Origin of the sequence: Herbaspirillum sp. GW103 (genome assembly GCF_000261365.1) — a bacterium.
Classification (GTDB): Bacteria; Pseudomonadota; Gammaproteobacteria; order Burkholderiales; family Burkholderiaceae_D; genus Herbaspirillum.
Map to the genome: position 1 here is coordinate 228,751 of NZ_AJVC01000002.1, position 56,966 is coordinate 285,716.

Below are 56,966 nucleotides of genomic sequence, written 5' to 3' on the forward strand. Positions count from 1 at the left end.
CTGCTGGGCGCGACCATCGATGAGCAATACGGTGGTGCCGGTCTGAATTACGTTTGCTATGGCTTGATCGCGCGCGAAGTCGAGCGCGTCGATTCTGGCTATCGCTCCATGATGAGCGTGCAATCCTCGCTGGTGATGACGCCCATCAACGCCTTCGGCACCGAGGCGCAGAAGCAGAAATACCTGCCCAAGCTGGCCAGTGGCGAATGGATAGGATGCTTCGGCCTGACCGAACCCAACCACGGTTCCGACCCCGGCAGCATGATCACCCGCGCGCGCAAGGTGGATGGGGGCTACAGCCTGTCCGGCAGCAAGATGTGGATCACCAACAGCCCGGTGGCAGATGTCTTCGTGGTGTGGGCCAAGGATGACGAAGGCGAGATTCGCGGCTTCATCCTCGACAAGGGGGCCAAGGGCTTGTCGGCACCGGCCATCCACGGCAAGGTCGGCCTGCGTTCTTCCATCACCGGTGAGATCGTGATGGACAACGTGTTCTGTCCGGAAGAAAACGCTTTCCCCGACGTGCGCGGATTGAAGGGGCCCTTCACCTGTCTCAACAGCGCCCGCTACGGCATCGCCTGGGGGGCACTGGGGGCGGCCGAAGACTGCTACGAGCGTGCGCGCCGTTACACCATGGAGCGCCAGCAGTTCGGCCGTCCGCTGGCGGCCAACCAGCTGGTGCAGAAGAAACTGGCGGACATGCTCACCGAAATCTCGCTGGGCCTGCAAGGCTGCCTGCGCCTGGGGCGTTTGAAGGATGAAGGTTATTCAGGCATCGAGCAGACCTCGATCATGAAGCGCAACAGCTGCGGCAAGGCCCTGGACATCGCCCGCATGGCGCGCGACATGATGGGCGGCAACGGCATCTCCGACGAGTTCGGCGTGGCGCGTCATCTGGTCAATCTGGAAGTGGTCAACACCTACGAGGGTACGCATGATGTGCATGCGCTAATCCTCGGCCGCGCCATCACCGGGCTGGCGGCTTTCTCCAACTGATGCCGCATCGCCTGCGGGCCGCCTCCATGGTGGCCTGCAGGCGGTCTACTCCCCTCTCGCTACAACACCCCTCGCTCGCGCAGCGCGGCGATCTGCGCTTCTTCCATGCCCAGCAGCGACTGCAAGACTTCTCCCGTGCCTTCACCCAACGAGGGCGGTGCCCTGCGTACCGGCAGACGTTCCCCATCGAAACGATAGGGCGGCGTCAGCACCTGTACGCTGCCCGCTTGCGCATGCGGATGCGTGCTGACCAGGCCGGCAGAGCTAGCGCGCGGGCTGGTCAGGGCCTCATGCAGGCCCAGCACTTCACCGCAGGGAATGCCGGCCTGGTGCAGCTTGGCCAGCAGGTCGGCGCGCTTGCGGGCCTTGAGTTCGCGGTTGATTTCCGGGACCAGCACGTCGCGATGCTGGCCACGGCTGACGTTGGTCTTGAAGCGCGCATCCTCGGCCAGGTCGGGACGGTCGATGACGCTGTGGCAGAAGCGCTGGTACTGGCTGTTGGTGCCTACCGTGATGACCAGGCGGCCATCGGCCGCATCGAAGACGCCATAGGGAATGATGGAAGGATGCGCATTGCCATAGCGCGGCGGATCGTCGCCCAGGATCAGTGCTTCCAGTCCGTAATACGAAGTGATCATGACGCCGCAGTCGAACAGCGCCATCTCCACATGCCGGCCCTGTCCGGTCTGCTGGCGCTGGTACAGCGCGGCCAGCACGCCCTGGGCGGAATACATGCCGGTGAACAGGTCCACCGCCGCCACGCCCAGTTTCAGCGGCGGCTGGCTGGCCTCGCCATTGAGTGACATCAGGCCGGATTCGCCCTGGATCACCAGGTCATAGCCGGGCCGTGTGGCCTCCGGCCCGCTGCTGTCGTAGCCGGTGATGGAGCAATACACCAGGCCGGGATTGTCGCGGCGCAGGGTCTCGTAATCGAGGCCAAATTTCTGCACGCCGCCGAACTTGAAATTCTGGATCACCACATCGCTCTTGCGGGCCAGCTGGCGCACGATGTCCTGGCCTTCTTCGGTCTGCAGGTCCACGCTGATGGAGCGCTTGTTGCGGTTGACGCTGTTGAAATACGCGGTCTCGGTCGAGCCGATGCGGGTACCCCAGTCGCGCGTGTCGTCGCCGCGTTCGGGGTGCTCGACCTTGATCACTTCGGCGCCCAGGTCGCCCAGTACCATCGCACACCAGGGGCCGGCCAGCACGCGCGAGAGGTCCAGTACGCGCACGCCGGCCAGCGGCAGGGATGCAGTTTGTTCAGTCATGTCGTCTCCTCATGGACGGGATGCGTGCTGCGCTTGTTGTTCTGTATGACGTCCGTGCGCATCCCGGTACAGCTATTGTTTCGGTGCCTGACGCAGCCGCCGGAAATCGGCAGGCCGTTTTTCGAGGAAGGCGTGAATGCCCTCGGCCGCTTCGTCTTCGCCCTGCGAGAGCACCATGTGCTGCGCTTCCAGTTCCAGTTGTTCTTCCAGCGTGGCGCCGTAGGCATGCTGGCACAGGTGCTTGATGCGGGCCATGGCCTGTGCCGGACCGTCGGCCAGGGTGGCGGCCAGTTGCACGGCGGCTTCCAGTGCCTGTCCTGCCTCGGCCAGCTGATTGACCGCACCCATGGCATGCAGGCGTTCGCCATTGAAACGCTCGCCCGACAGGCACAGCTGGGTCAGCATCTGGCGCGACAGGAATTGCGCGAGGAAGGCCGTCACGCCGCCATCGGGCGTGAGCCCGACCTTGACATAGGCCACCGAGAACTGCGCTTGGCGCGTGGTCACCAGCAGATCGCAGGCCAAGGCCAGCGACAGCCCGGCACCTGCTGCGCCACCTTCGACTGCTGCGATCACCGGCTTGCTGCAGCGACCGATGTGGCGGATCAGGTCGTGCAAACCTTCCAGCTTTGCACGGCGCTGCTGGGGTGCCATGCTGCGGCGCTGGGCCAGCAGGCGCAGGTCGCCGCCGGAGCAGAAGAAATTGCCGCCCCCGGCCAGCACGATGGCCCCCACTTGCGGATCAGCCTGGGCCTGGTCGAGCGCGGCCGTCAGCGCGGCATACAGGTTAGCGTTGAGGGCATTGCGCGTGGCCGGATCGTGATTGATGAGCACGCGCACCGCACCGCGCTGCTCCTGCAGGACTTCGCTCATGCCGGCATGTCGCGGCTCAGCGCGATATAGCGTTGCAGGTGGTAGTCCTCGTCACCGAGCTGGTGGTCGATCATCACCAGGCGCTTGGCGTAATGCGACAGCGGCAGTTCCCAGGTCATGCCGATGCCGCCGTGCAGCTGGATGGATTCTTCGGCCACCAGCGTACCGATGCGGCCGATGCTGAACTTGGCCGCCGACAGGGCGCGTTCGCGTGTGAGGCGATCGGCCTCCAGTGCGGCCGCGGCGTTGATGACCGCTGAGCGGGCCTGTTCCACCTCCAGCAGCAGGTCGGCCATGCGATGTTGCAGTGCCTGGAAGCTGCCGATGGGCAGGCCGAACTGCTTGCGGGTGCGCAGGTAATCCAGCGTGGCTTCCTTGGCCACTTCCAACGCGCCCAGTGCTTCGGCGCACAGCGCCAGCACGCCGCGTCCGAGGATGCGCTCCAGCAGCGCAGCGCCTTGGCCCGCGCTGCCCAGCAGGGCGTCGGCGGGCAGGGCCACATCTTGCAGCAGCAGGTCGGCTACGCGGCCACCGTCGATGGTGTCGCTGCCTTGCAATTGCAGGCCCGCCGTATTGGCCGGGATCAGGAACAGCGAGATGCCGTCAGCGTCATCGCTCGCGCCGCTGGTACGGGCTGAGACCAGCAACACATCCGCCGCTTCCGCTTGCACCACGACCGCCTTGTGGCCTTGCAGGCGCCAGCTTCCGTCGGCTTCTTGCGTGGCGCGCGTGGTCACATGCGTGGGTGCATAGTGACTGTCGGCTTCTTCATGGGCCAAGGCGGCCAGGGTCTGGCCGGCGATGATGGGTTCCAGCAAGGCCTTCTGTGCGGGCGTGCCAGCGGCCGCGATGGCCTCGCCGACCAGGATGGCACTGCCCAGCAAGGGCTCCAGCAGCAGGCCGCGGCCGATTTCTTCAAACACCACGGCGATATCGAAACCCCCACCGCCGTAGCCGCCGTCTTCCTCACGGAAGAGTGCGCCGATCACGCCCATTTCGGCCAGCTGCGACCACATGTCGCGGCTCATGCCGGGTGCGGATTGCAGCAGGTGCTTGCGTTCTTCAAAACCATACTGTTCGGTAATGAGACGACGCAGGCTGTCGGCCAGCATGCGGCGTTCTTCGGTGTGCTCGAAATTCATGGGCATTCCCTCACAGGCCAAGGATCATCTTGGAGATGATGTTCTTCTGGATTTCATTGGAGCCGCCGAAGATCGACAGCTTGCGATTGTTGAAGTAATGCGCGGCCGCACCGGCAGCGGCCTCCGGGCCGAGCGTATGGCCGTCGTGGCCTTCGTCCTGCGCCTGCCATTGATACGGGCGCGCGTAAGGGCCCATGGCACGGCGGGTGAGGGCGGTGATTTCCTGGCGGATCTCGGTGCCGCGTATCTTGAGCATGGAGCTTTCTGCACCGGGCGCGCCACCGCCGGCGACGGCCGAGATGACGCGCAGGTTGGTGGTCTTCATGTTTTCCAGATCGATTTCCACACGGGCCATGCGGGCAGCGAAGAGCGGGTCGTCGGCCAGCGGGCGACCATGGCTGCGTTGCGTGGCGGCGATTTTCTTCAGGCGTTGCAGGGCGGCCACCGAGAAGCCGATGCCGGCGATGTTGGTGCGCTCGTAGGTCAGCAGATACTTGGCGCAACTCCAGCCGCGATCTTCCTCGCCGACCAGGTTTTGTACCGGCACGCGCACATCGGTGAAGAAGACCTCGTTGACCTCGTGCTCGCCGTCCAGGGTGATGATGGGGCGCACTTCCACGCCCGGTGCATTCATGTCGATCAAGAGGAAGCTGATGCCTTCCTGCTTCTTGGCTTCGCGGTTGGTACGTACCAGGCAGAAGATCATGTTGGCGTAGTGGCCCAGCGTGGTCCAGGTCTTCTGGCCATTGACGATGTAATGGTCGCCATCGCGGACCGCATGCGTCTTTACGGCAGCCAGGTCGGAGCCCGCACCCGGTTCCGAATAGCCCTGGCACCACCAGTCCTCGCCACTGAGGATGCGCGGCAGCCAGTATCGCTTCTGCGCTTCGTTGCCGTACTTGATCAGCACCGGTCCCAGCATGTTGACGCCGAAAGGCACCACGCGCGGCGCATGTGCCAGGCAGCATTCGTGTTCGAAGATGAATTTTTCGATCACGGTCCAGCCGGTACCGCCATATTCGCGGGGCCAGTGATTGGCCAGCCAGCCGCGTTCGTTGAGGATGGCGTGCCATTGTTCCATCTCGTCGCGGCTCAGGTGCTTGCCGCTGGCCACCTTGTCCGACAAGGCCTTGGGCAGCTTCTCGGCGAGGAAGGCGCGCACGCTGTCGCGGAAGGCTTCTTCGGCCGGGGTGAAATTCAGATCCATTCCAGTCTCCTTGGGGATGCAGTGCAGCGATGCTGCGCTTCAATAGATTTCAAACAGGCCGGCCGCACCCATGCCGCCGGCGATGCACATGGTCACCACCGCGTAGCGCGCACCGCGCCGCTTGCCCTCGATGAGCACGTGGCCGGCCAGGCGCGCTCCGGTCATGCCGAAGGGATGGCCGATGGCAATGGCACCGCCGTTGACGTTGAGCAGTTCGTCCGGAATGCCCAGGCGGCGCTGGCAGTACAGGGCTTGCGAGGCGAAGGCTTCGTTGAGTTCCCACAGGCCGATGTCATCCATGCGCAGGCCATGACGCTGCAACAGGCGCGGCACCGCAAAGACCGGGCCGATACCCATCTCGTCGGGTTCGCAGCCGGCCACCACCAGGCCACGGAAAGCGCCCAGCACCGGCAATCCGGCGCGTTCGGCGGCGCGCGCTTCCATCATCACGCAGGCCGAGGCACCATCGGAGAGCTGCGAGGAATTGCCGGCGGTGATGAACTGGTCCGCACCCATCACCGGGGCCAGCTTGGCCAGCGCCTCATAGGTGGTGCCGGGACGATTGCAGTTGTCGGCCTCCACCGTGACTTCGCGCAGGCTGGTCTGGCCGCTGGCCTTGTCGGTGACCTGCATGGTGGTGGTGCAGGCCACGATCTCGTCGCGGTAGCGTCCGGCCGCCTGTGCCTCGGCGGTCTTGCGCTGGCTGGCTTCGGAGAAGCGGTCCTGGTCTTCGCGGGTGATGCCGTAGCGCGCGGCCACGATGTCGGCGGTCTCGATCATGGGCAGATAGAGATCGGGCTTGTGTTCGACGATCCATGGGTCCATGCCGCTGTCGCCGCTGTCGGTGGCACTACGGCTGCGGATCTGCGAGATGCTTTCGACACCGCCTGCGATCATGGCATCAGCACCATCGACCACGATGCGCCCGGCCGCCATGGCAATGGCTTGCAGGCCGGAGGCACAAAAACGATTGACGGTGGTGCCGGCGATGCTGATGGGCAGGTCCGCGCGCACGATGGCCTGGCGCGCGATATTGCGGCCGGTGGTACCTTCCGGATAGCCGCAGCCGAGGATGGCATCCTCGATCTGGCCCGGGTCGATGCCGGCGCGCTCAACCGCTGCGCGCACCGCAAAGGCCGCCAGGGTCGGACCGGGCGTGACGTTGAATTCGCCGCGATGGGCCTTGGTCAAGGGGGTACGCGCGGTGGATACGATGACGGCTTCCCGCATCATGGAATTCTCCTGGAAGGATGGTGCAATGGGGAGACCGGCGATGCGCACGGTCTCCGGCGAGTCCGGTTTGGCGATCAGCCGGCCTGGTTCAGCGAATCAAAATTGGCACCGCGTTCGACCAGCTCCACCAGCAGCGGCGAGGGTGTCCAGAACAGCGGGTCTTCGGCGGCAAAGGTACGGATGTCGGCCAGCACATTGGGCAGGCCCACCATGTCGGCATATTTCATGGGGCCGCCACGATGGCGCGGGAAACCGTAGCCGTACAGGAAGGTGACATCCACATCCAGCGGACGCAGGGCAATGCGCTGATGGACCACATTGGCACCTTCATTGATCATCGCGGCCAGGTAGCGGCGCTGGATGTCTTCCTTGCTGAAGCTGCGCGGGGTGATGCCGGCGCGTGCACGTTCCTCGTCGATGAGCGCCAGCACTTCCGGATCGGGTGCGCCGCTGCGCGGACCATCGGGATAGCGATAGAAGCCGCGTCCGCTCTTCTGTCCAAACCAGCCGCGCTCGCACAGGCGGTCGGCAATGTGGACGTAGCGCGCACGCGGATCGCGGGTGGCGGCGCGGCGCTTGCGGGTGGCCCAGCCGATGTCGCCACCGGCCAGGTCCACTACCTGGTACGGCCCCATGGCAAAACCGAAGTCACGCACGGCGGCATCGATCTCATAGGGTGAAGCGCCATCTTCCATCAGGGCATCGGCCGCCTGGCGATACACGGCCAGGATGCGATTGCCGATGAAGCCATCACAGACACCGGCGCGCACCGGCACCTTGCGCAGGCGCTTGGCCAGTTCGAAGGCGGTGGCCACCACATCGGCGGCGACCTGGCGCGGCACCACGATTTCCAGCAGCTTCATCACATTGGCCGGCGAGAAGAAATGCAGGCCGATCACGTCCGCAGGACGGGAGATGCTGGCGGCAATCGCATCGATGTCGAGGTAGGAAGTGTTGGTCGCCAATACGGCACCGGGTTTGCAGACGCGGTCCAGTTCAGCGAAGACGGCTTGCTTCACGTTCAGATCTTCGAACACGGCTTCGATCACCACATCGGCGGCGGACAAGTCTTCATAACGGGTGCTGCCGTGCAAGCGCGCCAGCACGGCATCGCGGGCCTCTTGCGTGAGACGGCCCTTGGCCACCTGCGCGTCGTAAACTTTTTCCACATGGCCGCGTCCACGTGCGAGGGCTTCATCGTCGCGTTCGATCATGGTCACCGGCAAACCGGCATCGAGTACCGCCACGGCGATGCCCGCACCCATGGTGCCGCCGCCGACCACGCCGATCCGGGCGATGGGGCGGGGCTGGGCGTTGCGGGTCTCGGGGGCTTTCTGCACTTCGCGTTCGGCGAAGAAGGCATGGATCAGACCGGCGCGCTGCGGGCTGTCCAGACATTGCAGGAAGAACTGGCGTTCCAGCGCCAGGCCCTGGTCGAAGGGCAGGGTGGTAGCGGCTTCGACGGCATCGATGATCTTGTGCGGGGAGAACAGGCCGCGCGATTTCTTGCCGGTCTCGGCGCGGGCGGCGCTGATGGCGGCCTGCGCGGCAGCGCTGTCGGCCAGGGCGCTGCCGTCGCGACTGCGGCGTACCGGGGCGCCCATGTCCAGCAGCGTCTGCAATTCGCGCAGACCGGCCGCGCGCGCTTGTGCGGCGTCCTCACCCTCGGCCAGATGGTCGACCAGTCCCAGCCCCAGGGCTTCCTTGGCGCCCAGGTGGCGACCGCTGAGCATCGTCTCCAGCGCGGCCTGCGCGCCGATGAGGCGTGGCGTGCGCTGGGTGCCTCCGGCACCGGGCAGCAGGCCCAGCTGGACTTCCGGCAGTCCCAGACGGGCGTTGGCGAGGGCCAGCCGGTAGTGCGCTGCCAGCGCCACTTCCAGTCCGCCGCCCAGGGCCGCGCCGTGGATGGCCGCCAGCACCGGCTTGCTGCAGGCCTCGATGCGGTTGCACAGCTCGGTCAGCAGCGGTGCCTGGGGCGGTTTGCCGAACTCGCGGATGTCGGCACCACCGATGAAGTTGCGGCCCGCGCCAGTCACCAGGATGGCGGCCACGCCTGCATCGGCCTCACCTTCTTCGATGGCCGCCAGCAAGCCCCGGCGCACTGCGACACCCAGTGCATTGACCGGCGCATTGTCGATGGTCACGACCAGGATGGCGCCTTCGCGCGCCAGATGAACGGGGGGTAGCTCGCCCGCAACCGTGGCTTGGTTGGACATGCAGCAGTCTCCTGATTTAGTTGGTTCGCATAGCGAAATTCAAGTTCGCAAATTGGATTTTCCGGCAACGATACCGCATTTGCGTCGTGCGTGTAAACCGTGCATGAACAAGGGTGACAATCTGCACAATTCTCTAAGGGAGGCAGAAGGGGAGCGGCTTTGCGGGCGATTCTTCAGAATGGGGCCGGGGCCGGCAGGGCTTTTACACGATGCAGATGGACCACACGTAGACCGATGATTTCGCACAGCGGAACACGCGTTCGCAAATAATTGACACTGCCAATTCAGGTGTGTACATTCCACTGCCAATGAGGGCGACGTGACCACTCGGCACGACCCTGCCACGCGGAGAAGTGACGGATGGATGAGATAGTGTCGTTCAAGGGAGAAGATGAGAGCCACGACCGGCAGTTCGTCAATGCCCTGGCGCGCGGGCTGGAGATTCTGCGCTGCTTTCGTCCCGGCGAGATCTATCTCACCAACACTGAACTGGCCAAGCGTACCGGCCTGCCCAAGCCGACCATCTCGCGACTGACGCATACCCTGACCCGGCTGGGTTATCTCGAATATTCCGAAGACCAGGGCCGCTATCAGCTCGGCTCGGGCGTGCTGGCGCTGGGCTACTCGCTGCTCTCCGGCATGGATGTGCGCAAGCTGGCGCGTCCGGCCATGCAGGAGCTGGCTGACTATTCGCAATGCAATGTGGCGCTGGGCATCCGCGATCGCTTGAGCATGGTCTACATCGAGGCCACGCGCGGCCAGTCCGCGGTGACCTTGCGCCGCGACGTCGGTTCGCGCATCCCGCTGGCCACCACCTCCATGGGCCGCGCGCTGCTGTGCGCATTGCCCCAGAACGAACGCGATTTCCTGATGGACCACATCCGCCTGCGCAACGAAGAGCAATGGCCCAAGGTCAAGGCCGGCATCGAGCAGGCTTTCAAGGATTATCAGGATCATGGCTTCTGCATTTCCGTGGGCGAATGGGAAAAGACCATCAGTGCCGTGGGCGTGCCCATGATCGATGCCAACGAGGAAAAGATCATGGCCTTCAACTGCGGCGGCCCGGCCTTCATGCTCACGCGCGAGATGCTCATGGAAGATCTCGGCCCGCGTCTGGTGAACGTGGTGCGCACGGTAGAAGCCAGCATGGGCCGCCATTGAAGGGCAGCAGTACAGAACAGGCAAGAACCAGGTCGGAGACAGGCAAGCCGGCAGCGCCGCAGGCGTGAGCGCTTCCGGCAATCGTGCAGTAGCGCAAGTCCATCACAACAAGAAACAACAAGATCGAGCCGTCCGGGTCATGGCGACCTGTTTCGGCAATGGCTGCCCGGTGCGGTGAGGCCGGGATGCGTCCGCATGGATGGCCTCATCCTGCGTACGTCCATTGCTGAAACGAGCGCTGTGCGTGGCGGACATCACATCAACATCACTCAGATGAAAAAGGTGGAGACAATGACGAACAAGCATCACGGCATCAAGCGACTGGTCCTGCTGGCCGGGTTTGCCTCGGCACTGGCCGGCGGCATGGGCAGGGCGGTGGCCGACGAACTCAAGGTCGGCGTGGAGATTCCCCTCACGGGCAGCCTCGCGCGGGTTGGCTCGGGCATGCAGGAAGGCATCAACGTGGCTGCCGACGTCTTCAACAAGACCAATGGCAAGCACAAGATCAAGCTGGTCACCATCGATAACGAGTCGGCCCCGGCCAAGGCCATCGCCGCCGTCGAGAAGCTGGCCAGCGAGGGCGTGGTGGCCATCACCGGCGGCTACGGTTCCAACAACATCGCGCCGGCCGCCGATGCGGCGGGCAAGGCCGGCCTGGTCTACGTGACCTCGGGCGGGGTCGATGACAACCTGGTCAATAGCGGCCGCAAGAACTTCTTCCGCATCAACAATGTGGCCGGTTACCAGAAGGCCATGGTGGGCCTGCTGGAGGACATGAATGCCCGCTCGGTGTCGATCGTCTATTCCACCAAGGAAGCCACTGGCGCCCTGGCCAAGGATCTGGAGAAAGCCTGGGGCGCCAAGGGGCTCAAGGTGACCTCCCATGCCTTCGATCCGGCCATCAGTGACTTCAAGCCCATCATCAACAAGATCAAGCTGCAGGACAAGCCGGAAGTCATTGCCATGATCGGCTACGAGAATGACTACGTCGGCATCCTGCGCGCCGCCCGCGTGTTGAAGCCTGCCGTCAAGGCCATGGTCGGCGTCTGGTCGCTGGCCACTCCCAAGATGGCCCAGGACTTCCCCGATCTGGTGCCCAACGTCTACGGCACGGCACTGCTGCCTTATCCGGCACAGTTCACCAGCGCCGACGGCAAGCTCTTTGAGGAAACCTACCGTCGTCTCTACAAGAAGGACCCGGACTATCTCGGTCAGTTCGGTTACGTGCAATCGATGCTGCTGTTCGAAGCCATCGCCCGCGCCGCCGACAAGGGAACGCTGAAGAAGGATGGCGTGGCCGAGGAAATGCGCAAGACCGACCGCGAGACCCTGATCGGTCGCGTGCAGTTCGGTGCCAATGGCGACAACCTGAACTTTACGCATCACATGGGCCAGCACCAGGGGGACAAGATCGCCATCGTCTGGCCCAAGTCGGCCGCCACCAACAAGATGAATTATCCGGCAGTGCCCTGGTAATGCCCGGCCGGCGCGTGCTGCCCTGAGGCGACCGCGCCGCAGCCTACTCCAACGGAATGCAGACATGACTGAACTGATACTGCAAGCCCTATATTCCGGGCTGCTGCAGGGGGGCTCCTACGCTCTCATTGCCCTGGGCCTGGCGCTGGTATTCGGTGCCATGCGGGTCATCAACCTGGCCCAGGGCGAGCTGGTGCTGCTGGCCGCCTACATTGCCTACTCGGTGGAATCCGGCCTTGGTCTCAATCCGGTGCTGGCCATTCCCATCGCGCTGGTGGTGGTGTGCCTGACCTCGGCCATCGTGTATTTCGTGGTCAGCCGCATCAAGAAGGACCGCGAGATCAATTCGCTCATCCTCACCTATGGCATCGGCGTGATCCTTACCAACGGCATGCTGCTGATCTGGAAGGCCGACATCCGTTCCACCAGTTCGGAATGGCTACAGGAAGCCTTCGTGCTCGGTCCCTTCTACAGCATGCGCAGCGAGGTGCTGTTCTTTGGTGTGAGCCTGCTGATGATGGCGGCGCTCTGGTGGTGGCTCTCGCGCAGCTGGTACGGCCGCGCGGTGCGTGCCGTCTCCAGCAATCGCGATGCGGCCAAGCTCATGGGCATCAACCCCGGCTATACCGAACTGGTGTCCTTCATCGTGGCGGGCGTGCTGGCTTCCTTCGCGGGGGTGGCGCTGTTCAGTTATGGTGTCATCAGTCCAGCTTATGGCGGGGTGCTCACGGTCAAGGCTTTCATTATTACTGTGCTGGCCGGCGTGGGTTCGATTCCGGGCGTGCTCATCGGTGCGGTGCTGCTGGGCGTGGCCGAAGCGCTGACCGTGACGCTGGCCAGTTCGGCCTTGCAGGAACTGGCCGGCATGGGATTGTTCCTGCTGGTGCTGTTCATCATGCCCAACGGCTTGTTCGGCGTGCGGGCAAGGAGGGGATGAGACCATGACGATGAACAAGAACAAGCTGTCCGCTCTGGTGCTGCCGCTGTTGCTGGTCGCTGCCCCCTTGCTGCTGGCGCAGGATCACTACGTGATGAGCCTCATGGTGGCCGCCATGGTGATCGGCGGCATCGCGTTGTCATGGGCACTGCTGGGCAATCTGGGCGGCATGATCAGCTTCGGCCATTCTGCCTTCTTCGGGGTCGGGGCTTATACCTCGGCGGTATTGAGCATGAAATTCGGCGTCCCCGTACTGATCGCACTGCTGCTGGGCGGCGTCGGTGCACTGGTGGCGGCGCTGGCGATGTTGCCGGTGCTGCGCCTGCGCGGACCGTATTTCGCGCTGGCCATTCTGGCGTATGCGCATATTTTCCGCATTCTGGCCACAGAGTGGACCTCCATGACGGGCGGCTCCGGCGGGCTCTCCAGCATCGCGCGCCTGCCCACGGTGATGGGGGTGGACTTGTCCAGCAAGATCGGTGCGTATTTCGTGATCCTGGTGATCGTGGCCCTCTTCGCCGTCATCTATGCCGCCGTGCGCGAGAGCCACTATGGGCTGGCGCTGCGTGCCATGCACGAGAGCGAGGATGCGACCCGCGTGGTCGGTGTCAACAGCACCGTGCTCAAGGGCATGATGCTGCTGCTGTCGGCCTTCATGTGCGGGGTGGTGGGCGCCTTCAATGCACACTACATCAGCTTCCTGGAACCGGACTACGCCTTCAGTGGCCTGTGGGTCACCATCCCCATCGTGGCGGCCATCTTCGGTGGCTATCGCAGCATCACCGGACCGGTGGTCGGTGCGGTGGTGGTCTACCTGCTGGATCAGCTGGTATTCAAGAACATCATCCCCTCCGGCCATCAGCTGGTGCTGGGCGCCTTGCTGGTGGCTATGATCGTTTTCAGTCCCGATGGCCTGCTGCCGCTGCTGCGCAAGCTGGGACGGGGCAAGGGCAACGGTGCAGGAGGTCAGCATGCTGCAACTTGAAAAAGTGTCGGTGCGTTTCGGTGGTCTCACCGCCGTCGATGAAGTCTCGCTGCAGGTCGGCACCGGCGACGTGGTCGGACTGGTCGGCGCCAATGGCGCGGGCAAGACCACGCTCTTCAACGCCATTTCCGGATTGGTGCGGCCCACGGGCGGGAGCATCCGCTTCGACGGCACCGATATCCTGAAGGCGCCGCTGCATCGCCGTGCGCGGCTGGGCATCGGACGCACCTTCCAGATTCCGCAGCCCATGCACGAACTGACGGTACGGCAGAACCTCATCGTGGCGCAGCGCTTTGCCACCGGCAAGGTGGATGCGGGCAGGATTGCCGAGGTGCTGGCCTTTACCGGCCTGGCCGAGAAGGCCGATCGCGATGCCGCCACCGGCCTGGCGCTGACCGAACTGAAGGCGCTCGAAGTGGCCAAGGCCCTGGCCACGCAGCCCAAGCTGCTCTTGCTCGATGAAGTGCTGGCCGGTCTGGAGACCAATGGCAAGCGGCGTTTCATGCAGATGCTCAAGGGTTTGCACGAAGCCTTCGCGGTGGGCATCGTCATCATCGAACACGACATCGAGACCATCAGCAACCTGTGCGCGCGCGTGGCCGTGCTCAACTTCGGGCAGCTCATCGCCGAGGGTACACCGGCGCAGGTGTTCAATGATCCGGCCGTCATCAAGAGCTACACGGGAGCCTGAATGCTTGAAGTCACCAAGCTGCGCGCCGGCTATGGCGCCATCAACGTGCTGTGGGATGTCTCGCTGACGGTGGGGCGGGGACAGCTGACCACCATCATCGGCCCCAATGGGGCCGGCAAGACCACGCTGCTGCGCGCGATCATGGGCCTGATCCCGATCGGGCAGGGGCAGGTCGCGCTGGAGGGGCGCGTGCTCAATGGCACGCCGACCTGGGAGATGTCCAAGGTCTCGATGGCGATGATCCCGGAAGGGCGCATGATTTTCCGTGCCATGAGCATCGAGGAAAACCTCATCGTCGGCGCCTTCGCCCCGCAGCATCGCGCCCGCGTGAAGGACAACCTGGAGCGCGCCTACACCATGTTCCCGCGCCTGCGCGAGCGGCGCCGCCAGCTGGCTGGATCGCTCTCGGGTGGCGAGGCGCAGATGCTGGCCATGGCGCGCGGGCTGATGTCGGAGCCCAAGCTGCTCATCATCGATGAGCCCTCGCTGGGACTGGCACCGGTGGTGGTCAACGAACTCTTCGAGATCCTTGCACGCCTGAAAGAAGAGGGGCGCACCATCATCCTGGTGGAACAGAACACCGAGCGCGCCGTGGGCGTGGCCGATCATGTCTATCTGATGCAGGGAGGCAAGGTGATCCTGTCGCAGCAGGCCGATCAGGTGGCGCTGGACCACCTGCATGATCTTTACTTCGCACGGTGAGGCGGGGGCCGCGATGTTCCTGCTTGCCCCTGCGCGGCAGGGTGAAGCTTTCTGTCAAAAACTGAGAGCGGCCCTCAGAAGCGCGGCTTGACGGTCTTCCAGTCGGGTTTGTACTTGCGCATCTGCCCCACGTCGTCGCGCTGGCGGATGCCGCATTCCAGGTAGAGCTGGTGCAGCTTGCGCAACTGTTCCGGGTCCACCTCCACGCCCAGGCCCGGTGCGTCAGTGATCTGTACGCAGCCGTTGCGAATGGGCAGCTTGCCGCCCCGGATGACTTCCTCGTCCGGCTCCTGCCAGGGATAGTGGGTATCGCAGGCATAGGAGAGATTCTCCACCGCTGCCGCCACATGCGACATCGCCATCAGGCTGATGCCCAGGTGCGAGTTGGAGTGCATCGACACGCCCAGGCCGAACACATCGCACATCTTGGCCAGTTGCTGGGTATCGCGCAGGCCACCCCAGTAGTGGTGATCGGCCAGGACGATCTGGACGCTGTTCAAGGCCACGCTGCGGCGCAGTTCATCGAAGTCGGTCACCACCATGTTGGTGGCCAGCGGCAAACCGGTGCGGCGGTGCAGTTCGGCCATGCCTTCCAGGCCGGGGGTCGGGTCTTCGTAGTATTGCAGATCGTCGCCCAGCAGTTCGGCCATGCGGATGGCCGTCTCCAGCGACCAGTTGCCGTTGGGGTCGATGCGCAGCGGGGCGTCGGGGAAGGCTTTCTTCAAGGCCTTGATGCAAGCCACTTCATGCTCGGGGTCCAGCGCGCCGGCCTTGAGCTTGATGCTCTTGAAGCCGTTTTCCTCGATCATCCTGCGCGCCTGCGCGACGATCTGTTCTTCGCTCAGCGCCTCGCCCCAGACGTCCGGTGCATAGGGGCTGTCGATGTGCCGGGCGTACTTGAAGAACAGATAGGCGCTGAACGGGATTTCCTTGCGCACCGCGCCGCCCAGCAAATCCACCAGCGGTACCTTCAGATAGCGTGCCTGCGCATCCAGGCACGCCACTTCGAAGGCCGAATAAGCGTTCGAGACGGCCTTGCCGGCATGCGAACCCGGTGCCAGTTCGGCGCCCGCATTGCTGGCCGGGGCCATCCTGGCGACCACGCCGCGCACGATGGCGCGCAGACCGTTGAGGTTGAACGGGTCCAGACCGATCAACCGGTCCTTGACCAGATCGAGGATCTTCAGCGCCGGTGCGTCTCCATAGCTTTCGCCCAGGCCGATGTGGCCGTTGTCCGTTTCGATCTCGATGATGGAGCGCAGCGCATAGGGTTCATGGATGCCGCTGGCATTCAAGAGCGGGCCATCCTTGAAGGCGATGGGCGTGACGGTGACGCGGGTGATTTTCATGTTGGACTTCCTATGATGTGCGGGAAACGGATTTGCTCTGTTGTTCAGCGCGAGGCGCCCGGCCCCGAGCGGGCCAGAAACACCACGCCGGCAGCCACCAGCGAGGTGATCGCCAGGCCCATCAGGCCGCCCTGGATGGAGCCGGTGCGCTGCTCCAGAAAGCCGAAGGCGGTCGGTGCAACGAAGCCGCCCAGGTTGCCGATGGAATTGATCAGCGCGATGACGCCGGCGGCGATGCGCGCATCCAGATACCCCTGCGGCAGTGGCCAGAACAGGGAAGAAGCCGCCTTGAAACCGACTGCCGCAAAGCAGATCGAGACGAAGGCGTAGACCGAGTCGCCAAAGGTGGAGGCGAACATGCCGATGGCTGCAATCACCAGCGCCGTTGCGGCCCAGGCCTGCTGGTGCTTGTAGCGGGCCGCCAGGGCGGCAAAGAGGTACATGGCGAGAATCGAAATCAGCCACGGAATGGAATTGAACAAACCGACCTGGAAATCGCTGAAGCTGCCCATCTTGCGGATGATGCTGGGCAGCCAGAAGGTGGCGCCATAGATGGTGAGCGAGATCGAGAAGTAGATGAAGCAGAAGATCAGGATCTGCGGATCGCGCAGCAGGCGCAACGATGGCACATGTTCGGGTTTGTGCTTCAGGCGCTCGGCCTGTTCTGCCACGATGGCGCGGGTGATGGCAGTGCGTTCCTGTTCGGTGAGCCATTTGGCGTCGCCGGGCATCGAATCCAGCCAGAACCAGACGAAGCCGCACAGCACCACCGAGGCCATGCCCTCGATGATGAACATCCATTGCCAGCCATGCAGGCCGCCGCCACCGAGTTGCAGCAGCCCGCCCGAGATCGGGCCGGAGAGAATGGACGCCAGTGCCGAGCCGGACAGGAAGATGGCCATGGCGCGCCCGCGCTCGCTGGCCGGCAGCCATTGCGTGAAGTAGTAGATCACGCCGGGGAAGAAGCCGGCCTCGGCTGCGCCCAGCAGGAAGCGCAGCACGTAGAAGGTGGTTTCGCTGTTGACGAATGCCATTGCGGTGGCCGCCAGGCCCCAGGTCGCCATGATGCGGGTGAGCCAGGCCTTGGCGCCGAAGCGTTGCAGCAGCAGGTTCGAGGGGACCTCGAAGATGGCATAGCCGACGAAGAACAGGCCGGCGCCCAGGCCGAAGGCGGCGGTGCCGATGCCCACATCGGTGGCCAGATGGCTGCGTACGAAGCCGATGTTGACGCGGTCAATGTAGTTGACGATGAACATCACCACGAATAGTGGCAACACCCGATGCTTGATCTTTCTGACCGCCTGCAACAGCAGGGAAGGTTCGGCCGCTGCGAAGGCGCTGGCCGATGGCTTGATGGTTTCCACGCATGTCTCCTGAATGGGAAGGGCGCTGCCGCCGGGCCTCTCCCGGGCCGTGCCGTCCAGACTCAACGGTCGTCATGCGTAGCGCGATGTGGTGCATTAAAACACTAATATATTAGTGCGTCAATGAGGCGAGGACGGGTATCATGCCGGGCAGGAGTGCGGGCTGATCGTTTATATGAAGCCTGCCAGTTTTGAGCTGAGGATTGTCTGCATGAGCACTGCCACCGAACCGATCACCATTACGATTCCGCCGCTGGACCGTTCACGGCACGCTGCGCCGCAGGTCTTCGAGCATCTGCGCGAACTCATCATCGGCATGCGCCTGGTACCGGGCACCGTGCTGCAGCGTGCGGAACTGGCCACGCAATACGGATTGAGCCAGACGCCGATCCGCGATGCACTCATCAAATTGGGCGAGGAGGGGCTGGTGGACATCTTCCCCCAGCATGCGACGGTGGTCAGCGCGATCAATGTGACGCAGGCGCGGCAGGCGCATTTCCTGCGGCGCTCCATCGAGCTGGAGATTGTCCATACGCTGGCGCGGCGCATTGATGGCGCGCTGGTGAAGCGATTGCGCGACAGCATCGAGGTGCAGCGCGTATTGGCCGGGCGCGAGAACTACAGCGAGTTCGTGCTGGCCGATCAGGCCTTCCATCGCCAGATGTACGAGGCCGCGCAAGTGCCGGAGCTATGGGTGATGGTGCGGCGGCAGAGCGGCAACCTGGACCGCCTGCGCAATCTGCATGTACCCATTCCCGGCAAGGCCAAACGCGTGCTGCGCGATCACGCCGCGTTGGTCGATGCCCTCGCGGCGGGCGATGCGCCGACGGCACAGGCGGCGCTGCGCGAGCACCTGTCGGGCACCCTCACGCATCTGGAAGAGATCCGCGAGCGTTTCCCTCACTACCTCAAGGATTGAATGGCACGGCCAGCAGCCTGACGCCCATGAACAACGCCCCGCCATCTCACGATGGCGGGGCGTTGTTCATGATGCCGCTGAAACGGCGTTACCAGATCATGCCTTGGATTTGCCGTCCTGCGCCTTGGCCGCAGCCAGTGCGGTCATGTTGATGACGCGGCGCACGGTGCTCGACGGGGTCAGCACGTGCACCGGGGCGGCGGCGCCCAGCAGGATGGGGCCGATGGTGGTGCCCTGACCGCTGCTGGTCTTCAAGACATTGAAGAGGATGTTGGCCGCATCCAGGTTGGGGCAGACCAGCACGTTGGCCGCACCGGTCAGAGCGCTGTCGGTCAGGCCCGCATTGTGGCGGATCTTCTCCGACAGGGCGGCGTCGCCATGCAGTTCGCCGGCGGACTCGACCTCCGGTGCCAGCTTTTTGAAGGCGTCATGCGCGGCGGCCATCTTGCGGGCCGAGGGGCGCGAGGAGCTGCCCCCGTTGGAGTGCGACAGGAAGGCCACCTTCGGCGGCACACCAAAGCGCGCCACCTCTTCGGCAGCGGCCTTGGCGATGCGGGCCAACTGCTCGGCGTCCGGAGTGTCATTGACGTAGGTGTCGGTGATGAAGAGCGTCTGTTCCGGCAGCAGCACGGCGTTGAGGGCAGCGAATTCCTGCGCGCCGTCCTTCAGGCCAATCACCTTTTCCACATGGGCCAGATGGCCATCGTAGTTGCCATCGAGGCCGCACAGCATGGCGTCGGCATCACCGGCCTTGACCATCAAGGCCGCCAGCAGGCTGGCGCTGGCGCGCACGTCGGCTTCGCTGCCATCCTTGTATTGGGCGGCGTACTGCGCCACGCGGGCATCGCTGGCCGGGTCGATCACTTGCACGTTCTGGCCGATCTTGATGCGCAGGCCGGCCTTCTTGATGCCGGCTTCGATGGCGGCGGGCTGGCCTACCAGGATCGGTGCGGCCAGGCCTTCGTCGGCCACGAACTGCACGGCGCGCAGTACGCGCTCATCCTGGCCTTCGGCGTAGACCACGCGTTGCGGCGCGACCTTGGCGGTATTGAAGACAGGCTGCATGAACATGCCGGTCTGGTAGATGAAGCGGGTCAGTTCTGCACGGTAGGCGTCGTAGTCCTGGATGGGGCGGGTGGCCACACCCGACTCGGCGGCGGCCTTGGCCACGGCGGGGGCGATCTTGAGGATCAGGCGCGAATCGAACGGGGTCGGGATCAAGTAGTCAGGGCCGAACACCAGTTCCTTGCCCGGATAGGCGGCGCTGACTTCGGCGCTGGTCTCGGCCTTGGCCAGGTCGGCGATCTGGCGCACGCAGGCCAGCTTCATGGCTTCGGTGATCTTGGTGGCGCCGCAGTCCAGCGCACCACGGAAGATGTAGGGGAAGCACAGCACGTTGTTGACCTGGTTCGGATAGTCCGAACGGCCGGTGGCGATGATGCAATCGGGACGGACCGACTTGGCCAGTTCGGGACGGATTTCCGGTTCCGGATTGGCCAGCGCCAGGATGATGGGCTTGTCGGCCATGGTCTTGACCATCTCGGCAGTCAGCACGCCCGGGGCGGAGCAGCCCAGGAAGACGTCGGCACCATTGACCACATCGGCCAGGGTGCGTGCTTCGGTCTTGATGGCGTAACGCTGCTTGGAAGCGTCCAGGCCACCGGGGCGGCCTTCATAGATGACGCCCTTGCTGTCGACCATGTAGACGTTCTCGCGCTTCACACCCAGTCCGATCATCACTTCCACGCAAGCGATGGCGGCCGCGCCCGCACCGGAGACGGCGATCTTGACCGCGCCTATGTCCTTGCCGACCAGTTCCAGGCCGTTGAGCAGTGCCGCCGAAGAGATGATGGCGGTGCCGTGCTGGTCATCGTGGAAGACCGGGATGTTCATGCGGGCCGAGAGTTTCTGCTCGATGTAGAAGCATTCCGGGGCCTTGATGTCTTCCAGGTTGATGCCTCCCAGGGTCGGTTCCAGTGCGGCGATGATCTCGACCAGCTTGTCGGGGTCGTTCTCGGCCAGTTCGATGTCGAACACGTCCACGCCGGCGAACTTCTTGAACAGGCAGCCCTTGCCTTCCATCACGGGCTTGGAGGCCAGCGGACCGATGTTGCCCAGGCCCAGCACGGCGGTGCCGTTGCTGATGACGGCCACCAGGTTGCCGCGCGAGGTGTAGTCGAAGGCCTTCAGCGGATCGGCTTCGATGTCCAGGCAGGGATAGGCCACGCCCGGCGAATAGGCCAGCGACAGGTCGCGCTGGTTCGACAGGGGCTTGGTGGCGCGCACTTCGATCTTGCCGCGGGTCGGGGTACGGTGGTATTCGCGGGCGGCGTCACGCAGGAGTTGCTCGGCGGCGGAAATTTGTTGGGTCATGGTCTTCTTGAGGGGTTAAACGGTCCTGGACAAGCGGTCTGTGCAACGACGGGCGTCGGCGGCCGGCTTGCGCTGTTCTTGTTTCCTGGTCTTGAATGCGGCGGGCCGATCGGGAAGGATGGTGGATTCTCGTCGGTCCGGAGTGGGGTGCGGGAACCGCTGGCCAGTTCTGCCTGCCGGTGGTCCGCGCCTGCCTCCGCCCGCTCCGGGCTTGTGGCCGCTGGAACGGGTGCGGGGAGGGGGATATTACCTAAAAATTCACACTTCGGGTTTTTTGCGGCCATGCCGTTTGATATCAGGGGCCGCGTGCGGCTGTTACAAGCTGTTTCCAAGTTGACGATTGTTGACACAAATCTTCGGCTTCCGCGCGCGCATAATCATTCATACCGCGAAGATGAGGGCGCTTCAGGTCATCCACGTCAGCTGTTTCCATCGTTGTGTCTACAGTCTTCGTTTCAAACGCGATGCACGCGTTTTTCTTGGATTTTTCATTTTTCGTTGGGAGCCAGGCATCATGAGTCCGCAAGAAACACAAGCACTCCAGGATTTTCTCCAGCAATTGACGCAGGTGCAGGGCATCAGCAAGGATGCCCAGGCCGACGCCATGATCCAGGCGGCGGTGGCGCGCCAGCCGGATGCGGCTTACCTGCTCGTGCAACGGGCCTTGCTGATGGAGCAGGCCCTCAACGCCACCAAGGCGCAAGTGGCTGCGCTGCAAAGCCAGGTGCAGTCCTTGCAGGCCGGTGCTGCGGGCGGTGGGCGCGAGCAGGGCTTTCTGGATGGCAACGCCTGGGGGCATGCCCCGGCAGCTGCATCCGCCCGCCCGCAGGCTGCTGCGCCGGCTTATATGCCACCCCCGGCGCAAGCTTATGCTTCGCCTCAGCAGGCTGTGCCCGCTTATCAGGCCGCACCGGCTGCGGCGCCTTCCTCCGGATTCTTCGGCGGTGGCATGGGCAGCATGCTCGGCACCGTGGCGGCAACTGCTGCGGGGGTGGCCGGTGGTGCCTTCCTGTATCAGGGCATCGAACACCTGTTCAATGGCAGCGGCGGATCGGGGTTTGCGCACCAGAATGGCTTGAGTACGCCGGTGGAGAATATCGAGAACACTACCGTCAACAACTATTACGGGAGTGATGGGGATCGCCAGTCCGCTTTCGCCAGCAATGACAATGGTAGCGATTCCGGTAGCAGCAGCGACCTTGCCGATCTGAGCAATTTCGATCTGGATGACAGCGGAGGGTATGACGATTCGCTGGTGTGAGCCATGGCCAGTATCGTTAAAGCCTGCGTGAGCGGGCTTTTTTTTCGTTCTTCGGTTTTTCTTTCGTCCTTTCTCAGTGGGTGTCCGAACGTTTTCGCGCTTGACTTCCCGCGACACCCTTCATATCATGCGCATACATCGATGTATATACATACTTAACGCATCACCTGCTCTGCAGGTCAGCTTCCACCGGACATTCCATGAGCAAGGACATTTGCACCTGCGCCCCTCTGCGCCGTCTCACGCGCCGGATCACCGTGATCTACGACCATCATCTGCACGACAGCGAACTGAGCATCACCCAGTATTCGTTGTTGAGCCGCATCGGCCGCAAGGGCCCGATCGCCAACATCGTGCTGGCGCAGGACATGGGCATGGATCGCAGCACTCTGAGTCGTGCACTCAAGCCACTGATGGTCGCCGGCTGGATCGAGACCGTGGACCTGCCCGAGGAGGCCCTGCTGGACAAGCGCTCCTTCGCGCTGCAGCTGTCGCGCTCAGGTCGCGCCAAGCTGGAAGAGGCCCGCCCGCGCTGGCGTCGCGCCCAGGACGAGATCGATCGCCGCCTCGGCCCCCAGCTTGCGCGTGAATTCAATGACCTCATCGAGGATGCCTACACCCGCCTGCAGGACGCCTGACGCGTCCGCTTGCCCGGTTTGAGCACCCTATGAAGATTGCTTCAGCCAACGATTTCCTCACACCCATCCCACAAGCTCGTACCGCCCTCCCGACTGGATCGCCATGAACAAACTGACCCAAACGCTGGCCAACGCCGTCACGCCCCGCTTCCACTATGCCTGGGTGGTGGTGGGCGTGATCTTCCTCGTGCTGCTGTGTTCGGCCGGCATCCGCGCCACGCCCTCGGTGATGATCCTGCCGCTGGAGCAGGAATTCGGCTGGAATCGCTCCACCATCTCGGTGGTGATCTCGGTCAACATCGCGCTCTACGGTCTCATCGGTCCGTTCTCGGCAGCGGCGATGCAGCGCTTCGGCATCCGCCGTGTGGTGCTGGGGGCGCTGGTCCTGCTGGCCAGCGGGACCGCCTTGTCCACCCTCATGCACATGCCCTGGCACATGCTGCTGTCCTGGGGCTTGCTGGTCGGTGCCGGTACCGGCGTGGCCGCCAATACCCTGGGCGCCACCATCGTCAGTCGCTGGTTCGAAACCAGGCGCGGCCTGGCCATGGGCTTGCTGACCGCCAGTGCCGCCACCGGGCAGATGGTGTTCCTGCCGCTGATGGCCTCCATGGTGGGCAGCTATGGCTGGCGCTCGGTGGCTTTCCTGGTCTCGGCGGTGGCACTGCTGGCCATTCCGCTGGTGTGGTTGCTGCTGCCGGAAAACCCGGCTGCCATCGGCCAGAAAATGGTCGGCCAGACCAGCGACACTGCGGACGATGGCCGTTCCATGCGCAATCCCCTGGCCATCGCCCTGGATGCACTGCGCAGTTCGGTGCGCATGCCCGATTTCTGGCTGCTGTTCATGAGCTTCTTCGTCTGCGGGCTCTCTACCAATGGCTACATCGGCACCCAGTTCATCGCCATGTGCAATGACTACGGCATCAATGAAGTCAGGGGCGCCTCCATCCTGGCCGCCATGGGCATGCTGGACCTGGTCGGCACCACGCTCTCGGGCTGGCTCTCGGATCGCTACAACCCGCGCGTGCTGCTGTTCTGGTACTACGGCCTGCGCGGCCTGGCGCTGATCTTCCTGCCGTACGCCTTCGGCCTGCAGTATTACGGGCTGACCATCTTCGCCATCTTCTACGGCCTGGACTGGATCGCCACGGTGCCGCCCACGGTGCGCCTGGCCAATGATGTCTTCGGTCGCCTGGCCGCGCCCATCGTGTTCGGCTGGATCGTGGCCGGGCACCAACTGGGGGCCGCCACCGCCACTACCATCGCCGGCTATCTGCGCGCTACGCTGGGCAACTACACGTTGTCGTCGATCATGATGGGCGTGGCCTGCCTCATCGGGGCAGTGCTGGTTTTGCGCATCAAGGGCCATCAGGGGTCGCAGCCGCAAACGGCCAGCGCGTAAATTATTTCACCTGCCTCTTTTGGAGAAGGTCATCTTTCTTGTGGGAGATGACCTTTTTTTTCACATATCGGGCATTTGGTGCAATCGCGGAGACATCCGGGGGCATGCGAGAATCGCTCATCGGCCAGCAGCGGTGCTGGCCTCCTATTGCTCGCTCGATGATGAACAAGACATTCCGGCAATCCCGGCAGCTCCCTTGCGCCATGCTGCCCGTCAAGCTTGCGCTGCTGGCCTGCGCGTTCGGCGTGGTGCCAGGCGCGCAAGCCACCCAGGCGCTCATGCCCGCCGTGGACAACAAGACTCCGCTGCTGCTGCCTGCGCAAGCCAGTGCGCGCCCGGCCTTTTTGGCGCGCGCCCAGCGTCGTTTCGATCAGGGCAGTCAGGGCCGCGAGGTCATCGGTGAGCTGCAGGGCGGCTTGTTCTGTAGCCGCAAGAACGAGATCGTCTGGAACCAGGGCAGTGCCGATGTCATGTTGCCGGCCAATGCGCTGTTCCAGCGCTTTCGCAACGAGTTGCAGCAGCATGGCTATCCGGTGCCGACGGCACCGGTCGAACCGCTGTTCGAGGAAAAAGGCGACGATGCCGCCGGCGAGCGTGCGCGCCCGGCTGATTTCAACCTGCAGGTGGGCGTGATCATCACGCAATTGCAGACCAATCTCTGCGCCAAGGGCGGCGACAGCTGGACTGGCGAAGCCTATATCCGGCTGGAATGGCAGGTGTTCGCACCCGAGCAGCGCAAGGTGATCTATCGCGCCACCACCGAAGGAGTGTTCCGCTCACGCGAGCGCAGCCTCGATGGCACCGCGCCGCCGATTCCGATGGAAGCCTTTGGCGTGGCGGTGCGCAACCTGCTGGCCGATCCCCGCTTCGCCCTGGCCTTGCAGTCCCCCTATGACAGCGTGGCCGCCGCCGCCAACGGCCGCGCCAGTGGTGAGGCCACGCGTGCCCCCGTCGCCTTGCCGCCGGGCAGTGCGCTGCCGATCGACAACCAGCCGACCGAACCCGGCGGGACCGAGATCGCCAGGCTGATGCCCGATCTGCGTTCGGCCGTGGTGACGGTGTTTGCTGAGCGGGGTTCCGGAACCGGCTTCTACATCGGCAGTTCCGGCTGGTTGCTGACCAACCAGCACGTGATCGGCCAGGCGCGCGCCGTGCGGGTACGCCTGCCGAGCGGACGCGAACTGCTGGCCGAGGTCGTGCGGGTGGATGCAGCGCGTGACATCGCGCTGCTCAAGACCGAAGCGCCGGGGGTACGACCGATGCCGCTGCGCACCGGCGAGCCGGGCATCGGCGAAGACGTCTATGCGCTGGGTTCGCCGCTGGGAGATGCGTTCAATGCCACGCTCACGCGCGGCATCCTCAGTGGTGTGCGCAAGGTGCGCGACCTGGAGTTCCTGCAGAGCGACGTGGCGATCCTGCCAGGCAGCAGTGGCGGGCCCCTGCTGGACAAGTCGGGCCAGGTGATCGGCATTACCGTGGCCGGGCTCGGCGCCAAGGGAATGGCCGGGATGAATTTCTTCATCCCGGTGGGCAGCGCCATCGAGCGCCTGCAACTGCAATTGCGGAACCCGGAGCCGCGCAAGCCTTGATCCGGGGTGCAGTTCGTCAAGGCATTGCCTCGAAAACGCATTGTTGAATCAAAGTTAACAATGTACCGGAGCCGTTGACGACGGGCACTTCGCTACTGCGGTGCTGCAAATGCCCAGAGGGCACTGAGGACATAGTTCAGCAGCAGGACGATGAGAGTGACGAGCAGTTGCGCGATGCGATAGTCCCATCCCGTCAAACGCAGGACGAGCTGCAGTAGCAGTGCATTGAGTGCCAGACTCAATGCGGCAACGAGCATGAAGCGCATGATCGTGCGGCGGTATTTCTCTTTGCTGGCAAAGGTCAGCCGATGGTTGAGAAAGAAGTTCACCAGCGCGCCCACCAGCGCACCGCAGGCCGTGGCCATCACTGCGGGCTGCCGGAAGCATTCCACCAGCGTGAGCAGTACCGCGTAGTGCGCCAGCGTACCGACAGCGCCGACGAGAGCGAACATCAGGAATTGAAGCGGTCGCAGACGTGTCGGCCGCAGCTCTCCCGCTACGCGCTTATTCATGACCTGTTGCTGGCACGGTATCCGCGTCTGCATCCTTTGCCTGGGCCCGGTGACGATGGCGGATCACATAGATGGGACGCTGTTTGCTTTCCATGTAGATACGTCCGACATACTCGCCGAGGATGCCCATGCCGATGAGTTGGAGACTGCCGGTGAACAGGATGGCCACCAGAAGAGAGGCATAGCCTGGGACATCGACGCCGTGCAGCAAGGTGCGAACGACGATGTAGAGAGCGTAGAGCGAGGTAATCAGGGTGCCGATGATGCCCAGGTAGGTCATCACTCGCAGCGGGGCGGTACTGAAGCTGGTGATACCTTCCAGCGCGAAATTCCAGAGTTTCCAGCCGGAGAACTTGGTCTGCCCGACTTCCCGCGCCTGGCGACTGTAGTCCAGCGTCACCGTCTTGAATCCGACCCAGGCGAACAGGCCTTTCATGAAGCGCTGGCGTTCCGGAAGCTGTCGAAGCGCCTCGATCACGACACGGTCCATCAACCGGAAATCACCCACGTTTTCCGGGATTTTGATGCCTGACAGTGCGTTATGGAAACGATAGAACAGTGAGGCAGTCTGGCGCTTGAGGTAGGAGTCACTGCTGCGATCACTCCGTTTTGCCAGCACCACTTCCGCGCCCTGTTCCCAGAGTGCGATCATCTGCGCGATCAGCTCGGGCGGGTCCTGCAGGTCTGCATCGATGGGAATGACCGCGTCCCCGAGTGCCGCGTCGATACCGGCCGTCATGGCCGCTTCCTTACCGAAATTGCGAGAGAGCTCGAGTACCGTGAAACGGGGATCGCGCTGATGCAGCATCAGCAGTTCATGGAGCGTACTGTCGCGGCTGCCGTCATCAATGCAGATGATTTCGAAGCGGTAAGCCGCAAGGTCCGCAAGGATCGCCGAGATGGATCGGGCAAAGCTGTCTACGCCGCCCCCTTCGTTGTAGAAGGGGACGACCAGCGAAATGGTCTTGGGGGCGGTCATGTTGGGATTCTCACCGGGCGGAGACTTCTTTCAGATGGAAATAATCGGCAAAGCAGACATTTTCCCATTGGCGGGGATCGGCCAAGACGTCATTGAAATACGTGATCGGCTTGGGCTCGTGAGTATAGGCTTTGACGACCAGTGATTGATGATCAGACTGTTGTACCGAGACGAATCGCTCTTCCATCAGCCGGCGCAGCGCGGCGCTTTCCTGCATTTCGTTCAACAAGGGCAGAATCGTAGCCTTGGGCATCAGGATGGCACTGCCCAATGCAGCCAGCAATACGAGCCCGAGCAAGCCGGCCACCACCGGACGGGCTATATCGTCGCGCGCCGAGCGCTTGCCATTGAGCCAGAGCGCTACCACCATGGCCATCACGTTGACCAGCAGGAAGTCGATGGTCCGGGAGCGCTCCGGTCCCAGTTCGTTGAGCGCATAAGCGCGCGGGAAGATCGCCGCCCACAATGCCAGCAACAGCACACCGATCAGCACGGCTGGGCGCAAGCCCTGCGGCCTGGTACCCGGCGTCACGCGGCACGCCCACAGGAGGACGAAAAAGATCAGGGAGTGCAGGACGACCGTCGCTGCGTATTTCCTGACCAGCAAGCTCAGGGACATCAGCAGTGCCGACACCAGGCTTGTGTCATGCGCTTTGCTCGCGGCACGTGCGAAGTTGCCGGGCGCCAGGCCAGCCACCAGCGTTCCTGCAAGGGCGGCGAGCGCGGCCAGCAGATAAAGTGTGGCACGGCGTTGCCGCAGCAGTAGCGAGCCGCTCAGCAGGACCACCAGCGTCAGATGCACGAGCGAAGCAACCTCGTTGAAACCGGCCAGCAAGAAACCACCGAGTGCCAGCCACAGAATACGGATCCCCTGCGCCTCGACGGCGCCCGCATAGATCTTCCACTCCTGCGCCATCAAGACCAGCAGCAAGGCGCATGCAGTGCCGTAGGTGGCGCCGCCGGAGAGCCAGAACAACGATTCCCGCATCCGGAAGGTCGTCATCAGCATCATGCAGAACAGTACATAGAATGCCAACGAGCGCAGCCCGACCGCGCCCAGGAAATACCAGGCGGCCAGCAGATTGAGCAGCAGGATCGTCAGCGGTACCACGTAATAATGATCCAGCAGCAGCGATTGCGCGCCGGCAAAGGCCGAGATGAGGATGGTCGCGGCAAACCGCCCGCCCCAGTTGAAATATTCGAAGACAACGTTAGACCAAAGGCCACGCTGTTGTGCCCCGTGTCCGTAGCAGAAATCGTCGACCGCAGGAATGGCATGCCAGGCATTCCAGGCGATCCAGGCAAAAAGGCAAAATGCACCGGTCAGCAAGAGTACGCGCACGATAGCGGCCAGTCTTGCATCGGAAAAGCGGAGGTCGGCGCGGGGCGCGGTCGGGAAGGTGCTTGCCATGGTGGAGCAATTCAGTCGGTTTTTGACCGGCGACATTGTACATAAGGGCAGGCCCATCCGGTGAGAAGTCCGGTTTGGTATCGCTACCAGCGGCGATGCTAAAATGTCGCCCATGCCCGAACATAGTACCTTCCCCCCCGATTCCTCCATGGATGCGAACCGCAGCGCGCGCGACGACGACAGCACCGAACCGCGCCGTCGTGGTCCGCGCAAGAGTGCCGGCGGCATCACCCTGCGCGACGTGGCGCAGCTGGCCGGGGTGGCACCGATCACCGCCTCGCGGGCGTTGAACACACCGGCGGCGGTCTCGCCCAAGGTCTTGCAGAAGGTGCGCGAGGCGGTCGAGAAGACCGGCTACGTCCCCAACCTGCTGGCCGGTGGACTGGCCTCCAACAAGAGCCGCCTGGTGGCGGTGGTAGTGCCCACCGTCATCGGACCGGTGTTCCAGGAAATCGTCCACACCCTCACCGAAACCCTGGCGGCGGCCGGTTACCAGGTCATGCTGGGCCAGAGCGGTTACGAAAACTCGCGCGAAGATGCACTGCTCGAAGCCATCATCGGTCGTCGTCCCGATGGCGTGGTGCTCACCGGCATCATGCGTTCGGCCGAGGCGCGCAAACGTCTGCTGGCCAGCGGCATTCCGGTGGTGGAGACCTGGGACCTGACCCCCACGCCCATCGACATGCTGGTGGGCTTCTCGCACGAGGCCATCGGCCGGGAGGTGTCGCGCTACCTGCATGCGCGTGGTCGCCACAAGGTGGCCGTGGTGGGCGGACGCGATGAACGCAGCCAGCGGCGCATGAATGCCTTTGCCGACGAATGCGCGGCGCTGGGCATGCAGCAGGGCAGGGCCTGCGTGCCGATGTATCACGTCACTGCGCCCACCACACTGGGCCAGGGACGCCAGGGCCTGGCCGAACTGCTGCAGGCACGGCCCGACCTGGATGCCATCTTCTGCAGTTCCGACCTGCTGGCCCTGGGGGTGATGATCGAGGCGCAGAGCCGCGCGATTTCCATCCCCGGACAACTGGCCGTGGTCGGGTTCGGCGATCTCGAATTCTCCCGCGACCTGCAGCCGCGCCTGACCACCGTGCGCATCGATGGCACCGGCATCGGCCAGCGGGCAGCACGCTTCATCATCGACCGCGCCTCGGGCATCGAGGTCAATGAACGCATCGTCGATGTCGGCTTCTCCATCATTGCGCGCGACAGCGCCTGAGTTTCCCCCTCTGCCTTTCATCCTCGCCCTGCCGAGATTTTAATGATGCCTTGAGGCAACAGGAAATCGCCATTGACATCTCGATTTGGTACCGCTACCATTCTTTCATTCGAATTTGGTACCGCTACCAAATCACGTCCTATCTTTTCCGCAAGGGAGAACGCTTCTCATGACCCAGACTTCTGCTTCCGTAACGTCCTCGATGTCTTCGCCGGACCTGCACAAGGGGGCGCCGCGCGTGACCGCCATGCGCGTCATCCCGGTGGCCGGGCATGACAGCATGCTGTTGAACCTGTCCGGGGCGCACGGTCCGTATTTCACGCGCAACATCGTCATCCTCACCGATAGTGCGGGCAACACTGGCGTGGGCGAAGTGCCGGGCGGGGAGGGCATCCGCCAGACACTGGAGGATGCACGCGCACTGGTGGTGGGCCAGTCCATCGGTAACGTACAGGGCATCCTCAACCGTGCACGTACTGCATTTGCGGACCGCGATGTGGGCGGGCGCGGCCTGCAGACCTTTGACCTGCGCATCGCCATCCACGCGGTGACCGCGCTGGAGGCCGCCTTGCTGGATCTGCTGGGCAAGTTCCTTGACGTACCGGTGGCGGCCCTGCTGGGCGAAGGCCAGCAGCGTGACGAGGTGGAGATGCTGGGCTATCTCTTCTACGTGGCCGACCGCAACAAGACCGATCTGCCGTACCTGGCTGCGCCCGAGGCCGACGACGACTGGCTGCGTCTGCGCCATGAAGCCGCACTCACGCCGCAGGCCGTGGTGCGCCTGGCCGAGGCAGCCTATGCCCGCTATGGTTTCAATGACTTCAAGCTCAAGGGCGGCGTCATGCGCGGCGAGGACGAGATCGCTGCCGTCACGGCCCTGGCCGAGCGCTTCCCCAAGGCGCGCATCACACTGGACCCCAACGGTGGCTGGCTGCTCAAGGATGCGATCCGCCTGTGTCGGGATCAGCACGATGTGCTGGCCTACGCGGAAGATCCCTGCGGCGCCGAGGACGGTTATTCGGGCCGCGAAGTGATGGCTGAATTCCGCCGTGCCACCGGCTTGCAGACCGCGACCAACATGGTGGCGACCGACTGGCGCCAGATGGGTCATGCGATCTCGCTGCAATCGGTGGACATCCCGCTGGCCGATCCGCATTTCTGGACCCTGCAGGGCTCGGTGCGCGTGGCACAGATGTGCCATGAGTGGGGCCTGACCTGGGGTTCGCATTCGAACAATCACTTCGACATTTCGCTGGCCATGTTTACGCACGTCGCGGCCGCGGCGCCCGGCAAGATCACGGCCATCGATACTCACTGGATCTGGCAGGACGGCCAGCACCTCACGCGTGAACCGCTGAAGATCATCGGGGGCAAGGTGCAGGTGCCGTGCAAGCCGGGCCTGGGCGTGGAGCTGGACATGGCGCAGGTGGAAGCGGCGCACCAGACCTATCGCAACATGGGGCTGGGCGCGCGCGATGACGCGGTGGCCATGCAGTACCTCATCCCGGGCTGGAAGTTCGATCCCAAGAAACCTTGCCTGGTGCGTTGAGCACGAACCTTCCTGTTTTTCAGCAGGGCCGCGACAAGAGCGCGCTGCAAGCGCCGGCGGCCTGAATTTTCTTTCATCCACCGTCAGTACGGGCTCAACAGAGGAGACAACCCGTGAATCCATCCCAGTCATCCCCCGCCGGCAACCTGGCGCTCACCTCGGCGGTGAGCAAGATCAAGTGGCGCATCCTGCCGCTGTTCGTGGCCATGTTCATCATCAACTACATCGACCGCGTCAACATTGGTTTCGTGCGCAGTCATCTCTCCACCGACCTGGGGATCGGTGCCGCCGCCTTCGGGCTGGGGGCAGGCTTGTTCTTCGTCGGCTATGCGATCTTTGAAGTCCCTTCCAACATGCTGCTGCAACGCTATGGCGCCCGCGCCTGGTTGACGCGCATCATGTTCACCTGGGGCCTGGTGGCGGCCTGCATGGCCTTCGTGCAGAGCGAGACCAGTTTCTATGTCATGCGCTTCCTGCTGGGAGTGGCCGAGGCCGGATTCTTCCCGGGCGTGGTGTATTACTTCACGCAATGGCTGCCCAACCATGAGCGCGGCCGGGCGATGGCCATCTTCCTGTCGGGGTCGGCGATTGCCTCCATCCTCTCCGGCCCGATCACCGGCGCGCTGTTGCTCATCGAGGGCGGCGGACTGCATGGCTGGCAGTGGATGTTCATCATTGAAGGTGCGGCATCGATGGTGTTCTGCGTGGTGGTGTGGCTGGTGCTGGACTCGAGTCCGCGCGATGCGAAGTGGCTCTCTGCGGAGCAACGCGAGGCACTGGCTACGGTCATCGCGGCCGAGCAGGAGCAACGCGCGGCCAATCGTCCGGCGCATGTGTCGGCGCTGACACTGCTGCGCGATCCGCAGATCGTGTTGTTCTGCCTGATCTATTTCGCCATCCAGCTGACCATTTACGGTGCGACCTTCTGGTTGCCGACCATCATCAAGAAGATGGGGCACTTCAATGATTTCCAGGTGGGCCTGTTCAACACGATCCCATGGATCGTGGCCATTGGAGCGATGTATCTCTTCGCGGTGCTGGCGGCGCGGCACAAGAAGCCGCAGATGTGGGTGGCCACGGCATTGGTGATTTCGGCCGTCGGCATGGCCATCTCGGCCTCGACCGGTCCGGTGATCGGCTTCGCGGCAGTGTGTTTCGCCGCCCTCGGGTTCAAGGCAGCCTCGTCGCTGTTCTGGCCGATTCCGCAAGCCTACCTGGATGCCCGCATCGCAGCAGCGGTGCTGGCACTGGTCAATTCGCTGGGCAACCTGGGCGGCTTCTTCGCGCCGGCGACCTTCGGCTATCTGGAGCAGAAGACCGGTTCCATCGAGGGCGGTCTGTATGCCTTGTCGGCAGCCTCGCTGGTGGCGGCGGTGCTGGTGTTCCTGGCCCGTACGCGGCCTTCGGCGCAGGATGGCGGTGATGCGGTTCAGGCACAGGGCGAGGCGGTGGCCAAGCGCGCGGCCTGAGCGCTTCACAGTATTGGTTTCTCCGAGGTCTTTCCTCGTTTGCCCCGTGTCTCTGGTGGTAGCCAGAGGCCGGGGCATCTTTGTATATAAAGATCAGAACCGGTCCAGGAGGTCGTGTTCTGCATTTTGCGGCGGGAATTCTCCATAAATTACGATGAACAATTGGTCTGCTTCGGTCTGCGGCGAGCATACCGGACCCGGCAAAACTATAATGGCACCCTGCAATCCGCCATCACGGCGGAACAGTCGCCGCCTCCCCGGTGGCGGGACATCAAGGCAGCATGGCCATGGACACCCTCTATCACCTGATCGAGCAATACGGTCTGATCCTCGTTTTCGTCAACGTGCTGGTCGAGCAGTTGGGCGCGCCGGTGCCGGCATACCCCACGCTGATCATCACCGGCGCGCTCTCGGCCACTGGCCGCTATTCGCCGGCGCTGTTGCTGCTGCTGGCGGTGAGCGCGGCACTGATTGCCGACTACTGCTGGTATCTGGCCGGGCGCCGTTATGGCCGCCGGATCATGACGCGGCTGTGCCGTATTTCGCTCTCGCCGGATTCCTGCGTGCGTCAGACCGAATCGATCTACCTGCGCTGGGGCGCGCGTTCGTTGCTGCTGGCCAAGTTCATTCCGGGATTCGCCTCGATCGCCAGCGCGCTCTCCGGCACCATGGGTACGCGCCGCCTCAGCTTCGTATTGTGGGATGCGGCAGGGAGTACCCTGTGGGCAGGACTGGGGATTTTTCTCGGGTCGCTGTTCAGCTCGGCGGTGGATGATCTGCTCAACGTGCTGGCCGAGTTGGGCCACTACGGCATGCTCATGATTGCCGTGGCGCTGGCTGCCTTCGTGGCCAACCGTTGGTGGCAGCGTCGGCGTTTTCGCAAGTCGCTGGAGATGGCGCGCATCTCGGTCGATGAGTTGAACACCATGCTCGAAGAGGGCAATGCGCCCACCATCATCGATGTGCGCTCGCCGATGTCGCAGCAGGATGGTCGCATTCCGGGGGCGCTGACGATCTCCAACCAGGAGATCCAGACCTTCGTCTTCGATGGCCCTGTCGAGGGCGAGGTGGTGGTCTATTGCGCCTGTCCCAATGAAGCCTCGGCGGCCATGGTGGCGCGCCAGCTGATGCGGCGCGGCTATACGCGGGTGCGTCCGCTGACCGGCGGCATCGATGCCTGGCGCGCGGCGGGCTACGCCATCGACGTCTGAATCGCGGTGCCCTGGCGGATGGTCTTGGTGACCGGGGTCTTTTCGCAGATCTCGGCCAGGCGGGTCAACTGCTCTTGAGTGAGCGTATTGCCGAAGCTGATCTTGCGGGTGATGGTTTCCAATCCGCTGTCGTCTCGCCCGAAGTGGGCATCCACCGAAATGCTGCCCAGGTCCCAGCCCTTGCGGTCGGCATACATGCGTAGCGTCAGCGAGGTGCAGGAGGCCAGTGCGGCCAGCAGCAATTCATACGGGGCCGGGCCGGTGTCCTTGCCGCCATTGCTTTCGGGTTCATCGGACTTGAGCTGGTGGATGCGCGCCTTGATGTCCTGGGCGTAGCCGGCGGCATTGTGCAGGGTGACGTGGGCCATGAGGGTCTCCATTGGGGGAAGTGATCAATGTGACCGGTGATTGTGTCACAAGCCTCACACCAGCGTGCGCACCGAATTGGAAATCGACCGCGCGCATTCCAGCACCAGCGGGCCCAGCTTCTTCTCGGCATCCTCCACGCTCCAGCGGCTGGTCGGCGCCACCACGTGGACCGACGCCACCGGCCTGCGCTCGCTGTTGAACACCGGCGAGGCGATGGTCATATCCCCCAGGAACAATTCCTCCCGGTTGCTGGCAAAGCCGCGTTCGCGGGTGGTGTCCAGGAGCTGCAGGATGTCTGCCACGTCGGTGCGGGTGTGCGGGGTGTGCACCGTGCGTTCGCTGGACTCCAGGATGGCCTGCGCCTCGGCCGGGTCAAGCCCGCTCAGGTAGGCGCGGCCCGAGGCCGTGCAATACATCGGGATGCGGCTGCCGATGGGCATGTGGATGGGGATGAACTTGCTGGCCACGAAGCGCGCGACGTAGACCATTTCGCAGTCGTAGGGCTCGGTGAGATTGACGGTCTCGCCGGTGATGTTGGCCAGTTCCGACAGAAAGGGATTGGCCACGTCCACCAGGATGTCGGCGGCCAGATAGTTGTAGCCCACCTCCATGACCTTGGGGGTGAGCTGGTAGCGCCGCGTCTTGGGGTGCTTGCAGACATAACCCAGCATTTCCAGCGTATGCACCATGCGTTGCGCCGAACTCTTGGAGATGCCCGTGGCGCTGGCGACGTCGCCCAGCGTCATGGTGCGGTGCTGGGCGTCGAAGGCGCGCAGCACGGCCAGGCCCTTTTCCAGCGATTGATTGAACAGCAGGTCCGATGCGGTCTCGTCGGGCTCGTTCATGCGCGCTCCTGGGAGAGTGAGTAAGGCCTCGATTCTACGATAATTCACATCATACGTATCGAATATCGATACATAAATATCTATTGACGATTCAAGTAAATTAAATATACTTATTTCAACGCGTCATATTGATATTCAAGCCCTGCATCGAGGCCATACCGGGCAGTCCGATGCAAGGCCGCTTCCAGTGTTGCAGCATCCGGTTCCGTGAGGGGCCGCCGCAGTCCTTGCATGTCCACGCACCGCCGAGGGTTCTCCAGCACCGTCGCGCGGACTTCCAGCTGTCCATTCTGATCGCGCCTGGTCGCGGTCTCGCGTCAAAGGGGAGTCGTATGAAGCCGTTCCATTGCCTTTTCAAACACCTGGTGGGCGGCATCGCCCTGGTCGCCACGCTGGGCATCGCGCCCGCCGTGGCGCAGTCCAGCTACAACGTGGGGGCCACATCCACGGGGGTGCCGTTCACCTTCCTCGATATCAAGACCAACAAGCTGCAGGGCATGATGGTCGATACCGTCACTGCCGTGGGCAACAAGGCCGGATTCACGGTCAACATCCAGCAGACGCCCTTTGCCGCGCTGATCCCGTCGCTGACCGGGAACAAGATCGACATCATCGCCGCCGCCATGCTGAAGACTGAGGCACGTGCCCAGATCGTGGACTTCAGCGATCCGGTGTATTCCTATGGCGAGGGCCTGTTCGTCAATGCCCAGGATAACAAGAGCTACAAGACCCTCGATGATCTCAAGGGCGAGATCGTCGGCGCCCAGGTCGGTACCGTGTTCGTGGATGCCTTGAACAAGAAGGGTGGTTTCAAGGAAGTGAAGACCTATGATTCGGTGGCCGACATGATGCGCGACGTCGGCCTGGGCCGCATCAAGGCAGGCTTCGCTGATCGTCCCATCGTGGCCTACCAGTTGTCGCAAGGCGCCAATGCGCAGGTGCGCCTGGTCAAGGAGTACCAGTCCACGCTCATGGGTGATGTCTGCCTGGTCATCCGCAAGGGCGACCCCAAGCTCATGGAGCGCTTGAACAAGGCCATCGCCGAACTCAAGGCCGATGGCACGCTGGCGCGCATCGTGGAGCAGTGGAAGCTGAACTGATCCCGCCGATCACCGTCGTCAGCAGCGGTGGTGCCGCTCCACCGGCGCCCCGCTTGCTTCCTCCCATCCTCACTGCCCGTCTGCGCCCATGCTCCTGCACACCGTGCTGGACTTCCTGCCCATCCTCCTCCAGGGAGCGCTGGTCACCGTGGAAGTCACGATCTGTTCATTCCTGCTCAGTTCACTGATCGGACTGCTGCTGGCCCTGTTGAAGGTCTCGCGCCTGAAACCGATAGCGCTGGCCGGCGCCACCATCATCAACATCATCCGCGGGCTGCCCATCATCGTGCAGCTGTTCTACATCTACTTCGTGCTGCCGGAGATCGGTATCCAGTTCTCGGCCTTCCAGGCGGGCGTGATCGGTTTGGGAATCGCTTATTCGGCCTATCAGGCCGAGAATTTCCGCGCCGGTATCGAGGCGGTGGATGTGGGGCAGATCGAGGCAGCGCAATCGATCGGCATGCGCGGCCCGCTGATCATGCGCCGCGTGATCCTGCCGCAGGCCTTTCGCATTGCCTTGCCGCCCTATGGCAATACGCTGGTGATGATGCTCAAGGATTCCTCGCTGGTGTCGACCATCACGGTGCTGGAGATGACCCGGGCCGGCCAGATGATTGCCTCCAGTACCTTCCAGAACATGACGGTCTATACCACCGTGGCGGTCCTGTACCTGATGCTGTCGCTGCCGCTGGTGTTCCTGATCCGGCGTCTGGAGATTCGTTATGGCAAGGGGAGGGCGCGATGATCGAGGTCAAGCGTATTTCGAAGTGCTTCGGCCAGCACGAAGTGCTCAAGGATGTGTCGCTCTCGGTGGCCGAGGGCGAGGTGGTTTGCCTGATCGGCCCGTCCGGCTCGGGCAAGTCGACCGTGCTGCGTTGTATCAACGGGCTGGAGTCCTACGAGCGCGGCGATATCCTGATCGACGGCCAGCGTGTCGATCGCAACGGCGCGGACATCCACCGTTTGCGCACCCGCGTGGGGATGGTGTTCCAGCGTTTCAACCTGTTCCCGCATCGCACCGTGCTGGAGAACGTCACCGAGGGACCCATATTCGTCAACCGCGTGCCGCGCGAACAGGCGCGGGCGCAGGCCATGGCGTTGCTGGACAAGGTCGGGCTGGCGTCGCGCTGTGATGCCTATCCGTCCCAGCTTTCCGGTGGCCAGCAGCAGCGTGTGGCCATTGCCCGCTCACTGGCCATGCAGCCTGAAGCGATCCTGTTCGACGAGCCCACCTCGGCGCTGGATCCTGAACTGGTGGGCGAGGTGCTTGCAGTGATGCGCACGCTGGCCGCCGATGGCATGACCATGATCGTGGTCACGCACGAGATGGGGTTTGCCCGCGAGGTGGCCGACCGCGTGTGCTTCCTGCACAGCGGCAGCATCGTCGAGTCCGGCGCGGCAGCGCAGGTGCTGTCTGAACCACAGCATGCGCGCACGCAGGATTTCCTGCGGCGCGTGATCGGCAAGTGAGAGTGAGGCCTGGTCCATGACACAGCAATTCAACGCGGCTTTTCCACCTTCGTTATGGGAAGCCACCGGCGGTGACCCGCTCAAGACTCCGCCGCTGCAGGCCAGCGCACGCTATGACGTGGCCATCGTCGGCGCCGGCTACACGGGGCTATCCACCGCCCTGCATTTGGCCGAGGCGGGGGTGTCGGTGTGCGTGCTGGATGCCCATGCCCCGGGCTGGGGCGCATCCGGCCGCAACGGCGGGCAGGTCATCCCCGGCCTCAAGTACGACCCCGACCAGTTGCGGGTGATGTTTGGCAGTGCGGTTGCCGATCCCCTGATTGCGGCGATTGGCTCGGCAGCCGATACGGTGTTTGACCTGATCGGGCGTCATGGTATCGATTGCGAAGCCCAACGTGGCGGCTGGATCCAGCCCACGCATTCTTCCAAGGTGATGCGCGCGCTGGAGTCACGTGCGCGTCAGTGGATGGCCGAGGGCGCGCCGGTCCGGCTGATGGATGGCGCCGAAGTGACACGCCGCATCGGTACCGGTGCCTATGTCGGAGGATGGAAGGATGAGCGCGCCGGCAGCCTGCATCCCTTGAAATATTGCCGGGGACTGGCGCAGGCGGCGCAGCGGCTGGGGGTGATCATCCACGGTGATACGCCGGTGGCGAGCCTGGAACGCCGTGAGGGCGGCTGGCGCTTGCATGCCGCGCAGGGCCCGCATATCGATGCCGACCGCGTGGTTCTGGCCACGAATGGCTATACCGATGACTTGTGGCCGCACCTGCGCCAGTCGGTGATCGCCGCCAACAGTTTCATCGTCGCCACCCGGCCGCTGCCGCCCGAGCTGGGGGCCAGCATCTTGCCTGGCGGCGAAGTGACCTCGGATTCGCGCCGCTTGCTGCTGTATTACCGGCGCGATGCGCAGGGCCGCCTGCTCATGGGCGGACGCGGCCCCTTCCGTGAACCGTGCGGGCCGGCGGACTTCGCCCACCTGGAGCGCTCGGTGGCCCTGCTGTTTCCGCAACTGGCCGGGGTGGAGTTTGAATACCGCTGGTCGGGGCGGGTGGCCATCACGCGCGACTTCCTGCCGCATGTGCATGAGCCGGCTGCCGGCTTGAGCATCGCGCTGGGTTACAACGGCCGTGGCATCGCCATGGCCAGTACCATGGGGCGCTGCCTGGCACAGCGCCTGACCGGGCAGGCGGGGACGTTGTTTCCCTTCCCCGTCAGTACCATCCAGCCGATTCCCCTGCATGGCTTGCAGCGGTTCTATATCGCCGCCGGTGTGGCCTGGTACAGCGTGCTGGATCGCTTCTCCTGAACCTTGCGGCAAGTGGCGCAGGCGAAAAAAAACCACGCTTGCGCGTGGTTTTTTCTTGCCCGGAAGCCTGTGGATCAAGCGAAGTTCTTGGCCACGAAGTCCCAGTTGATGATGCCCCAGTAGTTTTCGACGTACTTGGCGCGTGCATTGCGGTAGTCGATGTAGTAGGCGTGTTCCCACACGTCCACGGTCAGCAGCGGCTTGCTGTCGGTGGTCAGCGGGGTGCCGGCGCCGGTGGTGTTGACGATGTCCAGGGTGCCGTCAGCCTTCTTGACCAGCCAGGTCCAGCCGGAACCGAAGTTGCCCAGGCCCTGCTTGGTGAACTCGGCCTTGAAGGCGTCGAAAGAACCCCACTTGGCGTTGATGGCGTCAGCCAGCGCGCCGCTCGGAGCGCCTTGGCCCTTCGGGGTCAGGCCGTTCCAGTAGAAGGTGTGGTTCCACACTTGGGCGGCGTTGTTGAAGATGCCGCCGGAAGATTTCTTGATGATCTCTTCCAGGGACAGGTGTTCGAATTCGGTACCCGGGATCAGGTTGTTCAGGTTGGTCACATAGGTCTGATGGTGCTTGCCATAGTGATATTCCAGGGTTTCCTTGGAAATCGTGGGCGCCAGCGCGTCCAGATCGTAAGGCAGTGCCGGAAGGGTATGTGCCATGATGAATCCTTTCAGTCTTGTTGGTTTGCTACGAAGGGGTCTTTTCCGAACCTGAGATTCTAAAGCGGAAGACAATTCTTTGCACTCGGTCAAATCTTGCGCGCGTCAGGCGGGCATCGGCCTCCAGTGCGGCAATGCGAATGATTCCCAATGGCAGGAGCCGGTCGCCGGTGCAAGGAACTTCATAGATGCCAGTCCCCGCAAGACGTTCCAGCTCATCTGCACATCCGCATCCGACCGCAACGGGCGTAATACGGCAGTCTGGCCGGTATTTCACCGGAAAATGCTTATGCCAAAAAAGTCTGCCACAGCTGTCAAGCAGGGCAACCGGATCACCTCAATCCAGCCGCGGCTGCACGCTGGCAATGCCGACCTCGGCGCTGCCTTCAGCCAGGCGGATGGTGACTTCGCTGCGTGCGGCCAGCTCGGCCGGGGCGTGCAAGACACGTCCGTGGCGATCGCTGACGATGGCGTAGCCTCGTTCCAGCGTGCGTTGCGGATTCAGTAGTTCGAGTTGCGTGGTCAGGCCCGCCAGCGCCTGCCGCTGGCGCAACTGCCGGGCGGCCTGGGCCCCTTGCAGGCGTCGCGTCAGGTCCAGCAGGTCGCGGCGGGCGTGGGCGGTGTCGGGCATCTGGTGCGACAGATGGGTAGCCAGTTGCTGCAGGCGATGGCGCATGCGGGTCAGCGGCACGCGCGTAGCGTGGGCGAGCCGGGTTTGCAGCGCGGCCAGCTTGACGCGTTCGTGCTGTATATACGCACCCGGGTTGACCAGGCGGCGTGAGAGCCAATCCACGGTCTGCGTTTTTTCGGTCAGGCTTCGGCGCAGCGCCCGGGTCAGGTCGTTGGCATGGCCGCGCAGCTCGGCCAACCAGTCCTCGCGGGCGGTGGCGGCCAGCTCGGCGGCGGCGGTGGGAGTGGGTGCGCGCAGGTCGGCGGCGAAGTCGGCAATGGTGAAATCGGTTTCGTGCCCCACGCCGGAAATCACCGGCATGCGCGCCGCCACGATGGCCCGCGCCACTACCTCTTCATTGAAGGACCACAGGTCCTCGATGCTGCCCCCGCCCCGGCAGACCAGCAGGACTTCGCATTCGCCACGCTCGGAGGCGCTCTGGATGGCGTTGGCGATGCGTTGGGCCGCGCCTTCGCCCTGCACGGGCGTGGGGTAGAGCACCACTTCCACATGCGGCGCGCGGCGGCGCAGGGTGGTCAGTACGTCGCGCAGGGCCGCCGCCTGGGGGCTGGTGACGATGCCGATGCGACGCGGGAAGCCCGGCAGGGCGCGTTTGCGCTCACGGTCGAAGAGCCCCTCGCGTTCCAGCCTTTCCTTGAGCTGTACGAAGGCGGCGTAAAGATCGCCGACCCCCGAGCGACGGATGGCTTCCACGTTGAGCTGGTAATCGCCGCGCGGGGCGTACAGCGTCACCAGCGTGCGCACCTCGACCTTGTCGCCCTCGCGCGGCATGAAGCCGGCGTATTGCGCGCGTCCTTTGAACATCACCGCGCGCACCTGGGCGCCGTCGTCCTTGAGGTTGAAATACCAGTGGCCGGAGGCGGCGCGGGTGAAATTGGAAATCTCGCCCTTGACCCAGATCAGCGGGAAATTGCGCTCCAGCATGCGTGCCACCGCCTGGTTCAGGGCCGAGACGGTGAGCATGGGCGGGCCGCCCTCGGTGACGCCGGTCGCCGGCAAGGTGTCGGAACGGGGGCGGGCGGTGGGGAAGGGCGGGAACTTGTCGGCAGGCATGGGACGCAGAGACTCCAGGGGCGATACAATGCCGCATTGTAAAGCCAAGCCGGCTGCGCTTGCCGAGCCGCACACAACCGGCTACATTCTGCACCGCAGAAACGGCTGTGTCGCGACAGCGTCGCCGCCTGCCCCGGATTCACCGCTCATCCGCATTTCATTAGGAGTACGTTTTGCTCGCCATCATCCTCGCCGCCGGCTGGCCGATCTGGCCCTTGCTGATCGCTTCCATCATCGGCCTGGCGCTGGTCATCGAAAGACTGGTCTACCTGCGCCGCACCCGCATCCTGCCGCCGGACCTGCTGGGCGAAGTGGTCCGGGTCTACCAGAGCGGGCGGGTCAATGAGGACGTGATCGACAAGCTGGAACAGAATTCCCCGCTGGGCCAGGTACTGGCTGCGGGCCTGCGCAATGTCGATGCCCCGCGCGAAGTGATGAAGGAAGCCATCGAGGAAGCCGGCCAGGCCGCCGCGCATCGGCTGGAACGCTTCCTCACCACACTGGGCACGATCGCCTCGCTGGCGCCGTTGATGGGCCTGTTCGGCACGGTGGTCGGGATGATCGAGATCTTCGCCTCGCAGAACGCCGTCGGGACCAATCCGGCGCAGCTGGCGCATGGCATTTCCATTGCGCTCTACAACACCGGGTTCGGGCTGGCCATTGCCATGCCGGCGCTGGTGTTCTATCGCCATTTCCGCGCGCAGGTCGACGGCTTCGTGGTGGACATGGAGCAGCAGGCGGTCAAGTTCGTGGACATCGTCCACGACGTGCGCCGCTGATTGCGCAGGCTGGAGAACCGCATGAACTTCCGCAAGGGACGTCCCCGCGAAGACCTGGAGATCAATCTGATCCCCTTCATCGATGTGCTGCTGGTGATCGTGATCTTCCTGATGGTCACCACCACCTACAGCAAGTTCACCGCGCTGCAGATCACGCTGCCTACAGCCGATGCACAGAAGGCGCTGGAACAGCCCTTCGAGATCAACATCGCAGTCGACGCCAATGGCCGCTATGCGGTCAACAACAAGCGCATCGCCGCGCGCGATGCACAGGGCCTGTCGGAGGAGATGCAGGCGGCGGTCAAGGGCAGTGGCAGCAAGGTCGATCCGGTCATCATCATCAATGCCGATGCACTGGCGACGCACCAGACCGTGATCAACGTGCTGGAGGCCGCGCGCATGGCGGGGTATCCCAAGGTGACCTTCGCGGCGCAGTCGAGCAGCAAGTAGTGCGCAGCAGGTCTTGCTGAAAATTTACAAATGGCTTCACGTCATCCAAAAGCGATGGCGCCCCGGCCAGGCCCCGCCTGGCCCTCGTTTTTTTTATTCACTGGAACAAGAAAATGGCCGAATCCAGGCCCTCCGCCGAAGCCATCCTGACCCGTGCCTGGCAAGGTCGCGGTCTGCTGGCCTGCCTGCTGTGGCCGCTGTCGCTGCTCTTCGGCACGCTGGCGGCGCTGCGCCGTGCGCTCTTTGCGCTCGGCATCAAGCGCGCAGAGCGGCTGCCGGTGCCGGTGATCGTGGTAGGCAACGTGTTCGTCGGTGGCACTGGCAAGACCCCGTTTGCGATCTGGCTCATCGAAGCCTTGCGTGCTGCCGGTCGCAATCCTGGTGTGATTTCACGTGGCTATGGCGGCGGTGCCGAACAGGTGCAGGAGGTCATGGCCGATGCGGCGGCGGCCGAGGTGGGTGATGAGCCTTTGCTGATGGTTCAGCGCACGGCCGTGCCGCTGGTGGTGGGACGGCGTCGCGTCCAGGCCGGGCGAGCCTTGCTGGCGCGGCATCCGGAAGTTGATGTGATCATTTCCGATGATGGCCTGCAGCACTACGCCCTGGCGCGCGACATCGAGATCGTGCTCTCGGACGCGCGCGGCGTGGGCAATGGCTGGCTGCTGCCGGCCGGGCCGTTGCGCGAGCCGGCCTCGCGCCGACGCGATTTTTCGGTGCTCAACGTGGGTGTGCAGGGGGTGGCGCCCGCGGGCTTGTACGCCATGCGGCTGCAGGCGGACCAGGCCGTGCAGCTGGCGCCCCCCGGTGCGCACAGGCCGCTGGCCCGGATGGGCGAGGGTGGTCTGCGGCTGGCGGCGGTGGCGGGAATCGGCAATCCGGAGCGTTTTTTCGCTACCCTGCAGGGCGCGGGTTTGTCCTTTGCGCGCCATCCCTTGCCTGACCATTTTGACTTTGCCAGCAATCCCTTTGCCGGCCTTGCGGCCGATGTCATCCTGATCACGGAAAAGGATGCAGTAAAATGCAGGGCTATTGAGGCCATCCGAAACGACCCGCGCATCTGGGTCGTGCCTGTCTCGGCGCGCATCGACGGCGCGCTGGCTGAACACATAGTGGAGAAACTCCGTGAATGCCCGACTGCTTGATATCCTGGTTTGCCCCCTCTGCAAGGGCCCGTTGGACTATGACAAGAAAGCCCAGGAACTGATCTGCAAGGCAGACAAGCTGGCTTACCCCATCCGTGATGGCATCCCCATCATGTGGGCCGACGAAGCGCGTGAACTGGCGGCTGCCCCGGCAGCCTGAGTCCGGCGCCTGTCTCTTGATTCCCGATTTCTGCCTTCCTGCTGCGGTTGATTCCATGACCTTCACCGTCATCATCCCGGCGCGCCTGGCTTCCACGCGCCTGCCCAACAAGCCCCTGGCCGACCTCGGCGGCAAGCCCATGATCGTGCGCGTGGCCGAGCGGGCCGCGCTCTCGGGGGCGGCCCGCATCATCGTGGCCACCGACCATCACGACATCCACGCCGCCTGCGAGCAGCATGGCATCGCCGTGGCCATGACCCGCGCCGATCACCCTTCCGGCACCGACCGCATCGCCGAAGTGGCCGCCGCGCTGGGCCTGGGTGAGGATGAAGTGGTGGTCAATGTGCAGGGCGACGAGCCGCTGATCGATCCCGGCCTGATCGCCGCCACCGCCGCCCACATCAAGGCTGGCGTGCCCATGGCCACGGCCGCGCACGCCATCGAGACCGCCGAGGATGCCTTCAATCCCAACGTGGTCAAGGTGGTGTTGAACAAGGAAGGCTGCGCCATGTATTTCTCGCGGGCCACCATTCCCTGGCATCGCGACGCCTTCGCCAAGTCACGTGACACGCTGCCCGACGCCAGCGGCCCCGATCACGCCAATGAATACGTGCCGCTGCGCCATATCGGCCTGTATGCCTACAGCAACCGCTTCCTGCAGCTCTACCCGACGCTGGCCCCGGCCCCGCTGGAACGCATCGAGGCGCTGGAACAGTTGCGCGTGCTCTGGCACGGCCATGCCATCGCGGTCCACGTGACCTCGCTGGTGCCGGAAGCCGGCGTCGATACGCCCGAGGATCTGTTGCGCGTGCGCAAGCATTTCGAGCTGCCGCCCGACAGTGCGCTGGTGCAGACCATCTCCGCCCTGTGATGTTGGCGCGGCAGGCATGATCCGGCGCAAGGCCGGGCGGATCGGCCTGCTGTAAGTTCCGTGTCAAGCTGACACGACACAATCAGAGCCCGGAGACTGCTTAAAAATCAGGCGTTTGTCATGGTTCGGTAAGATTTTGTGGTAAGTTTCGTCCCGGAGCTGATGCAAAACGGCGCGCAAACAAGCTGCATAACCGTCCAGATGGTAGCGATCCTCTGCCATCACGTCGCAAAAGAATTCAAGCATTCATATTTCAGAAACCCTCAATTTAGGAAACGACATGCGCCTCATCCTTTTAGGAGCGCCTGGTGCCGGTAAAGGCACGCAAGCCACTTTTATCAAGGAAAAATTCAACATTCCGCAAATCTCCACCGGCGACATGCTGCGCGCGGCCGTGGCGGCGGGTACCGAACTTGGCATCGCGGCCAAGAAGGTGATGGATGCGGGCGGCCTGGTTTCCGACGACATCATCATTGGTCTGGTCAAGGATCGCCTGCAACAGGCTGACTGTGCCAATGGCTACCTCTTCGACGGCTTCCCGCGCACCACGCGTCAGGCCGATGCGATGAAGGAAGCGGGCGTGGCCATCGACTACGTGCTGGAAATCGACGTGCCCGACAGCGCCATCGTCGAACGCATGAGCGGTCGCCGCGTGCACCCGGGTTCGGGCCGCACCTATCACGTCAAGTTCAACCCGCCCAAGGTCGAGGGCAAGGATGACCTGACCGGCGAAGCGCTGATCCAGCGCGACGACGACAAGGAAGAAACCGTCAAGAAGCGCCTGGCCGTGTATCACGAACAGACCGAAGTGCTGGTGGGCTATTACGGTGACTGGGCCAAGTCGGGCCAGCCGGGCGCACCCAAGTATCGCAAGATCGCCGGCGTCGGTCCGGTGGAAGAAATCAGGGATCGTGCATTTGCCGCCCTGGCGGAGTAAAGTGAAGCGGACTTCGGTCCGCTTTTTTTATGCTGTTGCTGTTGATGCAGTCAGCACGGCAGTACGCAAAAACTAAGTAAACCGATCACCGGTAGTGACGCCCGCCCGAGGACGTTGCACCGGCGGCCCGGCAAGACAGAACAAGTCCAATAAAAAGGGCGACGCAATTTGCAGGCGCAGTATCGGCCGTGACGAACCGGAACAGCAGAACCCGGACGGCGCAGCCGATGTTCGTGATTGTTGATGAGTCGTGATAACAAAGGAGACGAAGATGGCACTTGCCCTGTGGTTTGCCATTGCCTGCGGCTTGGTCGCGGTGATCTATGGCCTGGTTTCACGGAGCTGGATTCTCAAGCAGGATCCCGGCAATCCCCGCATGCAGGAAATCGCCCTGGCCATCCAGCAGGGTGCTGCGGCCTATCTGGCGCGGCAGTACCGCACCATCGCCATGGTCGGGGTGGTGCTGCTGATCGTCATTGCACTCATTCCGGGTTTGGGTTGGCTCACCGCCATCGGCTTCCTGCTGGGAGCGGTGTTGTCCGGGGCCTGCGGTTTCATCGGGATGAACGTGTCCGTGCGCGCCAATGTGCGCACCGCCCAGGCTGCCACGCGCGGGATGAACGAGGCGCTGGGCGTGGCCTTTCGGGGTGGCGCCATCACCGGGATGCTGGTGGTGGGGCTGGGATTGCTAGGAGTGTCGCTGTTCTTCTGGGTCTTGTACGTCCATGGACAGGGCCGCGCAGCCAGCCTGCATGATGCCATCCAGCCGCTGATCGGGCTTGCCTTCGGAGCCTCGCTCATTTCGATCTTCGCGCGCCTGGGTGGCGGCATCTTCACCAAGGGCGCCGATGTAGGCGCCGACCTGGTCGGCAAGGTCGAGGCCGGCATTCCCGAGGATGACCCGCGCAACCCGGCCGTCATCGCCGACAACGTCGGGGATAACGTGGGCGATTGCGCCGGCATGGCCGCCGACCTGTTCGAGACCTACGTGGTTACGCTGGTGGCGACCATGCTCCTGGGCAGCCTCATGTTGAAGGGACTGGAGACGCTGGCGGTGCTCTATCCGCTGGCGCTGGGCGGGGTCTCCATCCTTGCCTCCATCGTCGGCTGCGCGATGGTCAAGGCGCAGCCGGGCAAGAAGATCATGTCGGCGCTCTATACCGGATTGTGGTGGTCAGCCGGTCTGTCGCTGGTCGGTTTTGCTGTGGTCACCTGGCTGCTGCTGCCGCCCGAACTGCGGCTGCCGCTCATGGGCGCCGCCGTGGTGGGTATCGTGCTGACCGGTCTCATGGTCTACATCACCGAGTACTACACCGGCACCGACTTCAAGCCGGTGCGTCATATCGCCCAGGCTTCCACCACCGGGCATGGCACCAACATCATTGCCGGACTGGGCGTGTCGATGAAATCCACGGCCTACCCGGTGCTGGCGGTGTGCGCGGCGATCCTGGCCTCCTACTGGCTGGCGGGCTTGTACGGGATTGCCATTGCGGCCACCGCCATGCTCTCCATGGCCGGTATCGTGGTGGCGCTGGATGCTTACGGCCCCATTACCGACAACGCTGGTGGTATCGCCGAGATGTCCGGCTTGCCCGATTCGGTACGGGCCATCACCGACCCGCTCGATGCCGTGGGCAATACCACCAAGGCCGTCACCAAGGGCTATGCCATCGGTTCGGCGGGACTGGCGGCGCTGGTGCTCTTTGCCGATTACACGCATGCGCTGGAGTCGGTCGGCAAGACGGCCAGCTTCGATCTCTCCAGCCCTGCCGTCATCATTGGCCTGTTCATCGGTGGGCTCATTCCTTATCTGTTCGGCGCCATGGCCATGGAAGCGGTGGGGCGCGCGGCGGGGGCCGTGGTGGTGGAGGTGCGACGCCAGTTCCGCGACATTGCCGGCATCATGGATGGCAGCGGGCGTCCCGAGTATGACCGCGCAGTGGACATGCTGACCTCTTCGGCCATCCGCGAGATGATCCTGCCCTCGCTGCTACCGGTGATCGTGCCCATTCTCGTGGGGCTGCTGTTGGGGCCGTCGGCGCTGGGCGGGCTGTTGATGGGGACGATCGTGACCGGGCTCTTCGTGGCCATCTCCATGACCACCGGCGGTGGCGCCTGGGACAACGCCAAGAAATACATCGAGGACGGCCACCACGGCGGCAAGGGCTCCGATGCGCACAAGGCGGCCGTCACCGGCGATACCGTGGGCGATCCCTACAAGGACACGGCCGGACCGGCGGTCAATCCACTCATCAAGATCATCAACATCGTGGCGCTGCTGCTGGTGCCGCTGCTGCCGACGGTCTCCTGATTCAATCTGGCGCAATCTGACGCAATCTGACGCCTCCCATGATTGTCGCCGCACGGATAGTCTCCCGTGCGGCGACCTGCGCATAATCCCGGCACCACGAAGCGATGATCTGCATTGCCAGGTCGGCCGATTCGTCAAATAATGCCCCCTGATGTATCCCATCATCATTGGCTCGTCAGCCCGGCCATCCGCCTGGCTGTGCGCAGAGAAAAAAACAGGAGACTCCATGCGTATCGAAGGAAATGTTTTCATTGTCACTGGCGCCGCGTCCGGCCTGGGCGCGGCCACCGCCCGCATGATTGCGGCAGCCGGTGGCAAGCCGGTGCTGGCCGATCTCAACGAGCAGGCCGGCAGCGCGCTGGCCGCGGAACTGGGTGGCGTCTTCGTGCGCTGCGATGTCAGTTCTGAAGACGATGCGCAGGCTGTGGTGCGGGCCGCGCAGGAACTGGGGACGGTACGCGGACTGGTCAATTGCGCCGGTATCGCGCCGGCCGAGAAGCTGGTCGGCAAGAGCGGGCCGCACAGCATGGCGCTGTTCATGAAGACGCTCAACATCAACCTGGTCGGCAGCTTCAACATGGCGCGCTGGGCCGCCGATGCGATGGCCAAAACGGAGCCGCAGGAAGAGGGCGAGCGCGGCATCATCATTCATACCGCGTCAGTGGCCGCCTACGACGGGCAGATCGGGCAGACCGCCTATTCGGCTTCCAAAGGGGCCATCGTCGCCATGACCCTGCCGATGGCGCGCGATCTTTCACGCAGCGGCATTCGCGTCATGACCATCGCCCCCGGCATCTTCGAGACCCCCATGATGCTGGCCATGCCGCAGGAAGTGCGCGATTCGCTGGGCCAGGCCGTACCCTTCCCGCCGCGCCTGGGCCGGGCCAGCGAGTACGCGCAGCTGGCCAGGACCATCATCGAGAACGTGATGTTGAACGGCGAGACCATCCGTCTGGATGGCGCCATCCGCATGCAGCCCAAATAGACGGCATTTGCCTGCTAATTCTCTTGTCCACGATGAGGGGCCTGCTGATAAGCTCCCCTCATGGAGACCATGGAACACAAAACAGGCTTGATCCTGACCGGCGGCGGCGCGCGGGCAGCTTACCAGGTGGGTGTACTCAACGCCCTCTCGATGATCCTGCTCGAAGCCGGCTGGCCGGTGCACAGTAATCCCTTTCCCATCATCTGCGGTACCTCGGCCGGCGCCATCAACGGCACCGCACTGGCCTGCCGGGCTGACGATTTCGGCGAAGCCGTGCGCGAGCTGATGGCGGTATGGAGCAATTTTCAGGTGGAGCAGGTGTACCGCGCCGATTCGCTGGGCGTGATCCGCTCGGGCGCGCGCTGGCTGTCCCTGTTCTCCTTCGGGTGGCTGCTGCGCAAATGGCGCGCCAACCCGCCCAATTCCCTGCTGGACAATACCCCGCTGGTGAGCATGCTGCACCGTCTGCTGGACCTGCCGCGACTCGATGCCGCGCTGGCCGAAGGCCAGCTGCATGCGCTGGCAGTGACCGCCTCGTCCTACACCAGCGGCCAGCACATCACCTTCTATCAATGTGCGCAAGAGATCGAACCCTGGCGCCGCACCCAGCGCCTGGCCATGCGCGACCAGATCGGTATCGATCATCTGCTGGCCTCTTCAGCCATTCCCTTCATCTTTCCGGCCATTCCGGTGTACATCGACGGGCGTTGCGAGTATTGCGGCGATGGTTCGATGCGCCAGATCGCGCCGATTTCCCCGGCCATCCACCTGGGCGCCACCAAGGTCCTCATCATCGGGGCCGGACGCATGGGCGAGAAGGGCGAACAGGCGCCCACCCATACCCCGCACTACCCCAGCCTGGCGCAGGTGGCGGGGCACGCGATGTCGGGCATCTTCCTCGATGGCCTCTCCGCCGACATCGAACGTATCAACCGGGTCAACCAGACCTTGTCGGTTCTGAACGATGAGCAGCGCCGCCATACGCCCTTGAAACCCATCCGCACCCTGGTGATCTCGCCCTCGCAGCGCATCGACAGCATCGCCAGCCGCCATGTCGGCAGCCTGCCGCGCCCGATCCGCACCATGCTGGGTGGCATCGGTGCCACCGAGGTCCGCGGCTCGGCGCTGGCCTCCTACCTGCTGTTTGAACAAAGCTTCACGCGCGAGCTGATCGCCCTGGGCCAAAGCGATACCTACGCCAAGCGTGAGGAGGTATTGGCCTTTTTTGAACCGGATACCGCTCAACTGCTCCAAGCCTCTGCCTGATTTGCTGCCGGTCAAGTTCCTCGCCTGCCGTGGTTGCCTAGCCGAAAGCAACGGGTTAATCTACCGAGTGCTGTTGCCATTAATTGACAAAATTGCAATTAACAGAATAAATGCAGACGATGCAAATGCGAGCCCGCTTCATTTCTTCCTTCTTCGCCCGCTACTGGCTGGTTCTTCTGACGGCGCTGATGCTGGCAGCGCCGGTCCATGCCAAGGGGCCGGTACCGGGCAATTTGCCCGAGGTCAACCTCGACCAGCTGCCGCGCGAAGCCCAGCAGACCATGGCCCTGATCCGTCAGGGCGGCCCTTTCCCGTATGAAAAGGATGGCGCGGTCTTCGGCAACTATGAAGGGGTTTTGCCCAGGCAAAAGCGCGGGTATTATCGCGAATACACGGTCAAGACGCCGCGCGCCCGCAATCGCGGCGCCCGTCGCATCGTCAGCGGGGGAGAACCGGCCACTTCGGGCGAATACTATTACACCAGTGACCATTACAAGACCTTCCGCCGCATACGCGATTGATCTTGTGCGGGAGCAGGGCAGGGCTCGCAGGTCCTGCTGCAACCAGCGTCACGGCAGTTCCGCCAGGTCAGCCATCACCCTCCAGACAATTACGACAACTACGATAGCCACACTGCCCCGCTTATGGATACTGAAGGGAAAATGAGTTTGTTCAAAACGGTGCCGCCCAACATCGTGCAGTCGATTCGCGCCTTCCGCGTGACCGACCTGCAGCAGGAGGCCGCCGACCTGCAGCAGCATTTTCTCTATGCCTATTGCGCCGAGGCCGTGACCAAGCAGCAGGTGCTGACCACCATCGCCACCGCCTTCCAGTTTCCCCGGCACTTCGGCAAGAACTTCGATGCCCTGCATGACTGTCTGACCGACCTCACCCACAAGGCCGGCAAGCAGATCGGGTTCGTCGTGGTGCTGGAGCAACTGCCCAACACCCAGAAATTCGACAAGGAAGCGCGCGAGACCTTGCTCGATGTCTTCCGCGATGCGGCCGATTACTGGGCCGAAAAGAAGGTGCCGTTCCGCGTGTTCTATTCCTTCCAGTAAATTTTCTTCACATTTTGATAAACCTTTTACGCCACGCCGGACCTTTCACATCGTGAAAACCGGCGGCGGAGAGGCCGCCAGCAGGTACAATGCGCACACCATGAGAAGCATTGTCATCCTGATTTCCGGACGAGGCAGCAATATGGAAGCCATCGTCCGTGCTGCACAGGCCGAGCGGTGGCCTGCCAGAATCGCCGCTGTCATCAGCAACCGCGCCGACGCCAGCGGGCTTGAATTTGCCGCCCGCCACGGCATTGCGACCGCCGTCGTGGCCAACCGCGACTATTCCACGCGCGACCAGTTCGATGCCGCCCTGCGCGAGCAGATCGATGCGTTCGCGCCGGACCTGGTGGTGCTGGCCGGCTTCATGCGGATCCTGACGGCACCGTTCGTCAACCATTACCAGGGCCGCATGCTCAATATCCACCCGTCACTGTTGCCCAGTTTCCCGGGCCTGGCGACGCACCGCCAGGCGCTGGCCGCCGGGGTGAAGCTGCATGGGGCTACCGTGCACTTCGTCACGCCCGACCTCGACCACGGTCCCATCGTGGCCCAGGCCGCTGTGCCGGTGCTGGAAGAGGACAGTGAGGAGACCCTGGCCGAGCGTGTCCTGGAACAGGAACATGTGATCTATCCGCGCGCCGTGCGCTGGTTCGTGCAAGGCCGCCTGGCGCTGGACGGCGCCCGCGTGCGGCTGGCCGCCGACGCCTGAAGCGCAAACGAGCCAACGCCGCCGCGCACCCTCTTATCTTGAATTGAACATGAAGGACCTAGCATGAGATTGCCTCCCGCGATCATCCCCCATACCGAAGAACTGCTGCGTGAAGTGCTGCGCTTTACCGGCCCGGCCGACGTCACCTTGTCGCGCTACTTCCGTGACAATCCGCGCCTGGGCAGCCGCGAGCGCGGCGTGATCGCCGAAGCGGTCTACGGCCTGCTGCGCAACAAGACGGTGCTGACCAACTTCGCCGAATCCGGCAGCGGCCCCATGATGCGCCGCCTGGCCCTGCTGGGCCTGGCCGATGCAGTCGGCGCCGAATCCATTGCCGGTTTGCAGGAAGGCGAAGCCGAGTGGCTTGAGCGCGTCGCCCAGATCGACCGCACCCAGCTGGCGCCCCAGATGCGCAGCAACCTGCCGCCCTGGCTGTGGGAAAAGCTGGTCGCCCGCATGGGCGAGGAAGCCACCCTGCAACTGGCCGATGCCATGAACCGTCCGGCACCGCTGGACCTGCGCGTCAACGCCCTCAAGGCCGACCGTGACACGGTCATGGCCGAACTGGCCAAGGCCCCGGTGGCCTGCGAGCCGACCCCGTATTCCCCGCTGGGCCTGCGCGTATTCAAGAAGCCTGCCCTGCAGAACCTGCCGCTGTTCAAGGATGGCGCCATCGAAGTGCAGGATGAAGGCAGCCAGTTGCTGGCCCAGATCGTCGGTGCCAAGCGCGGCGAGATGGTGGTCGATTTCTGCGCCGGCGCCGGTGGCAAGACCCTGGCACTGGGCGCACTGATGCGCAATACCGGCCGCCTGTATGCCTTCGACGTGTCCGAAAAGCGCCTGGCCAAGCTCAAACCGCGCCTGGCGCGCAGTGGCCTGTCCAACGTGCATCCGGTGGTGATCGCCCACGAGAACGACGCCAAGGTCAAGCGCCTGGCCGGCAAGCTCGATCGCGTGCTGGTCGATGCGCCCTGCAGCGGCCTGGGCACCCTGCGCCGCAATCCCGACATGAAGTGGCGCCAGAGCGTGGAGACGCTCACCGAAATGCGTGCCAAGCAAGGCTCGATCCTGGCCAGCGCCGCGCGCCTGGTGCGTCCGGGCGGACGCCTGGTGTACGGCACCTGCAGCTTCCTGGAAGAGGAAAACGATGAAGTCATCGCCGACTTCCTGGCTTCGCATCCCGACTTTACGCTGCGTCCGATGAGCGAAGTGCTGGCCGAGCAGAAGATTGCGCTGGATACCGGCGACTTCCTGAAGCTGCTGCCGCATCAGCATCAGACGGACGGTTTCTTCGCTGCCGTCCTGGAGCGCCGCGCCGCATCATGATGCGCCGGGTCTGGATGCCTTGTCTGGCCGTCGGCCTGCTGGCGGTAGCTGCCGTGCCCGGCCTGCAGGCCAGGGAAGCGCTGCCGCCGCCAGCGGTCATGGCGGCACAGGGGACGATCCAGTCCGCCTTTGCGCCCTGGGATGATATCGAAGCTCTGATCGTCGGCCAGCTTCAAGCCGCACATCGCCAGATTCTGATGCAGGCCTATCTGCTGACCAGTCGTCCCATCACCGATGCCCTGGTCGCTGCCCGCAAGCGCGGTGTTGATGTGCGCGTGCTGATGGATGCCGGCCAGCTCGACAAGAACTCCGAGGACCGCCTGCGCCAGTTGCGCTCAGCCGGGATTCCGGTGTGGCTGGAAACCGCTTACCGCAACGCCCACAACAAGGTCATCATCATCGATGCCGCCTTGCCGACCGCCACCGTGATCACGGGCAGCTACAACTTTACCTGGTCAGCCCAGCACAAGAACGCCGAGAATGTCCTCATCCTCGGCAAGAACCCGCCGCTGGCCGCCCGCTACGCCAGCAACTGGCAGCGTCATCGCCAGGATGCCCAGGCCGCGCCCTGATCCGGCCCGCTTCGACTCGATCTGCCCACCCGGCCAGCCATGACCGATCATTTCTTTTCCCTCTTCACCGATATCAGTACCGTCGACCTGCTGCGCCAGCTGGTCGTGATCGCGCTCTCGCTGCTGGGTGGCATTGGTCTGTCGCGCTGGCTGCGTGCGCGCTTCGTGCTGCCGGCCGATGGCCAGGAGCAGTCGCTGGTGATGCAGATCGGCGTCAAGAGTTTTGCCCGCGTGCTCTCGCCGCTGCTGGCCCTGGGCCTGCTGGCGGCGGCGTATGCCATCTTGAAGCGCGGCCACCATGCCGTCACGCTGTGGGAAATCATGTTCCCCCTGACCATCGCCCAGGTGGCGATGCGTTTCGTGTTCTACGTGTTGCGTGGCATTTTCGTCAAGGATGCGACCATCGGTGCCTTGTTGCACCTGTCGGAAAAAGTCATCGCGCTGCTGGTCTGGCTGTGCGTGGTGCTCTGGATTACCGGCCTGTGGCCCGATTTCGTCGATTACCTGGACAGCACGACCTTGCCGCTGGGGCGTCACAAGGTCTCACTGTTGACGATGTTGCAAGGCGCCGCGTCGGTGCTGGTCACACTCATCATTGCCCTGTGGATAGGGACGGTGGTGGAAAACCGCCTCATGAAGTTCAGCGGCATGCACTCCTCGCTGCGCACGGTGGTGGCGCGCATGATGCGGGCCTTGCTGATCCTGGTGGCCTTCCTGGTCAGCCTGTCGCTGGTGGGGATCGACCTGACGGTGCTGTCGGTCTTCGGCGGCGCGCTGGGCGTCGGTATCGGTCTGGGCCTGCAGAAGATTGCCAGCAGCTATGTTTCCGGTTTCGTCATCCTGCTGGAGCGCAGCATGGTCATCGGCGACATGGTTGCCGTGGATAAATATTTCGGCAAGGTCACCCAGATCAATACCCGCTATACCATCCTGGAAGGGCTGGACGGGATCGAATCGGTGTTGCCCAATGAACTCTTTGTCTCCAATCCGGTACAAAACTATTCATTGACCCATCGCATTGTACGTTTGGCTACACAGCTTACAATTCTGTACCAGGACGATGTGGAAACGGTCTTGTCCATCATGGAACAGGCCGCACTTGGCGTGCAGCGGGTGTCCCAGCAGACCGCCCCGCAAGCCTTGCTGGTCAAGATCGGTGCTGACGGGCTGGAGCTGGAGCTGGGATTCTGGATCACCGACCCGGAAAATGGCCGGCTCAATGTGATCTCCGACGTCAACCGGGCCATCTGGGCTGCTTTCAAGCAACACGGCATCCAGGTGGCGCATCCCAAGCGCGATATTCGCATCATGGATGAGCGCAGCTTCCGCCAAAGTACGCGCCAGGAAATTCCTGATGGCCCAGGGCCGCAGAATTCGCGTACAATGCCCGGCAATTAAAAGAAAATAAAACCATTTTCACGGAACAAGTAATAATCCTGTTTTGTAGTCCGATAGTTGTTTTCTATTTGGAGTTGTACTGATGACCCTTGATGCGATCCTCGACTTTGTTGCCAACGGCCTGCTGCACGCGACCGGTTGGCAGATTGTCATATACACCCTGGTGATGACGCACATCACCATCGTGGGCGTGACTCTCTACCTGCATCGTTGCCAGGCGCATCGCGCGCTCGAACTGCACGCGATCCCCAGCCACTTCTTCCGTCTGTGGCTGTGGATGACCACCGGCATGGTGACCAAGGAATGGGCCGCCATCCACCGCAAGCACCACGCCAAGTGCGAGACCGAAGAAGACCCGCACAGCCCGCAGACGCGCGGCATCAACAAGGTGATGTGGCAGGGTGCCGAGCTGTACCGCAGTGAATCCAAGAATGCCGAGACCATGGAGAAGTTCGGTCACGGCACCCCGGACGACTGGCTGGAACACAACATCTACAGCAAGTACGGCTGGCAGGGTGTGGGCATCATGCTGATCATCGACGTGCTGCTCTTTGGCGCCATCGGCCTGACCGTGTGGGCCGTGCAGATGGCCTGGATCCCGTTCTGGGCGGCCGGCGTGGTCAATGGCCTGGGTCACTTCTGGGGCTATCGCAACTACGATTGCAATGACGCGGCCACCAACCTGTTCCCGATCGGCATCATCATCGGCGGCGAGGAAATGCACAATAATCACCACACCTTCGGCACCTCGGCCAAGTTCTCGGCCAAGTGGTATGAATTCGACATCGGCTGGATGTATATCCGCATCCTGGAGACCGTCGGCCTGGCCAAGGTCAAGAAGGTGGCTCCCGTCCCCAAGTTCGACAGCCAGAAGTCGGTGATCGACTTCGATACCCTGCAGTCCGTGATCGCCAACCGCTATGACGTGACCGCCAAGTATGCGCGTTCGCTCAAGACTGCCTGGAAGGACGAGCTCGATCACCTGATCGAGAAGGCCAAGCTGGAATCGCGCTTCCTGAAATCTTCCAAGAAGCTGCTGCAACGTGAACCTGCCCGTCTGGAAGACGGCCAGAAGCAGCAATTGTCGGAACTGTTCGCCCACAGCAAGGCTCTGCAGACCATGCACGAGATGCGCATCGAGCTCAGCGCCATCTGGGAACGTTCGCACTCCACGCGCGAACAACTGCTGCAGCAACTGCAGGACTGGTGCACCCGCGCCGAGGCATCCGGTGTGAAGGCCTTGCGTGACTTCGCCCTGCGCCTGCGCAGCTACGCCTGATCCGCCAAGGCTGGACAATTCCTCCGGGGTAAAAGCCGGATATGAAGGAAAAGACCAGGAAAACCCCGCAGAGCAATCTGCGGGGTTTTTTTTGACTG

The 56,966-nt window shown here is 63.4% G+C and carries 52 protein-coding genes (1 of these 52 running past the window's edge); 36 read left to right on the top strand and 16 right to left on the bottom strand.

The genetic code is table 11. The features are described from left to right. Positions 1-996, top strand: partial view of an acyl-CoA dehydrogenase gene (locus tag GWL_RS02505; protein WP_008326319.1) — the 3' portion only. Its footprint begins 198 nt before the window's first position; 996 of the gene's 1,194 nt are visible here — the last part of the coding sequence; its start codon lies beyond the left edge, outside the window; the stop codon is at positions 994-996. Between the two features lie 59 nt (positions 997-1,055). Here GWL_RS02505 and GWL_RS02510 read toward each other — a convergent pair whose 3' ends face one another. The 6 genes from GWL_RS02510 to GWL_RS02535 all read right to left on the bottom strand — a co-directional run bounded on the left by GWL_RS02510 (position 1,056) and on the right by GWL_RS02535 (position 8,935). Next, on the bottom strand, positions 1,056-2,264 hold the full coding sequence (locus tag GWL_RS02510; protein ID WP_008326320.1) for a CaiB/BaiF CoA-transferase family protein: 1,209 nt from the start codon (positions 2,262-2,264) through the stop codon (positions 1,056-1,058). Positions 2,265-2,336: 72 nt separating this feature from the next. Beyond that, positions 2,337-3,137, bottom strand: a complete 801-nt coding sequence (locus GWL_RS02515; protein ID WP_008326322.1) for an oxepin-CoA hydrolase, alternative type — start codon at positions 3,135-3,137, stop codon at positions 2,337-2,339. Continuing rightward, positions 3,134-4,279, bottom strand: a complete 1,146-nt coding sequence (locus GWL_RS02520) for an acyl-CoA dehydrogenase family protein (RefSeq protein WP_008326323.1) — start codon at positions 4,277-4,279, stop codon at positions 3,134-3,136. The genes GWL_RS02515 and GWL_RS02520 overlap by 4 nt, the downstream gene beginning before the upstream one ends. 10 nt (positions 4,280-4,289) lie before the next feature. Further along, positions 4,290-5,486: an acyl-CoA dehydrogenase family protein gene (locus GWL_RS02525; RefSeq protein WP_008326325.1), complete on the bottom strand. Its 1,197-nt coding sequence runs from the start codon at positions 5,484-5,486 to the stop codon at positions 4,290-4,292. Positions 5,487-5,525: 39 nt separating this feature from the next. Next, a complete protein-coding gene (locus tag GWL_RS02530; protein WP_034349937.1) occupies positions 5,526-6,716 on the bottom strand; it encodes an acetyl-CoA C-acyltransferase in 1,191 nt (396 codons plus the stop codon). 77 nt (positions 6,717-6,793) lie between these two features. Further along, on the bottom strand, positions 6,794-8,935 hold the full coding sequence (locus tag GWL_RS02535; protein WP_008326329.1) for a 3-hydroxyacyl-CoA dehydrogenase NAD-binding domain-containing protein: 2,142 nt from the start codon (positions 8,933-8,935) through the stop codon (positions 6,794-6,796). A gap of 360 nt (positions 8,936-9,295) precedes the next feature. On the opposite strand from GWL_RS02535, the gene GWL_RS02540 reads away from it, so the two are divergent. The 6 genes from GWL_RS02540 to GWL_RS02565 all read left to right on the top strand — a co-directional run bounded on the left by GWL_RS02540 (position 9,296) and on the right by GWL_RS02565 (position 14,887). Next, positions 9,296-10,096 carry an IclR family transcriptional regulator gene (locus GWL_RS02540; protein WP_008326330.1) on the top strand — a complete coding sequence of 267 codons (801 nt, stop codon included), beginning with the start codon at positions 9,296-9,298 and terminating at the stop codon, positions 10,094-10,096. 291 nt (positions 10,097-10,387) lie between these two features. After that, on the top strand, positions 10,388-11,572 hold the full coding sequence (locus GWL_RS02545; protein WP_034349940.1) for an ABC transporter substrate-binding protein: 1,185 nt from the start codon (positions 10,388-10,390) through the stop codon (positions 11,570-11,572). 64 nt (positions 11,573-11,636) lie between these two features. After that, complete coding sequence (locus GWL_RS02550) at positions 11,637-12,509, top strand: branched-chain amino acid ABC transporter permease (protein ID WP_008326334.1); 873 nt, start codon at positions 11,637-11,639, stop codon at positions 12,507-12,509. Between the two features lie 4 nt (positions 12,510-12,513). Then, complete coding sequence (locus GWL_RS02555) at positions 12,514-13,494, top strand: branched-chain amino acid ABC transporter permease (protein WP_008326340.1); 981 nt, start codon at positions 12,514-12,516, stop codon at positions 13,492-13,494. Continuing rightward, entirely contained in the window at positions 13,481-14,185 is a 705-nt protein-coding gene (locus GWL_RS02560) for an ABC transporter ATP-binding protein (RefSeq protein WP_008326342.1), read from the top strand. Before GWL_RS02555 ends, GWL_RS02560 begins: the two co-directional genes overlap by 14 nt. Continuing rightward, the gene (locus tag GWL_RS02565; protein WP_008326344.1) at positions 14,186-14,887 is read left to right on the top strand and encodes an ABC transporter ATP-binding protein; all 702 of its coding nucleotides are present in this window, start codon (positions 14,186-14,188) and stop codon (positions 14,885-14,887) included. Positions 14,888-14,961: 74 nt separating this feature from the next. On the opposite strand, the gene GWL_RS02570 is transcribed toward GWL_RS02565, so the two are convergent. Both GWL_RS02570 and GWL_RS02575 read right to left on the bottom strand, forming a co-directional pair. After that, positions 14,962-16,236, bottom strand: a complete 1,275-nt coding sequence (locus GWL_RS02570; protein ID WP_008326346.1) for a glucarate dehydratase family protein — start codon at positions 16,234-16,236, stop codon at positions 14,962-14,964. 44 nt (positions 16,237-16,280) lie between these two features. Beyond that, on the bottom strand, positions 16,281-17,600 hold the full coding sequence (locus GWL_RS02575; protein ID WP_008326347.1) for an MFS transporter: 1,320 nt from the start codon (positions 17,598-17,600) through the stop codon (positions 16,281-16,283). Between the two features lie 211 nt (positions 17,601-17,811). On the opposite strand from GWL_RS02575, the gene GWL_RS02580 reads away from it, so the two are divergent. Next, positions 17,812-18,519, top strand: a complete 708-nt coding sequence (locus GWL_RS02580; protein WP_008326349.1) for a GntR family transcriptional regulator — start codon at positions 17,812-17,814, stop codon at positions 18,517-18,519. 96 nt (positions 18,520-18,615) lie between these two features. Here the strand turns inward: GWL_RS02580 and GWL_RS02585 are convergent, their stop codons facing one another. After that, entirely contained in the window at positions 18,616-20,892 is a 2,277-nt protein-coding gene (locus GWL_RS02585) for an NADP-dependent malic enzyme (RefSeq protein ID WP_008326352.1), read from the bottom strand. A gap of 514 nt (positions 20,893-21,406) precedes the next feature. Here GWL_RS02585 and GWL_RS02590 point away from each other — a divergent pair. The 4 genes from GWL_RS02590 to GWL_RS02605 all read left to right on the top strand — a co-directional run bounded on the left by GWL_RS02590 (position 21,407) and on the right by GWL_RS02605 (position 25,779). Then, on the top strand, positions 21,407-22,153 hold the full coding sequence (locus GWL_RS02590; protein ID WP_008326353.1) for a DUF2076 domain-containing protein: 747 nt from the start codon (positions 21,407-21,409) through the stop codon (positions 22,151-22,153). Positions 22,154-22,353: 200 nt separating this feature from the next. Beyond that, entirely contained in the window at positions 22,354-22,791 is a 438-nt protein-coding gene (locus GWL_RS02595) for a MarR family winged helix-turn-helix transcriptional regulator (RefSeq protein WP_008326356.1), read from the top strand. Between the two features lie 103 nt (positions 22,792-22,894). After that, a complete protein-coding gene (locus GWL_RS02600; protein WP_008326357.1) occupies positions 22,895-24,190 on the top strand; it encodes an MFS transporter in 1,296 nt (431 codons plus the stop codon). Positions 24,191-24,393: 203 nt separating this feature from the next. Then, positions 24,394-25,779, top strand: coding sequence for a S1C family serine protease (locus GWL_RS02605; protein ID WP_237713508.1), 1,386 nt, complete (start codon positions 24,394-24,396; stop codon positions 25,777-25,779). 92 nt (positions 25,780-25,871) lie between these two features. Here the strand turns inward: GWL_RS02605 and GWL_RS22850 are convergent, their stop codons facing one another. Genes GWL_RS22850 through GWL_RS02620 form a run of 3 tightly spaced genes read right to left on the bottom strand, consistent with a single transcriptional unit; the run spans position 25,872 to position 28,681 of the window. After that, positions 25,872-26,291, bottom strand: coding sequence for a GtrA family protein (locus GWL_RS22850; protein ID WP_157174185.1), 420 nt, complete (start codon positions 26,289-26,291; stop codon positions 25,872-25,874). Beyond that, positions 26,284-27,270, bottom strand: coding sequence for a glycosyltransferase family 2 protein (locus tag GWL_RS02615; RefSeq protein ID WP_008326363.1), 987 nt, complete (start codon positions 27,268-27,270; stop codon positions 26,284-26,286). Before GWL_RS02615 ends, GWL_RS22850 begins: the two co-directional genes overlap by 8 nt. 10 nt (positions 27,271-27,280) lie before the next feature. Continuing rightward, entirely contained in the window at positions 27,281-28,681 is a 1,401-nt protein-coding gene (locus GWL_RS02620) for a DUF6056 family protein (protein ID WP_008326365.1), read from the bottom strand. A gap of 148 nt (positions 28,682-28,829) precedes the next feature. Here GWL_RS02620 and GWL_RS02625 point away from each other — a divergent pair, with 148 nt between their 5' ends. From GWL_RS02625 to GWL_RS02640, 4 genes are all read left to right on the top strand, one after another. Beyond that, positions 28,830-29,900 carry a LacI family DNA-binding transcriptional regulator gene (locus tag GWL_RS02625; protein ID WP_237713509.1) on the top strand — a complete coding sequence of 357 codons (1,071 nt, stop codon included), beginning with the start codon at positions 28,830-28,832 and terminating at the stop codon, positions 29,898-29,900. 169 nt (positions 29,901-30,069) lie between these two features. After that, entirely contained in the window at positions 30,070-31,449 is a 1,380-nt protein-coding gene (gudD, locus tag GWL_RS02630; RefSeq protein ID WP_008326368.1) for a glucarate dehydratase, read from the top strand. 113 nt (positions 31,450-31,562) lie between these two features. After that, a complete protein-coding gene (locus GWL_RS02635; RefSeq protein ID WP_008326370.1) occupies positions 31,563-32,918 on the top strand; it encodes an MFS transporter in 1,356 nt (451 codons plus the stop codon). Between the two features lie 287 nt (positions 32,919-33,205). Beyond that, positions 33,206-34,129, top strand: a complete 924-nt coding sequence (locus GWL_RS02640) for a DedA family protein/thiosulfate sulfurtransferase GlpE (protein ID WP_008326372.1) — start codon at positions 33,206-33,208, stop codon at positions 34,127-34,129. Here the strand turns inward: GWL_RS02640 and GWL_RS02645 are convergent. Next, positions 34,111-34,497 (bottom strand): OsmC family protein, encoded by a 387-nt coding sequence (locus GWL_RS02645; RefSeq protein WP_008326374.1) that lies wholly within the window; start codon positions 34,495-34,497, stop codon positions 34,111-34,113. The two genes, GWL_RS02640 and GWL_RS02645, sit on opposite strands and share 19 nt — an antisense overlap. Positions 34,498-34,551: 54 nt before the next feature. Then, positions 34,552-35,343, bottom strand: a complete 792-nt coding sequence (locus tag GWL_RS02650; RefSeq protein ID WP_008326385.1) for an IclR family transcriptional regulator — start codon at positions 35,341-35,343, stop codon at positions 34,552-34,554. 332 nt (positions 35,344-35,675) lie between these two features. Here GWL_RS02650 and GWL_RS02655 point away from each other — a divergent pair, with 332 nt between their 5' ends. From GWL_RS02655 to GWL_RS02670, 4 genes are all read left to right on the top strand, one after another. Then, complete coding sequence (locus tag GWL_RS02655) at positions 35,676-36,443, top strand: ABC transporter substrate-binding protein (RefSeq protein WP_008326387.1); 768 nt, start codon at positions 35,676-35,678, stop codon at positions 36,441-36,443. A gap of 88 nt (positions 36,444-36,531) precedes the next feature. Further along, complete coding sequence (locus GWL_RS02660) at positions 36,532-37,188, top strand: amino acid ABC transporter permease (RefSeq protein ID WP_008326388.1); 657 nt, start codon at positions 36,532-36,534, stop codon at positions 37,186-37,188. Next, positions 37,185-37,913: an amino acid ABC transporter ATP-binding protein gene (locus GWL_RS02665; protein WP_008326389.1), complete on the top strand. Its 729-nt coding sequence runs from the start codon at positions 37,185-37,187 to the stop codon at positions 37,911-37,913. The genes GWL_RS02660 and GWL_RS02665 overlap by 4 nt, the downstream gene beginning before the upstream one ends. Before the next feature lie 16 nt (positions 37,914-37,929). Further along, entirely contained in the window at positions 37,930-39,222 is a 1,293-nt protein-coding gene (locus tag GWL_RS02670; protein ID WP_008326390.1) for an FAD-binding oxidoreductase, read from the top strand. A 74-nt stretch (positions 39,223-39,296) separates the two neighbouring features. On the opposite strand, the gene sodB is transcribed toward GWL_RS02670, so the two are convergent. Both sodB and xseA read right to left on the bottom strand, forming a co-directional pair. Next, entirely contained in the window at positions 39,297-39,875 is a 579-nt protein-coding gene (gene sodB / locus GWL_RS02675; protein WP_008326391.1) for a superoxide dismutase [Fe], read from the bottom strand. Between the two features lie 337 nt (positions 39,876-40,212). Next, entirely contained in the window at positions 40,213-41,619 is a 1,407-nt protein-coding gene (xseA, locus tag GWL_RS02680) for an exodeoxyribonuclease VII large subunit (RefSeq protein ID WP_008326392.1), read from the bottom strand. Positions 41,620-41,792: 173 nt separating this feature from the next. Here xseA and GWL_RS02685 point away from each other — a divergent pair, with 173 nt between their 5' ends. The 16 genes from GWL_RS02685 to GWL_RS02765 all read left to right on the top strand — a co-directional run bounded on the left by GWL_RS02685 (position 41,793) and on the right by GWL_RS02765 (position 56,868). Further along, positions 41,793-42,398 carry a MotA/TolQ/ExbB proton channel family protein gene (locus GWL_RS02685; protein ID WP_008326395.1) on the top strand — a complete coding sequence of 202 codons (606 nt, stop codon included), beginning with the start codon at positions 41,793-41,795 and terminating at the stop codon, positions 42,396-42,398. Positions 42,399-42,419: 21 nt separating this feature from the next. Further along, entirely contained in the window at positions 42,420-42,848 is a 429-nt protein-coding gene (locus GWL_RS02690; protein WP_008326396.1) for a biopolymer transporter ExbD, read from the top strand. A 113-nt stretch (positions 42,849-42,961) separates the two neighbouring features. After that, positions 42,962-43,990 (top strand): tetraacyldisaccharide 4'-kinase, encoded by a 1,029-nt coding sequence (gene lpxK / locus GWL_RS02695; protein WP_008326399.1) that lies wholly within the window; start codon positions 42,962-42,964, stop codon positions 43,988-43,990. Then, the gene (locus tag GWL_RS02700) at positions 43,971-44,150 is read left to right on the top strand and encodes a Trm112 family protein (RefSeq protein WP_034349859.1); all 180 of its coding nucleotides are present in this window, start codon (positions 43,971-43,973) and stop codon (positions 44,148-44,150) included. Before lpxK ends, GWL_RS02700 begins: the two co-directional genes overlap by 20 nt. Positions 44,151-44,205: 55 nt before the next feature. Then, a complete protein-coding gene (kdsB, locus tag GWL_RS02705; protein WP_034349860.1) occupies positions 44,206-45,021 on the top strand; it encodes a 3-deoxy-manno-octulosonate cytidylyltransferase in 816 nt (271 codons plus the stop codon). A gap of 280 nt (positions 45,022-45,301) precedes the next feature. Further along, positions 45,302-45,958, top strand: a complete 657-nt coding sequence (gene adk / locus GWL_RS02715) for an adenylate kinase (protein WP_008326404.1) — start codon at positions 45,302-45,304, stop codon at positions 45,956-45,958. Positions 45,959-46,229: 271 nt separating this feature from the next. Further along, positions 46,230-48,269, top strand: a complete 2,040-nt coding sequence (locus GWL_RS02720) for a sodium-translocating pyrophosphatase (RefSeq protein WP_008326405.1) — start codon at positions 46,230-46,232, stop codon at positions 48,267-48,269. 226 nt (positions 48,270-48,495) lie between these two features. Then, the gene (locus GWL_RS02725; RefSeq protein WP_008326408.1) at positions 48,496-49,254 is read left to right on the top strand and encodes an SDR family NAD(P)-dependent oxidoreductase; all 759 of its coding nucleotides are present in this window, start codon (positions 48,496-48,498) and stop codon (positions 49,252-49,254) included. Between the two features lie 60 nt (positions 49,255-49,314). After that, on the top strand, positions 49,315-50,520 hold the full coding sequence (locus tag GWL_RS02730) for a patatin-like phospholipase family protein (RefSeq protein WP_034349863.1): 1,206 nt from the start codon (positions 49,315-49,317) through the stop codon (positions 50,518-50,520). Positions 50,521-50,645: 125 nt separating this feature from the next. Further along, complete coding sequence (locus GWL_RS02735) at positions 50,646-51,041, top strand: ribonuclease domain-containing protein (RefSeq protein ID WP_034349949.1); 396 nt, start codon at positions 50,646-50,648, stop codon at positions 51,039-51,041. A 33-nt stretch (positions 51,042-51,074) separates the two neighbouring features. Then, positions 51,075-51,581 (top strand): barstar family protein, encoded by a 507-nt coding sequence (locus tag GWL_RS02740; RefSeq protein WP_369770081.1) that lies wholly within the window; start codon positions 51,075-51,077, stop codon positions 51,579-51,581. Between the two features lie 100 nt (positions 51,582-51,681). Beyond that, positions 51,682-52,293: a phosphoribosylglycinamide formyltransferase gene (gene purN / locus GWL_RS02745; protein WP_008326418.1), complete on the top strand. Its 612-nt coding sequence runs from the start codon at positions 51,682-51,684 to the stop codon at positions 52,291-52,293. Positions 52,294-52,356: 63 nt separating this feature from the next. Beyond that, positions 52,357-53,619 carry an RsmB/NOP family class I SAM-dependent RNA methyltransferase gene (locus GWL_RS02750; protein ID WP_008326420.1) on the top strand — a complete coding sequence of 421 codons (1,263 nt, stop codon included), beginning with the start codon at positions 52,357-52,359 and terminating at the stop codon, positions 53,617-53,619. After that, positions 53,616-54,191, top strand: a complete 576-nt coding sequence (locus GWL_RS02755) for a phospholipase D family protein (protein ID WP_008326421.1) — start codon at positions 53,616-53,618, stop codon at positions 54,189-54,191. Before GWL_RS02750 ends, GWL_RS02755 begins: the two co-directional genes overlap by 4 nt. Before the next feature lie 39 nt (positions 54,192-54,230). Next, entirely contained in the window at positions 54,231-55,589 is a 1,359-nt protein-coding gene (locus GWL_RS02760; protein WP_008326422.1) for a mechanosensitive ion channel family protein, read from the top strand. An 82-nt stretch (positions 55,590-55,671) separates the two neighbouring features. Continuing rightward, positions 55,672-56,868, top strand: coding sequence for an acyl-CoA desaturase (locus GWL_RS02765; RefSeq protein ID WP_008326424.1), 1,197 nt, complete (start codon positions 55,672-55,674; stop codon positions 56,866-56,868). Positions 56,869-56,966 lie beyond the last annotated feature (98 nt).

Excerpts from the sequence above, each read along its gene's own strand:
- GWL_RS02550 (WP_008326334.1), top strand. The coding sequence starts at position 11,637 with ATGACTGAACTGATACTGCAAGCCCTATATTCCGGGCTGCTGCAGGGG.
- GWL_RS02650 (WP_008326385.1), bottom strand. The coding sequence starts at position 35,343 with ATGAACGAGCCCGACGAGACCGCATCGGACCTGCTGTTCAATCAATCG.
- GWL_RS22850 (WP_157174185.1), bottom strand. The coding sequence starts at position 26,291 with ATGAATAAGCGCGTAGCGGGAGAGCTGCGGCCGACACGTCTGCGACCG.
- GWL_RS02605 (WP_237713508.1), top strand. The coding sequence starts at position 24,394 with ATGCTGCCCGTCAAGCTTGCGCTGCTGGCCTGCGCGTTCGGCGTGGTG.
- GWL_RS02640 (WP_008326372.1), top strand. The coding sequence starts at position 33,206 with ATGGACACCCTCTATCACCTGATCGAGCAATACGGTCTGATCCTCGTT.
- GWL_RS02730 (WP_034349863.1), top strand. The coding sequence starts at position 49,315 with ATGGAGACCATGGAACACAAAACAGGCTTGATCCTGACCGGCGGCGGC.
- lpxK (WP_008326399.1), top strand. The coding sequence starts at position 42,962 with ATGGCCGAATCCAGGCCCTCCGCCGAAGCCATCCTGACCCGTGCCTGG.
- GWL_RS02725 (WP_008326408.1), top strand. The coding sequence starts at position 48,496 with ATGCGTATCGAAGGAAATGTTTTCATTGTCACTGGCGCCGCGTCCGGC.
- GWL_RS02750 (WP_008326420.1), top strand. The coding sequence starts at position 52,357 with ATGAGATTGCCTCCCGCGATCATCCCCCATACCGAAGAACTGCTGCGT.
- GWL_RS02755 (WP_008326421.1), top strand. The coding sequence starts at position 53,616 with ATGATGCGCCGGGTCTGGATGCCTTGTCTGGCCGTCGGCCTGCTGGCG.
- GWL_RS02620 (WP_008326365.1), bottom strand. The coding sequence starts at position 28,681 with ATGGCAAGCACCTTCCCGACCGCGCCCCGCGCCGACCTCCGCTTTTCC.
- gudD (WP_008326368.1), top strand. The coding sequence starts at position 30,070 with ATGACCCAGACTTCTGCTTCCGTAACGTCCTCGATGTCTTCGCCGGAC.
- GWL_RS02615 (WP_008326363.1), bottom strand. The coding sequence starts at position 27,270 with ATGACCGCCCCCAAGACCATTTCGCTGGTCGTCCCCTTCTACAACGAA.
- GWL_RS02690 (WP_008326396.1), top strand. The coding sequence starts at position 42,420 with ATGAACTTCCGCAAGGGACGTCCCCGCGAAGACCTGGAGATCAATCTG.
- GWL_RS02540 (WP_008326330.1), top strand. The coding sequence starts at position 9,296 with ATGGATGAGATAGTGTCGTTCAAGGGAGAAGATGAGAGCCACGACCGG.
- GWL_RS02595 (WP_008326356.1), top strand. The coding sequence starts at position 22,354 with ATGAGCAAGGACATTTGCACCTGCGCCCCTCTGCGCCGTCTCACGCGC.
- GWL_RS02665 (WP_008326389.1), top strand. The coding sequence starts at position 37,185 with ATGATCGAGGTCAAGCGTATTTCGAAGTGCTTCGGCCAGCACGAAGTG.
- GWL_RS02515 (WP_008326322.1), bottom strand. The coding sequence starts at position 3,137 with ATGAGCGAAGTCCTGCAGGAGCAGCGCGGTGCGGTGCGCGTGCTCATC.
- adk (WP_008326404.1), top strand. The coding sequence starts at position 45,302 with ATGCGCCTCATCCTTTTAGGAGCGCCTGGTGCCGGTAAAGGCACGCAA.
- GWL_RS02670 (WP_008326390.1), top strand. The coding sequence starts at position 37,930 with ATGACACAGCAATTCAACGCGGCTTTTCCACCTTCGTTATGGGAAGCC.
- xseA (WP_008326392.1), bottom strand. The coding sequence starts at position 41,619 with ATGCCTGCCGACAAGTTCCCGCCCTTCCCCACCGCCCGCCCCCGTTCC.
- GWL_RS02525 (WP_008326325.1), bottom strand. The coding sequence starts at position 5,486 with ATGGATCTGAATTTCACCCCGGCCGAAGAAGCCTTCCGCGACAGCGTG.
- GWL_RS02545 (WP_034349940.1), top strand. The coding sequence starts at position 10,388 with ATGACGAACAAGCATCACGGCATCAAGCGACTGGTCCTGCTGGCCGGG.
- GWL_RS02520 (WP_008326323.1), bottom strand. The coding sequence starts at position 4,279 with ATGAATTTCGAGCACACCGAAGAACGCCGCATGCTGGCCGACAGCCTG.
- GWL_RS02590 (WP_008326353.1), top strand. The coding sequence starts at position 21,407 with ATGAGTCCGCAAGAAACACAAGCACTCCAGGATTTTCTCCAGCAATTG.
- GWL_RS02565 (WP_008326344.1), top strand. The coding sequence starts at position 14,186 with ATGCTTGAAGTCACCAAGCTGCGCGCCGGCTATGGCGCCATCAACGTG.
- GWL_RS02765 (WP_008326424.1), top strand. The coding sequence starts at position 55,672 with ATGACCCTTGATGCGATCCTCGACTTTGTTGCCAACGGCCTGCTGCAC.
- kdsB (WP_034349860.1), top strand. The coding sequence starts at position 44,206 with ATGACCTTCACCGTCATCATCCCGGCGCGCCTGGCTTCCACGCGCCTG.
- GWL_RS02720 (WP_008326405.1), top strand. The coding sequence starts at position 46,230 with ATGGCACTTGCCCTGTGGTTTGCCATTGCCTGCGGCTTGGTCGCGGTG.
- GWL_RS02645 (WP_008326374.1), bottom strand. The coding sequence starts at position 34,497 with ATGGCCCACGTCACCCTGCACAATGCCGCCGGCTACGCCCAGGACATC.
- sodB (WP_008326391.1), bottom strand. The coding sequence starts at position 39,875 with ATGGCACATACCCTTCCGGCACTGCCTTACGATCTGGACGCGCTGGCG.
- GWL_RS02530 (WP_034349937.1), bottom strand. The coding sequence starts at position 6,716 with ATGCGGGAAGCCGTCATCGTATCCACCGCGCGTACCCCCTTGACCAAG.
- GWL_RS02760 (WP_008326422.1), top strand. The coding sequence starts at position 54,231 with ATGACCGATCATTTCTTTTCCCTCTTCACCGATATCAGTACCGTCGAC.
- purN (WP_008326418.1), top strand. The coding sequence starts at position 51,682 with ATGAGAAGCATTGTCATCCTGATTTCCGGACGAGGCAGCAATATGGAA.
- GWL_RS02570 (WP_008326346.1), bottom strand. The coding sequence starts at position 16,236 with ATGAAAATCACCCGCGTCACCGTCACGCCCATCGCCTTCAAGGATGGC.
- GWL_RS02660 (WP_008326388.1), top strand. The coding sequence starts at position 36,532 with ATGCTCCTGCACACCGTGCTGGACTTCCTGCCCATCCTCCTCCAGGGA.
- GWL_RS02580 (WP_008326349.1), top strand. The coding sequence starts at position 17,812 with ATGAGCACTGCCACCGAACCGATCACCATTACGATTCCGCCGCTGGAC.
- GWL_RS02535 (WP_008326329.1), bottom strand. The coding sequence starts at position 8,935 with ATGTCCAACCAAGCCACGGTTGCGGGCGAGCTACCCCCCGTTCATCTG.
- GWL_RS02560 (WP_008326342.1), top strand. The coding sequence starts at position 13,481 with ATGCTGCAACTTGAAAAAGTGTCGGTGCGTTTCGGTGGTCTCACCGCC.
- GWL_RS02655 (WP_008326387.1), top strand. The coding sequence starts at position 35,676 with ATGAAGCCGTTCCATTGCCTTTTCAAACACCTGGTGGGCGGCATCGCC.
- GWL_RS02510 (WP_008326320.1), bottom strand. The coding sequence starts at position 2,264 with ATGACTGAACAAACTGCATCCCTGCCGCTGGCCGGCGTGCGCGTACTG.
- GWL_RS02600 (WP_008326357.1), top strand. The coding sequence starts at position 22,895 with ATGAACAAACTGACCCAAACGCTGGCCAACGCCGTCACGCCCCGCTTC.
- GWL_RS02625 (WP_237713509.1), top strand. The coding sequence starts at position 28,830 with ATGGATGCGAACCGCAGCGCGCGCGACGACGACAGCACCGAACCGCGC.
- GWL_RS02585 (WP_008326352.1), bottom strand. The coding sequence starts at position 20,892 with ATGACCCAACAAATTTCCGCCGCCGAGCAACTCCTGCGTGACGCCGCC.
- GWL_RS02735 (WP_034349949.1), top strand. The coding sequence starts at position 50,646 with ATGCGAGCCCGCTTCATTTCTTCCTTCTTCGCCCGCTACTGGCTGGTT.
- GWL_RS02555 (WP_008326340.1), top strand. The coding sequence starts at position 12,514 with ATGACGATGAACAAGAACAAGCTGTCCGCTCTGGTGCTGCCGCTGTTG.